This is a genomic window from Bradyrhizobium sp. WSM1417 (assembly GCF_000515415.1).
GTDB lineage: Bacteria > Pseudomonadota > Alphaproteobacteria > Rhizobiales > Xanthobacteraceae > Bradyrhizobium.
Window position 1 is genome coordinate 2,416,254 of sequence record NZ_KI911783.1, and the last position, 57,671, is coordinate 2,473,924.

The window sequence follows — 57,671 nt, forward strand, 5'->3', positions numbered from 1 at the left end:
GTGAGATTCCAACCGTCTCCGAACTGCATGAAATCCATGAGACGGAAAACGGTACCCTGGACCAGGTAGAGCAGAAGCGTGCTCTGGCCCAACTCCACAGCGATAAAGCGGCCCGCTCGGTTTGAACGGCCAATGCGCCAGCATAGCAAGAAGAGTTCAATAGCGATTGCTGAAGCAGCTGCAGAGCCGACAAACATCACAAACACGTCTTTAGCCGACCTGAAATCGTGAATGATGGCAAGATTATTATAGATATAAGTGTCCTTGCTCCAGGCTAGAAAGCCTACGCAAGTCACTATCGAGAGAAATACAATCAGGAGCATCTTCCCAGATCGCACTTTACTCATCATTCGTTCTCGCGACTGAGCCAGCAAGAATCCCAAGCAGAAGAACGGGTAAGTGAATTTGATCAGAGGAGATATGGAAAATGTCACGGGCGCGAGTGCAACCAGTATGGCTGACCCAGATATAACCCACGATCCGTGCTTGAGATTGGTAAGTATCTTGACGAGAAGGTAGGAAACAAAGGTGGCCCAGATGAACCAGTATGTGCCAGCGAGGTCGTCTACAAACTCCAGAGGCTCGCTCGTTACGCTAGTCGCGCGCCACAATGCCCCAAATTTAGCAGCCTCCATGAAGGCCCACCAAAACAGCATCGGCAGCAGGAGCTGCTTCGCACGATCGCTGGCGGCTCTAGTGAACGACTTGCGCAGCAGCGATCGACAAGAAAGGTATCCACTTATCGCCATAAAGAGCGGCATGTGAAACATATAGATCGACTTGTAGTACGGCGAATACCAAAACCCATCATCTCGGTAGATGATGTACTGGATCAAATGCCCCACGATTACCAAAATAATGAGCGCACCTTTGGCGAAATCTAACTGTAGATCTCGATCGTTTGCTCCCGGTGTACGCGGCCCGTGCGCGATCGATCCAGTCACGGTTGGCAATGTGTCAAACATCTAAATATCTGTGTCCGATGAGCCGGTGGCCGGTTGTCTCTTTCTTTTCTGCCTCATTGTTCGGCTAAATGAAAGGGGTCGATGTGACAATTTGGATGCAAAGTAGGCTCGGGGCTTCTGAGGCGCCGAAACCGTTGATTGCGATTGCAGCTATGCTGGAACCCGCTAAGGCTGAGATCGCCGCTGCGCAATGTACGGTTCTGAATGATGTCCACACCCATGCTGGGAGGCGCGAAACTCGCGGGTTGGTATGTATCCGGTGAAGGCGTCTGGTTGGATCCTATTACCTGATCTGCTTGGGTTCAGCAGGGTGAGCCACGTTCTCAGAACGGCAGTTCTGGGCGGGAGAGCGTAAATGCGCTTGTCGGGCGCGCGTGCAGGACGTCGCGAGCCAAGCTTGTCGATCAATATCGTTGGCCCGGGCGGTGGCGATCAGGCTGAAGATCGCAACGGCGCGGCGGCGGCCCTCACTTGTGGACGAGCTCACACGCGACGCAAATTGAGCAGCTCTCCGCAGAGCCCTGTCACGGCATACTACGATGTTCCACTCGACTCTGCGCCAACGAGGTCACCTCCGGCAGACCTCAGACTTGAAAACTTGGATCAGCCAGCTCGGCGAGAGGCGCTCGTAAGTCTGAGGTGCTAGGTCAAAGGTGCTGCTCGCGCTCAGGTGGTCGTGGAGGAGGGCAGCGGGGGTGTTCTCGCGCATTGACCGACTCGGCGGAGCACAGACAGCCTCGACAATCCAAGCCTCGCCTCCATGATCATGGCCTCAAAGCTTCTGGCCATTTCGGGCGATATGCGAGGAATTGCGCGAGCACTTGCGCGGCGATACTATTCTAGCAACTTCCTTTCGTGGGCCTGCAAACTAGTGTGGCCTGGCCAAATTCAACGTTTCGGTCAATGACTGCTCGAATATGTCTAGGCCTTCTCCCAAAGTATCTTGGTCTATCGTAAGTGCGGGCAAGAACTTTAGCACCTGATCCGTCGGTCCGCATCGCTCGACAATCAATCCTTTCTCAAACGCCTTATGTGACGTCGCCTCTGCGATTGCGCTCGTTTTGCAATCAAACCCGCATACCATTCCGCGTCCCCGAACAGCGAACCTGTTTCCGTGCTGGTGCGCGATAGCGTCCAGCCGACGCCGCATAGAGTTGCCCAACCGTCGGACCTCTTGCGAGAACGCCTGATTGCGCCAATACAGATGCAAGGCCGCTTTGGCAGAAACGAGCGCAAGGTTGTTTCCTCGAAACGTTCCTGTGTGCTCGCCTGGCTCCCATGCGTCGATGGCTTCTTTGATCAAGAGCATTGATAATGGCAAACCGTATCCGCTCAGCGATTTTGACATCACCACAATGTCTGGCGATAACGTAGCGAACTCGAAACTGAAGAACTCGCCTGTACGGCCACACCCCATTTGGATATCGTCAACTATGAAAATAGCTCCGACGTCTTTCGCCAAAGCCTGAATTGACCGCAACCATTCCTTGCCGGCCACATTAATGCCCCCCTCTCCTTGCACGGTTTCGACGAGAATGGCGGCTGGAAGATCAATACCACTGCTCTCGTCCATCAACACCTTTCGCACGTAATCCGCCGGACTGTCAGCGGAGCCCAGATACCCATCATAGGGCATGAAGGTTGTGCCGGATAAAGGAATGCCGGTGGCTTTGCGGTAATAGCGGTTACCGCTTGCGGCTATGGCCCCCAAGCTTTGGCCGTGATATCCGTTCGTGAAAGAAATGACGTTGTGGCGTCCTGTGATCTTACGCGACAGCTTCAGAGCTGCCTCAACAGCATTAGCTCCCGTAGGCCCCGTAAATTGAAAGCGGTAGTGAAGATCCCGTTCACGGAGGACGACAGAGCTGAAGGTCTCCATGAATTCGACCTTTGCTGGAGTGGCCATGTCCAAGCCGTGGACGACCCCATCAGACTCGAGATACTCGCTGATCGCAGCTTTGATTTCCGGATTGTTATGGCCGTAGTTTAGCGCTCCGGCGCCGGACAGAAAGTCAATGACCTTTCGGCCAGCCTCTGTGAACATAATAGAGCCGCGCGCCTTGTTGAAGACAGCAGGAAACGAACGCGAGTACGTGCGCACGTTGGACTCCAGAGCTTCGATTGTGTTCATGTAGCGCGACGCGCGTACTCCAGGCATGTGGTCATCTCCTTAAACAAGAAAATCAGGCGCATTGCCAACATCGTACAAGACGACCACGCGTCGTTCCGCACCGTGGACGTCGGGTTTCCGCGTCGCGCGTCTGAAAATCAGCTCCCCGACTTACCTGAGAACCAGGCGGAACAAAGCTACTACGTCTAGTAGTTCCGGTCGGCATCCGCGAGGATCCTGGCTCACTCGTCTCGCGCCCAATTATGCGGAGTCTCGCGCCATCGAAGAATTTGCGCATGCCGTACGGCTAGCTTTGCCGATTGCGTAGTATTTTGGCCCGAGAAGTGTCATCTCGGCGAGAGGGGCCGACGCGCTGGAGGCAAGGGCGGGGCCCGCCAGCGGAAGCGTGTCTTGCCTGTTCACGCTCATGGTCCCGGCGAGTAGAATGGACACGGCCGCCGGCGAATCTGGCCCCGGCATGCGGTGTCATCGCGCACGTCCAGAGCTGACCGCTTTGCTGACTCGGTGGGCTAGGACTGACGCCGTGGCCTCGAACCGTTTCGGCGGGCCGAAGCACACCCGAAGCTTGCGCATCAGCCGGAGCTGCAGCGCTGCAGCCCTGATGCCGCTCGTAGATGCGACTGAAGCAATCCTTCGCTGCAAAACGCATCCACCCAGACGCTAAATTCGCCAACCTACGTCCAACCTCAGCAGTGCAACCGTTCGGAAGGGGTCGTACCACCACGAAAGTGGTGTGCAGCTTCGTTGAAAGGGAGGGAAGGGGCCTCGCCCGTTTGATTAGGCGTTCATACGCGAGGCGCCGTGTCAGGATCCCCACATCGCGAGTGCCTCAACCAGATGCCGAAAGTGCAACACCAGCGACAGGAATGCGGCGAGACGGAAGGGCGATGGTCGCCATGGGCACGCGGTTCGCACGGACAATTGCACATTGATGGAGATCGTAAAGGCCGCGTGGGTGCGGCTTGGTCCAGACTGCTTCCCCATCCTTCACGCGCGCGTTCCACCAGGATGTTCGCGAAGCGCTTCATCGAGGCAGGCGATCAACTCCAGACCGGTGAAGGGCTTGGCGAAAAAGCCGGTTACGCCGGCGCTCAAGGCGCGGGCTCGCGTGCGATCATCCGCAAAGGCGGTAATCAAGATGAATGGCCCAGCGTAGCCATGGGCTCGCATCTGTTCCAAAAGTTCAAAGCCGCTCATCACGGGCATCTGCACGTCTGCAATTACACAGGATGTGCCGTTCAATTGAGACGACCGCAAAAATTCCTCAGCCGACGCAAACGTATGAACGACGTGACCCTGCGATTTCAATAGGTTGTTCAGTGCGGCACGAACGGAAGGATCGTCGTCGACAACAGAAACAATTGAATAGTTGGACAAGACCACCCGTCCCAGTTGGGCGAAGACGCTGGCCGAACCATAACGGCCAGCTGAAGGGTGCGCGTGTACGACGAAGTTGTAAAATCATACTTAGGTTTGTACCCTGAAACGGTCGGTCCCAATTCCCAGCCTCTCAGCCATCCGAATCAGATCGGCCAGCGATCGAGCGCCCATCTTCCTCATAACGTGCCCCCGGTAGATCTTGACTGTGATCTCGGCGAGCCCGAGTTCCGCGGCGACCTGCTTGTTCAATAGCCCGGTGGCGACCAGTCTCAAAACGTCCTGCTCTCGTGGACTTAGGGCCTCAAACAAGGACTGCAGCTTCTTGACCACCTTGTCTACGCCACGTCGCTTGCGATCCTGTTCGATAGCTGCGACCACTCCGTCGAGCAATTCCTGATCGCGAAACGGCTTGCTGAGAAAATCAATTGCTCCACTCTTCATCGCTTTGACGGTCATCGGAATATCCCCATGAGCGGTGATGAAAATGATGGGGATGTGAACCTGCAATTTGGCTAACTCATTTTGGAGCTCAAGCCCGCTCAATCCTGGCAGTCTGATGTCAAGCACGAGGCAGCTAGGAACATCGGGAAGCTCGCTCTGGAGCAGTTCTTGGGCCGATCCGTAAGCAACGACATCTAGACCGATTGAACGAAATAGGTTGACCAGCGATTCGCGCATTGAGAGGTCGTCGTCGACGACGAGCACGCTCGGCCTCGCCTCCGGCTGTTCGACAGTTGCGGTTTGCTTCCGCGGTTCAGAGCGCTTGGTCACGATACGAGCCTCATTTCTGCGTTTTATAGTAGAAATATTGTGTGGTACAACTTTTAGTTGCTCGCCTAGGCTTTCCTGGAAGCTTTCGCGCAGTGCAAATCTTTGAAGTTTCCAGGTGTATGACCGGTCAGCCGTTTGCGCCGCGTGACGCCCTAAACTCTAGCAAAAACCGCCCGAGTGGTCGAGAACTGGCTTTCGTGTCTGGCCGCTGTCCCGCTGGATCGACTCCGCGGCATCGATAAACCAATCGGAAACCGTTTGAGAAACGCTCTCTCGCGGGCGGCGCGTGCCACCTGGCCCTCGCGAGTTCGGACTGCAACAGGCGTCGGAGGACAGTCATTGAGCGGCTGGATTAAAATGCCCGCCGTCTTGGTAGTTGGACGCGGGGGCGCGAAGTGCGCGAATTGGCGCGATCGTGCCTGTGCATGCGCCGATCCCGCCGGCGTTGAGATCGGCATGCGGTGTAGACAATCGCACTTGTACCAAAGAAAATAGAAACCAGAACGAGTAGCAGCGGCATCGGCACATGAACTCTTTTTTTTTCGTCGGAGCGCCTGTGAGTTGCGTCTTTAGCTAGCTCGGGAAAGCACCTTGCGTCGGCTTCGTACAACCTGACGCAAGGTGCGATTCAAGTCCTTTCGGTCGTGCTCGTCGGAAATTTAATCACGTAGGTTGCGGCAGCGCCCACGGTGCTTGATCCCGCTGCTAAGCTCGTATGCTAACATGACCGTTTAATCTAATGGAGAGGTCGGCCGCATCCGCAGCCCGACTGTCGACTACTTCGACACCTCCTGTGGAATCGCTCTCCTGCCTCAGCTCAACAAGGGCTGCATTCGCCAACCGGCATTGGCCGGCCAAATAGGTTCGTGTCGAGCAGGGCGGAATCGAAGCTTAGTTACTCAACGTCGAAAGATAGGAAAGAAACGCCGCGAGCGGTCAGCCCAAGTAGCCGCCAATCTGTCCCTAGCTCATCGAGCTTCACGCGCCTCATTAAAGCCGGCCCGGCGCACTCGTCCGAGAAGAAGTGCGCCGGGTTCGCCCACATCGCCAGTACATCCGTGGTGATGCTGCGTCAAATAAAGCAACCCGCGTGGCAAAACTGAGGCTCATTCATGAGCCGATAGTGATTCCCTGCAACGTCACGCAGCGCACGAACAGCTTGGACCGTACGTAGCGTCACGTTGTACGACGTCGTCTAGACTGTCGAGTTGGCTCATTGGCTCTATCGAGTTGGCAAAGTCAGACCCGGTATTGGCAAGGATTCCATGAATGCTGTCACCCGTGGCTAAGAGAAGGCGTTCCGCTTTTCTTCATTTTCCTTCAATTCTTTTTACCGCCTTTGGGATAGCTTACGCGGCGCCTGAACACCGGTTTAAGCAGCGTGAACTTTCTCGCTATCAGCTTCGGATGGCCGGCTATGTCGCTTTCCGCAACCGGCAGCGATTGACATTCCGATGAGTGAGGGCCTGTACGGTACCAGCATCGGAACTGCCTTGTCGCGAGGCAGTTGCTCTCGGAGTGCAGAGAAGAGCTACCGGCACGGTTTCGCTCATCGTGGCTCGCAGATCTACCGCTTGATGCTGCGGTTCAGAGTTGATGACGGCCCTGCCCTTGACGCCATGGGGCGGGAATGACGGTCGATCGCGCAAATAGCACCGCGTCGCTCCGCGGCAGTTGTGGCCTGGCGTCACGCGTCGCGCCGAACATGGACAACCGAACAGCCTTCACATGTCGATGCCTGATTGAGCCGTGGCAGCTATCCCAGGTCTGCTGCAGGTCGGCCGTGGACCGCTGCTCGAGTAACACCCCCGAGCCGCTCCATCATGAACGAATCCTTCTGCGGCGACACGCTGCGCACGGGGCGAGCCGCCGCCGGTCCGTGTGGGCCCAGCCCGCGCGCCCGATTGCGCTCGATCGATACGATCGGGCTCTGAGAAGGTGCATGCGTCGCTCGTATTTCGCTGATCGCCGTCTACTCCTTGGCGACGTTGTTCGGGACCTGTGCCCGCTTTCTGCGAAGTCCCTTCACAATCGCGCCCCTTATGTGTCACATTTTGGCTCGCGTGTTCTTAGTTTGGGCGGGCAAATGCCGCGGGAGCCTCTCAGCCGAACCTTGTTCGGTTCATATCTTGACGGCGACATCCAGCCCCTATGGGAGGACGGTGATTGCGCGTTCTGCCGTGCGTGGCGCCAGCAGATGCACGGCAGCAGGGCTGTCGTGCTTGTGGTCCGACCGATCGCGGAACACCCAGCGACGCTCGACCGCCTCGCCCACGAGTGTGGGCTGCGGGAGGAGCTCGACGAGGCATGGGCGGTGCGGCCGTTGGAACTGATCCGGGAAGCTGGTCGGACCATGCTGGTCCTGCAGGATCCATCCGGCGAGCCGCTGCTAAACCTACTTGGACTCCGTATGGAGCCCGAGCGCTTCTTGCGCCTCGCTGTTGGTATCACGACGGCCGTGGGCAAGCTTCACCGCCAAGGCTTGGTCCACAAGGACCTGAAACCCGCTCACATTCTGGTCAATTGTCCTGACGAACAGGTCCGACTCACTGGGTTCGGTCTGACGTCGCGTCTTTCCCGCGAGCGCGTGCCGCCCGAACCTGTCGAGTTCATCGCCGGCACGTTGCCCTACATGGCGCCCGAACAGACCGGACGGATGAATCGCTCGGTCGATTGTCGCAGCGATCTCTATTCACTTGGCGTGACATTCTATCAGATGCTGACCGGCGCGCTGCCGTTCACGGGGGCAGATCCCTTGGAATGGATCCATTGTCACATCGCGAGAAATGCACTACCGCCTGTCGAGAAATCGCGAGACATCCCGGAGCCAATCTCTCGGATCGTGATGAAACTCCTCGCGAAAACCGCCGAGGAACGCTACCAGACTGCCGCTGGCCTTGAGCACGATCTGCGACACTGTGTCGCGGCTTGGGCCAACCACGGTCGCATCGATACATTTGAGCTGGGCGCAGATGACACACCTGATCGGTTGCTCATCCCCGAGAAGCTCTATGGGAGAGCCCGCGAGATCGAGACCTTGCTTGGCTCTTTCGATCGCGCGGCGAAGAGCGGCGCGCCGAGGTTGGTGCTGGTTGCGGGTCACTCCGGCATTGGTAAGTCCTCGCTTGTCCAAGAGCTACACAAAGTGCTGGTGCCCTCGCGCGGACTGTTGGCATCAGGCAAATTCGAGCAACTGAAGCGCGATGTTCCTTATGCGACGCTCGTGCAGAGCTTTCAGAGTCTTGTCCGTTCTCTTCTCAGCAAAAGTGAGGGCGAACTCGCGGTTTGGCGGCAAGCGCTCCGGGAGGCGCTCGGCGCGAATGGACGGCTATTGATCGAATTGATACCCGATCTGAGCCTGATCATTGGCGAGCAGCCCGCGCCTGCTGAGCTTCCAGCCCGGCCAGCGCAAACTCGTTTCCAACTGGTGCTTCGCCGTTTTATCGGTGTGTTCGCCCGGCGAACCCATCCATTGGTGCTCTTTCTCGACGATTTACAGTGGCACGATGCCGCAACCCTCGACCTGATCGAGGATCTTCTGACCCAGTCGGACCTGCACCTGCTGATTATTGGAGCGTACCGCAGCAACGAAGTTGATGCAGGCCATCCACTCAAACGCAAGCTCGACTCCATCAGGAGATCCGACGTAAATGTAGAGGAGATCACGCTGTCGCCGCTCACGGCAGACCATGTCGCACAGTTGGTCGCGGATACCCTTCGCTGCGCACCAAAACGCGCTGTCCCGCTTGCAACGTTGGTGCATCAGAAGACGATGGGTAATCCGTTCTTCACCATTCAATTCCTGTCTGAACTGGCCGAAGAGCAGCTGCTGACGTTCGATCACGAGCTGGCACGCTGGCGCTGGGATCTCGAGCGGATTTACGCAAAAGCATACACCGAAAACGTCGTCGATCTTCTGCTAGGCAAGCTCATCCGGCTGCCCGAGGAAACGCAGGACGCGCTGCGACAGCTGGCCTGCTTCGGCAACATCGCCGGGACGACGGAGCTTGCGGTCGTGCTCGAAACCTCACGCGAGAAGGTGCATGCGAGGCTGTGGCCCGCTATCCGGCAGGAGCTGATTGCGCGCCATGGAACGGCCTATCGGTTCGTCCACGACCGCGTTCAAGAGGCGGCCTACTCGCTGGTGTCGGAATCTTCGCGCGCTCCTGCCCATTTGCGCATCGGTCGGATGCTTGCGGCACACGTCCCTGCGCCCAAGCGCGAAGAGGCTATCTTCGATGTTGTCAGTCAACTTAATCGAGGTGTCGCGCTAATCGCCTCCGGTCAGGAGCGAGAGCAGCTCGCCGAGCTGAATTTGACCGCAGGGCAGCGTGCCAGGGCGTCGGCCGCCTATGCCTCGGCACTCGCATATTTCACGGTCGGTGCGGCCCTGCTCGCGCAGGATGCTTGGCAAAGCCGCCACGAACTCGCGTTCGCACTGGAGACCAGCCGGGCCGAATGCGAATTCTTGGTAGGGCGGATTGACATTGCGGAGAGCCTCCTTTCCGCGCTGTCGAAGCGCGCTTTGAACGCGCTTCAACGAGCAACTGTCGCATGTTTGCGGGTCGATCTTTACCTGACGCTCGGTCAGCACGGCCGGGCAGTGGCCATAGGTCTCGAATATCTTCAGGACGTCGGGATCGATTGGTCGCAGCATCCGAAGGACAAGGAAACACTCGCCGAATATCAGCGGATGTGGTCACAGCTGCCAGACGCGATCGAGGATCTTGCTGGTTTGCCCGGAATGACAGACCAGAGCTCGCTTGCCACGGTTGCCGTGTTGACGCGTATTCTTCCGGCCGCGGGATTCACGGACGTCAATCTATCCGTTTTGGTCATCTGCAGAGCTGTCAGCATCAGCCTCGAATACGGCAACACCGACGCTTCCTGCGCCCATTACGCATGGTTAGGCCGAATCTCGGCGGGACGCTTCGGCGACTACCACGCGGCTGATAAATTTGGTCGTCTTGCTTGCGATCTGGTTGATCGCGGTGAGTTATCTCGTTTTCGGGCTCCGGTTTATTTGGCCGTCGGATGCAACGTGATCCCGTGGACGCAGCCTCTAAGAGATGGTCGAGTGTTGATTGGCCGAGCGCTCGAAGCTGCGGTCAGCATCGGCGATGTCATCTATGAGGCGTACAGCTTGCTTCATCTAACCTCAAATATGATTATGGCGGGAGACCCCCTAAAGGAGGTGCAGAACGAGATCGAGAAAAGCCTTGCTACGACAGGGAATAGAAAGGTTCAATTTGCTGCTGATGCCGCCGCTGCACAGCTCGCAATTATCAGAACAATGCGCGGCCTCACGCGCTCATTCGGTTGCTTCGATGATCAGCAATTTGACGAGCTGCACGTCGAGCGATCCTTGGAACTAAGTCCGGAGCTGTCACCTAGCAAGGCCGTGTATTGGATCCGCAAACTTCAAGCGAGGTTCCTAGCCGGCGATTATGCTGCGGCTGTTGGTGCTCGCTCGAACGCCGAGCCGCGATTATGGACCATACCGACAGAGCCCTTGACCGCCGAGTTTCACTTCTATGGTGCCCTGTCTCACTCATGTTATTGCGACAGGCTAGGTGAAAGCGAGCAGCAGCAACATCGAGAGCTGATTGATGCCCACTACAGACAGTTGCAGATTTGGGCGACGAATTGCCCCGAAAATTTTGAGAATCGGGCCGCCTTGGTCGGCGCTGAAATTGCAAGGCTGGAACACCGGGATGCCGATGCAATGCGACTGTACGAACACTCAATCCAGACTGCAGCACGTAACGGTTTCCCCCACCACGAGGGGATTGCTTGCGAGCTTGCAGCGCGCTTTTATGCTGCGCGCGGTTTTGAAAGAATCTCCCGGATTTACCTGCGTGACGCGCGGCGCGGTTACCTTCGTTGGGGAGCAGATGGTAAAGTGCGTCAGCTCGACGAGCTCCATCCTGATCTCAGCCGCGAGGAGATCACGCTTGCCGTGAACGGCATGAGGATCGGAGCTCCGGCTGAGCATCTTGATCTCGCGACGGTAACAAAAGTGTCGCAGGCGATTTCCGGCGAGATCGTGCTCGAAAGGCTGATCAAGACGCTTATGCGGACTGCCATTGAGCAGGCCGGCGCCGAACGTGGTTTGTTGATTCTGCTGCATGAAGGCGAGCCACGGATCGAGGCGGAAGCCGCAACTGTCGCTGATGCCGTCGTTGTACGGGTACTTGAACAGGCCGTGGTCCCGTCGCTTCTTCCCGAGACGGTGCTGCATTTCGTCCTACGTGTCCGCGAAAACGTCATTCTCGAAGATGCTGCCGCTCAGAGTTCATTTGCGGATGATCCGTATATCCACGAGCGCAAAGCGCGCTCTATTCTCTGCCTGCCACTGATCACGCAGGGCAAGCTGATCGGCGTACTTTATCTGGAAAATAACCTCGCGCCGGGCATATTCTCGCCTGCCCGCAACTCCGTCCTGAAAATGCTTGCCTCTCAAGCTGCAACAGCGCTGGAAAACAGCCGGTTGTACAGCGAAGTGCAGCAACGGGAGGCGAAAATCCGGCGCTTACTCGACACTAACATCATCGGAATCTTTATCATCCGCGAAGGGGGCGAGATCATCGAGGCAAATCAAGCCTTCCTCACGATGGTTGGATACGACCAAGAGGATCTTGTCGCAGGTCGAGTGAACGGTCTCGACCTGACGCCTCCAGAATGGCACGAGCGCACAATGGATGCTCGGGCAGAAGCAAAAAGGACCGGAGCTGTTCAGCAGTTCGAGAAAGAGTATGTTCGGAAGGATGGCAGCCGCGTGCCGGTGCTAATTGGCATCGCCGTATTCGATGAGCGACAGGACCAAGGTGTTGGCTTCGTCCTCGACCTGACAGAGCGAAAGAGAGTGGAAGCGGAAGCCCGTGAAAGCGAACGGCGTTATCGCGAGACTCTGATGGGCCTTGCACACGCGAATCGGATTACGACAATGGGACAGCTGGCAGCCTCAATCGCGCATGAGGTCAACCAGCCGATTGCGGCGATCAGCAGTAATGCAGGGGCAGGACTAAATTGGCTCGGTGCTCAGCCGCCGAATCTGGAAGAAGTTCGGCAAACCTTTGGTTTGATTGTCCGTGACAGTATGCGCGCGGGGAACGTGATCCGCCGGATCCGCGCTCTCATGAACAAGGCTCCGATGCAAACCGAGCTTCTTGCTATTGACGAATTGATCTTAGAGGTGCTGGCCCTAGTTCGCGCGGAACTCGCAAAAAATGATGTGTGGGTGCAAACCCGAGTGCCTGAGGCTTTGCCGCTTGTTCGAGCAGATCGCGTTCAGATCCGGCAGGTGATTCTCAATTTGATCACGAACGCTATCGAGGCCATGAGCGAAATCAAGGAAGGTGACCGCGAATTGCTGATCAGCGCGCGGACGGGCGGCTTGGACAACGTATTGGTCAGTTTTCGAGATACCGGTCCGGGACTCGATCCCAACTGCGCCGACCGCGTATTCGACGCTTTTTACACCACGAAATCCGAAGGCATGGGCATGGGGCTGGCTATTTGCCATTCTATTGTTGAGGCGCACGGGGGCCGGATGTGGGCCCGCGCCAACGATCCTCGCGGGGCGATCTTTCAGTTCAGCATGCCCGTTGCGCCGGAGGGCGTGGATCGGGCGGAACAGGCCCGTTGAACGTCTCAGGTTCGATTTCGATCTCGAGCAGGCGTGCCGCGAACCTTATCATGGTGACAGGAGCGAGCGGGATGACCGTGAGTAGCCGTGATCAGTGTCGCCGAGCGAGCCTCCCGCATCGTCCGATCAAGGTCGGGCCCATTGACAACTTGGAAGGGGGCGGCGTGTACCTCGGCGGAGCTCCCCCGTAGCCCGACAGAAGCCCGGGCGACTCATCCTTTGACCGGCAAACGCCTCTTGCTGGATCGCAGAAACTGCCAATCTTGGTGGGTCGTTCGTTTCTCGCGCGCTAGGCCCCTGCGGACAGCAAACCCATGATGCTTCGAACGTGCGGGTGCGAGAGCGCGTTTTGCGCAAGGTGGGCCACCGTTGCCCACCGCGAGGCGCTTGCAGGCGAACTCGGCTCTTATGGCGATGGCCCAGGCACATGAGCCGCTTCACCTGACGGCCATGAGTGGGACGGCTGAGCCCTGCCGCATCAACTCGCCCCGCCGCGAGTCGCAGGTCGGTGGTGACTGGGTGCACCATCTCGCTTCCTTCATCGTCGGGCGGCATCTGCTTTGAACTGCGGGAAAATCGTTCCTGCGCCTAAACATTCTATGTCGCCGACACCAGGACAACGGTCGATCTGAAACAAGACGTTGGCCGCGCGATTCGGTGAGCCGGGGATCTTGCTTTCATTCTGAAGGGGTTGTTAAAGCATGTTCATCGGGTGCGATTGCTCCTAAGCTACCCAGATCCACGGCGGCTGTACTGAGCATGCGGTTGTACACTGCGGCTGCTGCGTAGGATGGTTCCGATATTCCAATCTGCCTTATTGGGAGGGTCTAGTGGCGTTAGCGAGCGGCGTGCCGATGGCCTATTGCAGTTCAGGATCTGAGTTCGAGCGTTCAAGTCCTCGTGCGGAGTTTCCGGGTACGAGAGAGAGGATGTGCGCTTGAAGGAGGCGATGAAGCACATCAAGCGCTCATTCCGCGTGCTTGGCGGACTTGCTGTCGTCCTCGGCGCTTTTTCCTTGCTCGGATCGAACAATGCGCGATCGGAAGCCCCGAAGGGCTTCGGCGCTCAAGCGACAGGCGGCCTTGGAGGCGAGGTGGTCCAGGTCAGATCAATCGAAGCTCTGAATTATGAGTTGTGTCGATCGTACGCATTCGGGCACTGCAATGACAATAGTCCGCGCGAGATCCAGGTAATCGGCACCATAGACTTTACTGGAACGGAAGGGCGAGGCGAGGGGCAGGGTTGCCAATACGGCAATGCTTGCTCCGCCCCTTACAAGCGTGAATCCCTTCTCCTGCTGGATGGCAACGACGCGCATTGCAATGGGAAGGAGAACACGTTGGTTGGCTTCGACCGCGCCGGCAAGCGCCCGTTGGAAATTGGCTCAAACAAGACAGTGATCGGCGTTGGCCCGAGCGCTACAATCAAAGGCAAGGGGCTGCGCCTGAATGGGGTCAGCAACATCGTTATTCGCAACCTGACCATCAGTGATATCAATGAAGGCGTGATATTTGCAGGCGATGGTATTGCAATTGCACGAGCCGACTTGGTTTGGATTGATCACAACCGATTTCACAACATCGGGCGGCAGATGATCGCCGGCGGCTTTGGCCCTACGACAAATATTACGATTTCCTGGAACGACTTCGATGGCAGCGATACGTATTCCTCCTATTGTAACGGAGAGCATTATTGGAATCTTTTGTTTCTTGGTGGCCCCCAGACGATCACCATCGCAAACAACTATTTCCATCAGATCTCGGGGCGGGCACCGCACGTTGACGGAGCGCAGGCCATTGTTCATCTCGTCAACAATTATTTCCACAACACGAACGCGCAACAGAGCGGCGGATTCTTCCATGCACTGGATGCTGGACCCTCTGTGCAAGCACTGATCGAGGGCAATTACTTTGACAACATTGAAACACCTATCAAGGCTGGTAGCGGACATATCTTCGGTTTCTTAGGCAAAGCCAGCAGAACGGTGCAGAAAAGCTGCCTTGCCGTGCTCGGACGCCGGTGCATCGAGAACATCGCGACCCCAGCGCCGCAGATCAATGGCTTTCGCCTGGATGAAACCGTAATTCGGTCGTTTGGAACTCTTCCCAGGCGATCTATTCCTCTTCCATTTCGGGTGGATAATGTTCCGGCAGTGATCACGGCCAGGGCAGGTCCCGGACACCTCGAAAGCCGGTGATGGCTAGCTCGCAGAGCCGGCTCCAGACTGGGTCCTTGCCGCATACAGTTGCCGCACCGAAGAGAACGCCGCTCAAGCTCGCTGCCACGTTGCAGGAGGACCGTATAACCGTTTTCTTCGATGCCGACGGGTAATTCCTAGCGATTGTGCGCCCTATGTCTTTCGCCGATGATCGAGGCGCTCGTCTCGGAGTTTTATGTGTGTCTTTTTGCGGTTTTGGGATTGGCAAGAAGATGAGAGCTGGCATGGAGCTCCTTGGAACGGTTCGAATTATCATCCGATCCGCGATCTGACGGACCTTCACGGCTCCGTTTTCCGGCTGGCACGGTGCTTGCTGGACAGTACCAGTAGCGCGAGGTCCGCCTTCCAAACCGAGTGACCGAACTGCCATGCGCCTCCTAAAGAATCCGAAAACTTGGAAGAGTTCGCAATGAAAGAAACGGCTTCGACCGAGAGCGTCATTTCACCGACAGACCTCGTCAAACGCGCTGCGCGCATCGGTGTTGAAATCAGAAGTATAAAGCTATCGGGTGATTTGCCGAACCAAACGATCGCTGTGATCAACAGCTTACTTCTCGAACACAAGGTGATCTTCTTCCGCGATCAGGGGCATCTTGATGACGCGGAGCAGGAGCGCTTTGCTGCTTGTTTGGGTAGGCTGGTGCCGCATCCGATGCTCGGTACCATCAATGGAACGACCTCGATCATCGAGCTTGATTCCGCGCGCGGAGGTAGTCGGGCTGATGTATGGCACGCCGATGGAACGTTTCTCGCGGCCTATCCCAAACTTGCGGTGCTGCGAGCCGTTGTGATCCCATCGTTCGGTGGCGATACGATTTGGTCGAACGCGGTGGCCGCCTATCTGGATCTGCCGCGGCCGCTCCAACGGCTTGCCGACGAACTCTGGACCGTTCACAGCAACGCCTTCGACTACGCCGGGACCTGCCGTATTCGCGAAATCGACCAGAAGCATTTTGATGAGGTCTTTACCAAAACAATCTATGAGACCGAGCATCCGGTGGTCCGTGTACATCCCGAGACCGGCGAGCGCGCGCTGGTGCTCGGCGATGTGGTGCAAAGGTTTATTGATATCCCAAAGCGCGACGGTCAGAGGCTGTTCGATCTATTCCAATCCCATATCACGGCGCCCGAAAATACCGTGCGCTGGAGCTGGAAAGAAGGCGATGTCGCGATTTGGGATAACCGCGCAACGCTGCATTATGCCGTCAACGATTACGGTGACCAGCATCGCGTCGTTCACCGTGCCACAATCGATGGTGACGCGCCCGTCAGCATTGACGGCCGATGCAGTGTAACGCGCCTTAAGACGACGAAGCCCCCCTCCACGAAGGTTGCCTAGCATGGCTCGGCGAACTTACCGGCAATGCACTGCTCTTATCGCATGTTCGCGCGAATAGACTGTTTCCGAAGCGAAGTTCACTGAGCAGAACGCCACGCGCAACTGGATGGGAGGGGCTAACGCGTATGTCACTGATTGGCATGTATCCGTCATCTCCATCAATTGCTAGGTTTGGTAGTTGACCGGGCGGGAGGTCTGCTGTTGCTGCGCGAGTCGCAGGTATTGTGCCGCTCGGCGCGAGGCCCTCCCAGCCTTCACGGAGGACCGGTATGGGTAACGTCGACGGGTGAAATTCAGGAAATCGTCGCTTCGATCCAGGTTGCGCGAAGCTCTTCCAGCGAACTATCTTTTTTGGTCGTGATCACGCCGGATCTGGTCCTAACTGTGCTACTCGATTATCGTTCGCCCGTGTCGCGCCGGCGCTGGTCGTTTTGTGCTCCGTGGTCTAGCTCATGGCGTGGACGAGTTGCTGCTCTGAATTGCACGCCGCAGCCCGTAGCGTTTCGGTCTAGCGGCGATCATGCACATCGATAGGGACCGTCGTGTCATCACGACGAATCGCCACGGTTTACTCGGAGTACGCATCCAGCGTAGACGGCGCGCTGATGGAGTATGTCTGGCTGCTAGCGCTTGAGACAGGTCAGAGATCTTTGTACATCCCGACGAGCTTGATCAGGTTTTCGATACCGAAGTCACTGAACGCCGAGATGCCATCTTCCCCCACGCTAAAGGCCGCGATGAGCCGTCCTCCATCTCCATTTCGTTGGTGACGTCCCGCAGCCAGTCGTCCTCGTGGTGGAGGTCCGCGGTCACACGGCAATGTTGGTGACGTCATGAACGTTGTCCAGGTTCGCGGTCATGCCGCGTTGCCGTCGGGGACGTCAAATTCCTACCAGCAATGCGTCCATGTCTTCGCGGCTACGGCCCGGGCGGCTCTCGTCGCACAGCTGCCCACGGCGTTTTTTACCGATTTGGTTTGTGACTGTACCAGGCGAGCGAAACTCGTTCGCCGGGCTTCCTGGCGCGTGCAGCGAAAGGTAACGCGTTTCATCCGATCATCGCTCCTTGGCTGGTCTTTAACAGGGCGGCGTGCCAAGATAAGCATCGAATGCGGCTGCCACAGCACGAGTTAGAAAACGATGCTCCGGCCTCACGCGGATAAATCCCCTTTCCATTTGCACGATCCCATCCTCAGCGAGCATTGCCAAGCGTTCGCCTGAACCGAGGAAGGACGCCGGGTCAAATCCATGAGGACCGCAAATTGCCGGTACGTCGACCTCGAAATCGCACATTAGTCGCTCGATGATCGCGGCCCGGACGCGGTCTTCGAGGCTGAGACAGTAGCCCTTTGAAGTCGCCAGACGGCCGGCTTTGATTTGGTCGCTGTAGGAACCCGCTGTAACTTCGTTCTGGACGTAACCGTCGCCAAGCCGACCGACGGCCGATGGCCCGAAGCCTATCACTTTATTGCAGGTGTTGGCCGAGTAACCGAGTGAGTTCCGTCGCAGGCGACCGGTGTTCTGCGCCACCGCGAGCTCATCGCCCGGCAACGCGAAATGGTCGAGCCCGATTTGCCGGTAGCCCGCTGCAATCAGTGTATTGGCCATCGCGGCAGCCTGTTCTGCACGGGCAGGGCTGTCTGGCAGCGCTGCCTCGTCGATCAGGCGCTGATTCTTCTTAAAGGAAGGAACGTGCGCGTAGCCAAATACCGCAAGCCGGTCTGGTCGCATTGCCACCGCGGTAGTCACGGTCTGAACGCAGGACTGCACCGTCTGATTTGGCAGACCGTAGATGAGGTCGAAGTTGATGCGGATTATTCCCTGCTGCCGCAGGGTTTCGACAGTGCGCTCTGTTTGTGCCTCACTCTGGACGCGGTTGATGGCCTTTTGAACAATTGGATCGAAGCTCTGGACGCCGAGGCTTGCGCGGTTCACGCCGGCAGCTGCTAACCCTTCGGATGTGGCGAGCGTGAACGTGCGCGGGTCGATCTCAACAGCAATGTTGGCCGTTTTCGAAAGCGCAAAGCGGCGGCGCAGAAAGTCCATCAGCCGCCGGAACTCCGCTGCCTGGATAAGGGTCGGCGTTCCACCGCCGAAGTGCACGTCGCTGACAGGCAGCGGTTGCGGTACCTGCGCCGCGACCAAATCGATCTCCCTACGAAGATCCGCCAAAAACTCTAGAATGGGTGAATCCCGGCGAGTGATGCTTCGAGCGAAGCCGCAATACCAGCAAATGGATCGACAGAAAGGAATGTGGAAATAGAGCGACACCGAGTCATTAACCGGCAGGCGCTGCAGCCATTTCTCAGAGGCTTCGGCGCCGACCACTGTGGAGAACTGGGCTACAGTCGGATAGATGGTGTACCAAGGAAGGCGAGCATCGCAGTACTTTTCCAGAATTGAGGTCTGCAATGATTGTTATCCCGTGTTTACGAAGTTTGTGGTCGCAAGCGAGTTCTTTTTCATTCCTTTGTTTGCCGACGGTACTCCGGAGTGTCGCTAGGCAATTGGGAGCTTGCGTGAGGCCGATCTGCTGACGAAACACGCTGTTGGACGCTGCTAGAACTCGAACTGCCTCCCGATCTGACTCGTGCGAGGTTCATTGACCAAAATTCATTACGCCGTAATCGTCATCAACTGACAAGGTTGGTAGTTGACCTCTGCGTAGCGTATTCTCCATGGACCAAGGGATCTTGCGCCGGTTCGGGGCCGCCCAGGTACGCAGGTCGAACTTCGCCAATGCGAGCACAGTCGGACGGCCTCGTTCTTGGGTCCCGCGGAGTTGAGAAGCCCCTTCATGCGCCCATTGCTCAGCGGAAATGTCGCCGAACCGGGACTAGGAGCGAAACGTTGCTTATCGTTGCGGCCCACGCGATTCCGGCACGGGGCGCATAAATGGATAGAGGGATCTTCGGGGTAGATTGCGCCAAAATGCTCCGCCTCCGATCAACACGACAACTATTGCTTTGTGCGCACGCTATGATGTAGGAGCGCCGCGTGCAACGAGTCTGAACCGCCCCGGGTTTGCCGGAGGCCATTTGGTTTAAGTTATGCCGCCATGGCGGGTTGTTCCAGCATGGCGTAGTAGCGTTGCTCGGCTTCGGCAGGCGGGATGTTGCCGATGGGCTCCATGAGCCGTCGATTGTTGAACCAGTCCACCCATTCCAGGGTCGCGAACTCTACGGCCTCGAAGCTGCGCCATGGTCCACGCCGATGGATCACCTCTGCTTTGTAAAGGCCGTTGATCGTTTCGGCGAGAGCGTTGTCATAGGAATCTCCAACGCTGCCGACGGAAGGTTCTATACCTGCTTCAGCCAGGCGCTCGGTGTACTTAATGGATACGTATTGGCTGCCCCTGTCGCTGTGGTGAACGAGCCCGCCACGATGAACCGGCCGTCGATCGTGCAGAGCCTGTTCCAGCGCATCCAGCACGAAGCTGGCGTGCGCTGTGCGAGAGGCCCGCCAGCCCACGATCCTGCGGGCATAGGCGTCGATCACGAAGGCGACGTAGACAAATCCGGTCCAGGTCGCGACATAGGTGAAGTCGGACAGCCACAGGACATTCGGCCTTGGCGCCTTGAACTGGCGGTTGACGTGATCCAGCGGGCATGGCGCAGCCTTGTCGCTGATCGTGGTCTTGACGGGTTTGCCGCGGATGACCCCTTGCAAACCCATGTCCCGCATCAGTCGCGACACCGTGCAACGGGCAACATCGAAGCCTTCGCGCTTGAGCTGGCGCCAGACCTTGCGCACGCCGTAGACCCGGAAGTTCTCGTCGAAGACGCGCCGGACCTCGATCTTCAGCCTGGCATCCTGCCTGCCGCGCGCCGACAGCTTGGCCGGATCGCGCCGCTTTGCCACATGGGCGTGGTAGGTCGAGGGGGCAATCGGCAAGACCTTGCAGATCGGCTCGACCCCATGCGCCCCACGATGATCGTCGATGAAGGCGATCATGGCTTGGACCGGCGGTCGAGCTCCGCCATCGCAAAATAAGCGCTCGCCTTGCGCAAGATCTCGTTGGCCTGTCGAAGCTCACGGTTCTCCCGTTCCAGGGCCTTCAGCTTCTCGGCCATGTCGGTCGGAACGCCGGCTCGCTGCCCGCTGTCGATCTCGGCCTTCTTGACCCAGTCATGCAGCGTCTGCGGTGTGCAGCCGATCTTGGCAGCAATTGATGTCACTGCAGCCCAGCGCGACGGGTGCTCGCCGGCGTGATCCAGAACCATCCGAACCGCACGGTCCCGGACCTCAGGCGAAAACTTGTTCGTCGTCTTGCTTGTCATGGCTCCATCCTCTCAGGAGTTGGAGCCTCCGGCAAACCCGGGGCGGTTCAAGTCTGGCGTCGAGTGGTTCGCTCAGCCGCATAGGAGGTAAGACCAAACGATCTATATGAGTGAGGACAGCGTATTGGCGATCGCCGGGCAGCACCACGGCTGTTGGCGTTAATGTGTTCGCGAGTGGAGTGGAAAAGCTAATGAACCGGGTAGGCGAGCGAGAAGTGATGGATGCAATTGAACAGCCGGCCGCTTCAGAGTTGCCGCCGATTTTGCACAGATCGTCAAGGCACCTTGGGTGGGTGGTGGTCGTCTTCGTGTGTCTGTGCACTGCAGGAGTCTACATGTTGACCGACGTCAGACAATATCTCGAGAGCTTGGCAGTTCGTGATGGCGCTCCAACGTTAAGCATGTCGCCCGACGATAGGGCGGTTCTAGCGGACGTTATATCGGGAGAACAGAAGGCGAGCGATGGAATAGCGGAGCTCAACCGCAGCATCACTGCACAGCTGGCTGACCTAAAACAAATTTCCGATCAAATTGCAGCGCTGACCTCACGAATCGATTCGTTGCCGAATCTGGTACTCACCGCTTCACGTCCTTCCGTTCCCTCTCCGCCGTCAGCTCAAGCCGATCCAAAGCCGGTGAGGAAACTCGCGCCTCCGTTAAAACCACAAGGGCCGACCTCGGTCGGAGGGGCGCCACTGGTCTCGCCCCCGCGCACGGACGAACCTCGATGATTTCCCGCGCGTTCAATCCCAGTCCAGCTCTCCACATGTCGGTAGCAGATGTTGGAGCTGGCTGATGGTCAACCAGCTTCACCTGAGCTCGTGCAGTTCGTCGGCCCGTGCCGAGTATTCCAAACACTGGCGCAAATCAGCACGGGCGCATTCCTGAAAACGCATAGCCGAAAACGAGGCTCAATAACCAGAACGCCTTTCCTTCTAGACGACCGATTCCATGAAACCTGCGCCGTGGAGCGGGTTGAATTGGTGGAACGGACGGACTGTTGGCGGATTCCTCGTTTGCGGTCGGCGAAACGAGGAGCTGTATCATGGCAGGATGGCGGCGAGCGGTCGAATTGGCAATGAGTGATGAAGAGCTGTCGACCTTGGCGGCTCTTTCGCGGTCGAGAACTGAGCTGGCGAGCCGGGTATCGCGGGCCCAGATGCTGCTGGCGTATCGGGAAAATCCTTCGTTCTGCGCGGTGGGCCAAAGACTTGGGGTCCATCATCAGACGGTGCAGCGCTGTGTCGAGCGGGCACTGGCCGATGGCCCGCTGGTGGCGCTCGATGATCGTCCGCGACCAGGCAAGGAGCCAACGATCACGCCTGAGGCCAAAGCCTGGCTGGTGTCGCTGGCGTGTGACAAGGCCAAAGACCATGGCTATCCGCATGAGTTGTGGACGACGCGGCTCTTGGCGCGCCATGCGCGCGAACAGGGGCCGGTGGCAGGGCATGCGTGTTTGGCTAATTTGGTCCAGGGAACAGTGTGCAAGATCCTCGGCCAAGAGGAAATCAAGCCGCACAAGGTGAGCTACTACCTTGAAAATCGCGACGCCGAGTTCGAACAGAAGATGGCGGAGGTCCTGTGCGTCTATCGTGAAGTCCAAGTCCTGAAGAGAGCCTCTGCCAAGGGAAAGCGACGGGCAAAGCCGGTGACGGTCGTCTCCTGCGACGAGAAGCCGGGAATCCAGGCCATCGCAACGACAGCGCCGGATTTGCCGCCCAAGCCTGGCGTCCACGCCACCTTTGCGCGCGATCATGAATACAAGCGCCATGGCACGCTCAGCTTGTTGGCTGGGATTGATCTGCTGACTGGCAAGGTCCACGCCCTTGTCAAAGACCGCCACCGCAGTCGAGAGTTCATCGAGTTCCTCAGGCTTGTCGATGCCGCCTATCCGCCCAACACTGCGATCAAATTGATTCTCGACAATCATTCCGCGCACATATCGAGAGAAACCAGAACCTGGCTCGCCACTCGACCGGTTGGACGCTTCGAACTCACCTTCACCCCCAAGCACGGCTCGTGGCTCAATCTCATCGAGGGGTTCTTCTCCAAGTTCGCCCGTTCAGTCCTGCGCCATATCCGGGTGGCCTCAAAACACGAACTCAAGGAGCGCATCATGGCTGGCATCGACGACGTCAATCGCCATCCGGTCATCCACAACTGGTCCTACAAACTCGCCGACGCCGCCTGATATGATTCGAACCAAGAAAACGCTGAACTAGTTCGTGCATCCAGCCTCTTGAGATTGGATGACTTGACCTACGATTGAGCCCTCCCGGTGTTCGGCCGATAGCCGCAATGCGCGCGTCGTCCGAGTAAACCAAGTACGGAGCCAGGCCCGGAATATCGCGGCGCCTGACAGATTTACGCAGTATTCCTGTCCACCTCAGCTAGCTTCGCGTAAAGCTGCCGCTTGCTCTTCTCCAGAGGCTGCTGCGCATCTAGCGTCCTTTGCGACAACTTCTTTCCGAGGCAATGGCGACCTGCCGCCATCAACGTCGGCCCTCGCTTGGGGGCGGGTCCAATCTTGGGTTTTGCTGTTGGTGGCTTGTGACCTTGAGTGAGGCCCAACCGGGTTAGCCTGCCGCAAATGCGTTGCGACTGCACTTGAGATGACGCGCGATCTGCGTGGCACTTTGTCCCGCGGCCCAGAGCTTTTTCAACTCTGCCAATTCGCTTCTAGTCCAGCGCATGGAAGCTACTCCAATGCCAGCTGCGATCTCACGTTAGATTACCGGTCGACCGGCTCGCGCACCACCGCCGGTCTGGCCTCGTGTTCCTGTTTCTCCTCCTCCTGTTGATTCATTCCACGAAAGCCCGCATCGCATGCAGAAGGAAAAACGAGTCCTTGGCGGACCGCGATCTCTTCTTAGTCCCCACTGTGATAAGGTTCCATCTGCTCGCGCAATATAAGTAGTCGAGTGGCAACGGGGGCGTGCCTGCCCGAGGCGGCTGGGTGCCATCGCGAGTACTTGCGTCTGCTACCACAAAAAGCGAGTTCGCGCTCCTCCCAATCCTGATAGGGGAGCTTCGCTCGTGTTTCCATTATTCTACATCGACAGGGGCCGTGCCAAAGTTCCCCTCACTTACGATCGTGCGAGCTCTCGCGAGCCCGAGCCATAGACATGCGCCACACATCGTTACTGTACGGCCCAAGCTCGTTGTCTTTCGACCGAGCTTGCATGCGGAACTCTAAACAGCGCACCCAGCCGAGCAACCAAAATTGCACACCGATGTCCGGGAGACAATCATGACAGCCTTATCGGCACAGAACGCTCGCGAGAACGCTGATATCCCGCTGCGCCGACTTGATGTAAGCGAGCCCAAGCGCTTTCAGGATGATACCATTTGGCCTTGTTTCGAGCGGCTGCGAAGGGAAGATCCCGTCCATTATTGCGAAGACAGCCCATACGGTCCATATTGGTCAATAACAAAATACCGCGATATCATAGCGGTGGACTCAAATCACGCAGTATTCTCGTCAGAGCGAAGCGTCACGATTGTCGACCCGCCGGAAAAGTATTGGACACCCAGTTTTATTAAGATGAGTCCTCCTGCCCATGCTCAGCAGCGTAAGACTGTCAGTCCGATAACGGCATCGGAGAACCTGGCGAAGCTTGAAGGCCTGATCCGCTCGCGGGTTCAGAAGATCTTGGACGGTTTGCCGCGCAATGATACCTTCAACTGGGTCGACAGAGTCTCGATCGAGTTGACGACTCAAATGCTGGCCACGCTTTTCGATTTTCCATTTCAGGATCGACGGCTGCTGACCTACTGGTCGGATGTAGCCGCCTTGACTCCACAAATGGGTCACCAGATCGACAGCTGGGAAAAGCGGAAGGTGGTGCTGTCCGAGTGCCTGGACTATTTCACACGGCTTTGGAGCGAACGGGTGAATTCCGAGCCGCGCGCTGACCTGATCTCGATGATGGCGCATTCACCGGCGACCCGAAACATGGAGTCACGCGAGTTCCTGGGCAACCTCATTCTGCTGATTGTTGGAGGCAACGATACTACGCGCAACTCAATTACCGGTGGCGTCTTGTTCATGAGCCAAAATCCGTCCGAACTGCGAAAACTCCGCGATGATGGTTCGCTAGTGCCCGGGGCGGTATCCGAGATTATACGATACCAAACGCCTATCGCGCACATGCGCCGAACCGCTGTGGACGATTTGACGATAGGCCACAAGCAAATCAGGCGAGGCGATAAAGTTGTGATGTGGTATATCTCTGGCAACCGAGACGACGAGGTCTTTGCGAGCCCCAACAGCTTCATCATTGATCGAGAAAACGTACGACAACATCTCTCATTTGGATTTGGGATTCATCGTTGCGTGGGCAGACATCTTGCAGAGCTGCAGCTGAAAATCCTGTGGGAGGAGATGCTGAACCGATCTCTGGAGGTAAAGGTGGTCGGCGAGCCGGAGCGAGTTGTATCTAATTTTGTGCACGGTTATTCGGCACTGCCGGTCCAGATTCTAGGTTAGTCTCGGTAGCGAGCGGCATTCAACACTGGTCGTGCAGAACGGGCGGTTAGGACCACGGCCTTGTGGAGACCAGGGCCTGGGTAAGTTCACGGGCGTTGCGTTACGGGCTTGTGGTTCTTTCGAAGTGCAGACAGGGCCACAGCGTCGTTATCTCGTCGAAGATCTCCGGGCCATTGCGTTCCGCGTCACGCCGCCGATTGTCGCATCCTTGTTACTGGAGAGCTCGGCGTGCGGCTCGCGTGACCCGCCTCCATCTTGACGGTCCAGAAAGTGGCTACCCTGGCGCACGCGGAGGCGTCCTGGGCGAACCATCCCCCGGTCCACCAGTCGTCCGGTTATAACCCTGCGCGAAGCCGGGCGGGGGCGCTCCAAGGCGTAAGTTCGCAACTGCAGCAGCGCCGCTAAGTCCCGACACACCAATCCGCTTTACGGCTCCTTCGTGATTCTAAGCTTGTGAGGAAGGTCTGGCTAAATCGATGGGCGTACTGACGCGAACGCGGCAAACTTTTCTGGGCGACGCCACTGATCCGCTCGGCCGTTCGCTGCTCGTCGAGCAATTGCGAGATGGTGCGGAAGCAGATCCCGGTTCTCTACGCTGTCCTGCTGTTGGACAGCATCAGCATCGGGCCGATCCTCCCGGGCACCGTCTCAGCCTGGCTCGGGGTTGCGCTTCCAGTAGGACGCACGTTGCGCTGGCGCAATCCTTTGGTCGTTTTGGGCTTCAGCTCCGCCCGCACCACTTGACACCACGTTTTGGCAGCTCTGATCCTCTTGGCCGGTAACGCGGCCCGCGGCTTGATTGCGGCAAAAAAGGCCGGCCGAAATGCGTTCGGCGGGCCAAGTCGCGGAGGAGAAACGTCGGCCGGGTGAAAGCGATCAGGCGTCGAGATTGTGCAGGCGCTGGCGGTTGCGATCGGGGTGATCCTGGTGCTCGGCATGTCCGTGGTGGACACCATTCATCATGCCGAGCAGGCTTATTTCGACGCGGCGATCATGCTGCTTACCTTCGTGCTGGTCGGCCGCGGCCTGGAGCAGAACATGCGGCGGCGGCCACGCGCGGTCACCGGCAATCTTGCCGCATTGAAGGCGGAGACCGCGGCCAAGTTCGTCGGGCCATGCACCTCTGTTGTTGCGGCTGCGGACGCGAAGTGGTCACGCCCCTTGCCCCAGCGCAATGGCGACTCACATCGACGACGAGAATATTTCTCTTCACCCGTCGATTGGCAGTTGGAATCTGCACTGCCGCTCGTACTGCGGCATTAACGGCGGCCAGGTCATCGAGGCCCCGTCGTGGTCGGACGAAGACGTTGCCCGAGGGCAAGCGCGCGACAAGCGGGCAAGAACCGCTCACTATGATTCGAAGGCAAGCACTGGCCTTGAGACCAAGGCGGTTAATTCACCACAAACAGAGCACAAAGATTGGCTGGCTAAATTGGCGATTTGTTTGCAAGGTGGCACTAGGTCGGATCTGAGAACTTCAATTTCTTGCGCTCGGCTAGCGCATAGGTGAAGTAGTCGTATTCCTTCAACGAAGTCACATTCACCTGACGAGCGACGCCAGGCTCGAAAAGCGAAGTCATAAAGTCTACGCGCTTACGCTTACGGGTTGGCAGACCGCTCACACCTCCTTAGCAAGACATAAGTCTCGACGCACATCACAGATATCGCCAATCTCGTCGAGTGGGAAGACCTCGTAGACGTTTGCCTTGTAGGCCATTCGCACGCGGGATTTCCGGCATCTGGCGCGCTGGAACATATCGGAAGCCGTGTCTCGTCTACCCATCGGAAATAGGTTTCCGTATGGCAGCGCGTGACGACAGAGTTTTTCGCATTTTTTGCGCCACCAGGCGTTTAGCTTAGGGCGCTACTACAAGATTCGGTAGATGGCAGCGCCAACTTGAGGCCCTAGGGTCCGGCCGCCTTCCCAGCCGATCATCATCGACGAACAGAAATGAACGCAAGCGCACGTGAAGCCGCTGCCCGTAGCGCCCGCCGGTCACCTTCCGCCCTTCCATCGCTAAGAGAGTGAAGTGCCACCATGTCCGAACAACCCTTGCCGACGCTGCCGATGTGGCGCGTCGATCACATCGAACCCTCGCCCGAGATGTTGGCGCTACGCGCCAACGGTCCGATCCACCGCGTTCGCTTCCCGTCCGGGCACGAAGGATGGTGGGTGACAGGCTACGACGAGGCCAAGGCGGTGCTGTCCGACGCGGCGTTCCGGCCCGCGGGAGTGCCGCCGGCGGCATTCACCCCGGATTCGGTGATTCTCGGTTCGCCGGGGTGGCTGGTCTCGCACGAGGGGGGCGAGCATGCCCGGTTACGCGCGATCGTGGCGCCGGCCTTCAGCGACCGCAGGGTGAAGCTGCTCGCCCAGCAGGTCGAGGCAATCGCCGCGCAGTTGTTCGAGACGCTGGCGGCCCAGCCCCAGCCCGCCGACCTGCGGCGCCACCTCTCCTTTCCGCTTCCGGCCATGGTCATCAGCGCGCTAATGGGCGTGTTCTACGAGGATCACGCCTTTTTCGCCGGGCTGTCCGACGAGGTGATGACGCACCAGCATGAAAGCGGCCCGCGCAGCGCCTCGCGCCTGGCCTGGGAAGAACTGCGCGCCTACATTCGCGGCAAGATGCGGGACAAACGGCAGGATCCGGGCGACAACCTGCTGACGGATCTGCTCGCGGCGGTCGACCAGGGCAAGGCAACCGAGGAACAGGCGATCGGCCTGGCGGCGGGCATGCTGGTGGCGGGACACGAGAGCACCGTCGCGCAGATCGAATTCGGCCTGCTGGCCATGTTCCGCCATCCGCAACAGCGCGAACGCCTGGTCGGCGATCCATCCTTGGTGGACAAGGCTGTGGAGGAAATTCTGCGCATGTACCCGCCGGGCGCGGGCTGGGACGGCATCATGCGCTATCCGAGGACCGACGTGACCATCGCAGGCGTGCATATTCCCGCGGAGAGCAAGGTGCTGGTCGGCCTGCCGGCGACGTCGTTCGATCCACGCCATTTCAAAGACCCGGAAATCTTCGACATCGGACGCGATGAAAAGCCGCACCTGGCGTTCTCCTACGGGCCGCACTACTGCGTCGGCTTGGCGCTGGCCAGGCTAGAACTCAAGGTGGTGTTCGGTTCGATCTTCCAGCGCTTTCCCGCGCTGCGCCTGGCCGTGGCGCCCGAAGAACTGAAGTTGCGGAAGGAGATCATCACTGGCGGGTTTGAGGAGTTCCCGGTGCTCTGGTGATGCGCGGGACGCCGCCGGGAAACGCGATCTTCTCCGCATTTGCTGGCGCTTGGCGCGCGCCGGTCAGATCAGCCAGTCAATAGGTAGGCAAGATGGACGTGCAAGAAACCACGGCAGCATGCCGGGACGCCTTCGCCGAATTGGCGTCGCCAGCGTGCATCCACGACCCGTATCCGTTCATGCGGTGGTTGCGCGAGCACGATCCGGTGCATCGCGCGGCCTCGGGCCTCTTTCTGTTGAGCCGCCACGCCGACATCTACTGGGCGCTCAAGGCCACGGGCGATGCGTTTCGGGGACCTGCGCCGGGCGAATTGGCGCGCTATTTCCCGCGTGCGGCGACCAGCCTGTCGCTCAATCTGATGGCGTCCACGATAGCGATGAAGGACCCACCGACGCATACGCGTCTGCGCCGGCTGATCTCTCGCGATTTCACCATGAGCCAGATCGACAACCTGCGGCCGAGCATCGCGCGCATCGTCGCAGCGCGACTGGACGGCATGGCGCCCGCGCTGGAGCGCGGGGAGGCGGTAGACCTGCATCGGGAATTCGCGCTGGCCTTGCCCATGCTGGTCTTCGCCGAACTGTTCGGCCTGCCCGAGGACGACATGTTCGGGCTCGCCGCCGGCATCGGCGCCATTGTGGAAGGCCTGAGCCCGCACGCCAGCGATCCCCAGCTCGCCGCGGCGGACGCGGGCAGCGCCAGGGTGCAGGCCTACTTCGGCGACCTCATACAGCGCAAGCGCACCGATCCCCGCCACGACATCGTGTCGATGCTGGTCGGCGCACACGACGACGATGCCGACACGCTGTCGGATGCGGAGTTGATCAGCATGCTGTGGGGCATGCTGCTGGGCGGCTTCACCACCACTGCTGCGACCATCGACCATGCGGTCCTGGCGATGCTGGCGCATCCCGAACAGCGGCACTGGCTGCAGGGAGACGCTGCGGGGGTGAAGGCATTCGTCGAAGAAGTCCTGCGCTGCGACGCGCCCGTCCTGTTCAGCGCCACTCCGCGTATCACCCAGCGCGACATCGAACTGGGCGGCGTGGTGATCCCGAAGAACGCGGACGTGCGCGTGCTGATCGCGGCCGGCAATCGCGACCCGGACGCCTTCGCAGATCCCGACCGCTTCGATCCCGCACGGTTCTACGGCACCAATCCCGGCATGTCGACCGACGGGAAGATCATGCTGAGCTTCGGCCACGGCATCCACTTCTGCCCCGGTGCGCAACTGGCCCGGATCCAGTTGGCCGAGAGCCTGCCGCGGATCCAGGCGCGCTTCCCCACGCTGGCATTGGCTGAGCAGCCGAGCCGGGAGCCCTCCGCGTTCCTTAGGACGTTCCGCGCGCTGCCGGTGCGGCTGCATGCGCAGGGGGGGACCTGAGATGCGCGTCGTGGTCGACCGGGATCTCTGTGGAACCACCGGGCAGTGCGTGCTGACGCTGCCGGGCACCTTTCGCCAGCGCGAACCGGACGGCGTGGCCGAAGTGTGCGTGGCGACGGTCCCGCAGGCGCTGCACGCCGCCGTGCGACTCGCGGCCAGCCAGTGCCCGGTCGCCGCCATTCGGGTCATCGAAAGCGAGGCTGGCGATGACGAGCGCGCCAGCGCCGACCCTGCGCCTTCTCCGGCGGAGGCCGAGCGCCGCGAAAGACCAACTCAAACACGAGGACACGATGGGACGGTTTGAAGGCAAGGTGGCCCTGGTGACCGGCGCCGGCGCCGGCAAGGCATGCGCCCTCGCCATCGCGCGCGAGGGCGGCAGAGTGGTGGTGGCCGACATTGATCGCTCGGCGGCCATCGCCTGTACCGCGCAGATCGCGGCCGAAGCGGGCCACGCGCTGGCCCTGGCCATGGACATCGCCGATGCGCAGGCGGTGGCGGCGCTGTTCGAGACGGCGGAGCGGCACTTCGGTGGGGTCGACCTGCTGGTGAACAACGCGAGCGCCATGCATCTGACCCCGCGCGACCGTGCGATCCTCGACCTGGACCTGGCGGTCTGGGATCAGACCATGGCGACCAATCTGCGCGGCACGCTGCTCTGCTGCCGGCAGGCCATCCCACGGATGATCGCCCGCGGCGGTGGCGCGATCGTCAACATGTCGTCGTGCCAGGGGCTCAGCGCTGATACCGCGCAGACGTCCTACGCCGCGTCGAAGGCGGCGATGAACATGCTGTCGGCCTCGCTCGCCACCCAGTACGGTCATGCGCAGATCCGCTGCAACGCGGTGGCGCCGGGTCTCATCATGACCGAGCGTCTCCTGGCTAAGCTGGACGACTGCATGCAACTTCACCTGCGCCGGCACCAGCTCCTGCCGCGCGTCGGCCGCCCCGAGGACGTGGCCGCGCTGGTGGCGTTCCTGCTTTCCGACGATGCTGCGTTCATCACCGGCCAGGTCGTGTGCATCGACGGCGGCATGATGGCGCATGTGCCGACGTACGCCGACGGTGGCAACAGCCCCGCCGCGCGGCCTGCCGGCGACACCGCCGAAGCGGCCGCGGCGCCGCGCTGCTGATGATCATGCTGCTCAACCCGCTGAACCGTCGGCACCGGCTGCGGTACGACATCCCGGTCGTGCCCGGCGCTTTCCCTTTGGTCGGGCATCTTCCCGCCATCGTCCGCGACCTGCCGCGCCTGCTGCGGCGCTCGGAACGGACGCTGGGCAGCCACTTCTGGCTGGATTTCGGCCCTGCCGGACACCTGATGACCTGCGTGGATCCGGACGCGTTCGCACTGCTCCGGCACAAGGACGTGTCCTCGGCGCTGATCGAAGACATCGCGCCCGAATTGTTTGGCGGAACGTTGGTCACCCAGGATGGCGGCGCGCACCGGCAGGCGCGCGATGCAATCAAGGCGGCGTTCCTGCCCAAAGGGCTGACTCAGGCCGGCATCGGCGACCTGTTCGCGCCCGTCATCCGGGCGCGGGTGCAGGCGTGGCGCGACCGCGGCGAGGTAACCATCCTGCGCGAAACCGGCGACCTGATGCTCAAGCTCATTTTCAGCCTCATGGGAATCCCCGCCCAAGACCTGCCGGGATGGCATCGCAAGTACCGGCAACTGCTGCAGTTGATCGTCGCGCCCCCGGTCGACCTGCCCGGACTGCCCTTGCGGCGCGGCCGCGCCGCCCGCGACTGGATCGACGCGCAGTTGCGCCAGTTCGTCCGCGACGCGCGCGCGCATGCCGCGCGCACCGGGTTGATCAACAATATGGTGAGCGCCTTCGATCGCAGCGACGATGCGCTCTCCGACGACGTCCTGGTCGCCAATATCCGCTTGCTGCTACTTGGCGGTCACGACACCACCGCCTCGACGATGGCCTGGATGGTGATCGAGCTGGCGCGGGAGCCTTTGCTGTGGGAGGCCTTGGTCGAGGAGGCGCAACGCGTCGGCGCGGTGCCGACCCGGCACGCGGACCTGGCGCAGTGTCCGGTCGCCGAGGCGCTGTTCCGCGAGACGCTGCGCGTGCATCCGGCGACCACGGTCCTGCCGCGTCGCGCGCTGCAGGAATTGCAACTCGGCCAACGGCGCATTCCCGCGGGCACCCATCTGTGCATCCCGCTGCTGCATTTCTCGACCTCGGCGCTCCTGCACGAGGCGCCCGATCAGTTCCGCCTGGCGCGGTGGCTGCAACGCACGGAGCCGATCCGTCCGGTGGACATGCTTCAGTTCGGTACCGGCCCACACGTCTGCATCGGCTACCACCTGGTATGGCTGGAACTGGTGCAGTTCTGCATCGCCTTGGCGCTGACCATGCACAAGGCCGGGGTGCGGCCGCGGTTGCTGAGCGGCGCCGAAGACGGTCGGCGCTATTACCCGACCGCACATCCGTCCATGACAATCCGCATCGGATTCTCATGAGCTGGCATCGCATGCCCCGTGTGGCGAGGCAGCGGCGCCGGCGACGCGCGGCATTGCTGCACTCGGTGCGCGCGCTCGGTGCGACGCCGGCAACACCGCGGCGGCTCGCCGCTCGCCGTGACCGTCTCCTGTCAGGTACAAGGACATGAACAGGATTCAGACCGGTTCCACGCTACACGATGACCGAACCGGCGTTTCCGCGCTCGGCGGATTGGGCGCGCAGGCGCGCGGCGCATCCGGCAGGCTGCTGCCGGAGATCTGGATGCAGGACGGCGCAAAGCGGGTCGAACAGGCACTGGCGCGTCTTCTCTGCGCCGAAGACGACGGTGAGACCGAGCTGATCGCGGCGATGCGCTACGCCACCTTGCATGGCGGGAAGCGCACCCGCGCCTTGCTCTGTCTGGCTGCCGGCGCACTGGCCGACACGCCGGCGCACATGCTCGACGACGTCGGCGCCGCCATCGAGATGATGCACGCCTGTACCCTGGTCCACGACGACCTGCCTGCGATGGACGACGACGTGCTTCGCCGCGGCCTTCCGACCGTGCACGTCAAGTTCGGCGAAGCCACTGCGATCCTGGTCGGCGATGCGCTGCAGGCGCACGCCTTCCTGACCCTGGCGAGCCTGGATGTGCAGGGCGACAACCGTATCGCGCTCGTGCGCGAACTGGCGCAGGCGGTGTCCGCCGAGGGTGCCGCAGGCGGGCAGGCCATGGATCTGTCGCTGGTTGGAAAGCACGTCGAGCTGGACAGGATCGTGGCGATGCACCGGATGAAGAGCGGAGCGCTAGTGCGCGCGTCCGTTCGCATGGGCGCGCTATGCGCCATCGCGGAGGATGCCGCGTACGCTGCGCTGTACTGTGCGCTCGATCGCTACAGCGCCTGTTTCGGTCTGGCCTTGCAGGTGGTCGACGACATTCTCGACGCGACAGCGGATACCGCGACGTTGGGCAAGACCCCCGGCAAGGACGCGGCGGCGCAGAAGCCGACCTGCGCGTCGATCATGGGGCTGCAGGCAGCGCGCCAGTTCGCGCTGGATCAGTTGCGCGACGCCGGGGAGGCCATCGCCCCGCTGGGGCCGCGTGCGGAACGGTTGGCGCAGATGCTGCAGCGGGCCAACGCGTATCTGCTCATGCACGCGCCATGCGCATGAGCGCGCCCGTCCCCATGGAGTCGCCCCTGTGCCGCTGCGATCGGCCGGCGGCAGCGGTGCATGCTGCAACTATGTCCGAGTCCTCGGCGCCGATCGCAGCGGTTGCCCAGCACGGCCGCGGCGCACGCGGCGCGCTGCCCGCGAGCCTTGCGGCGGACCGGCGCCAGCATCGGGGCGCGTCGCCGCGCCGGAGCAGGGCGGTCGTCCGGCGCGGCCCATGCGCCGGGCCGCGACGGGCCTGCGGCGACGTGCGCGGCGTCTGCCCGACCCTGGTTCTCGTCAGCCGTCTGCAGAAGGAACATCCCGCGTGAACGCGCTGTCCGAACAGATCCTTTCCGAATTGCGCCACCTGCTGAGCGAGATGAGCGACGGCGGCAGCGTCGGTCCGTCCGTCTACGACACGGCGCGAGCTCTCCAGTTCCACGGCAACGTCACCGGTCGGCAGGACGCATACGCGTGGCTTATCGCGCAGCAACAGGCCGATGGCGGATGGGGAAGTGCGGACTTCCCGCTGTTCCGCCATGCGCCCACGTGGGCGGCGTTGCTGGCATTGCAGCGTGCCGATCCTCTTCCCGGCGCTGCCGAGGCAGTGCAGGCTGCAACCCGGTTCCTCGAGCGCCAGCCCGATCCCTACGCGCATGCGGTGCCGGAAGACGCGCCGGTCGGCGCGGAGCTGATCCTGCCGCAGTTTTGCGGCGAGGCCGCTTCCTTGCTGAGCGGCGTGGCGTTTCCGCGGCACCCTGCGCTGGTGCCGTTGCGGCAAGCTTGCCTAGTCAAGCTGGGAGGGGCGACGTTGCCGAGCGGCCATCCGTTGCTGCACTCCTGGGAAGCCTGGGGCACGTCGCCGACCACCGCATGCCCGAATGAGGACGGCAGCATCGGCATCAGTCCGGCGGCCACCGCCGCGTGGCGTGCGCACGCCGTGACACAGGGGATCACGCCGCAGGTCGGGCGCGCCGACGCGTATCTGCAGGCGGCGTCGCGAGCGACACGCGGCGGCATCGAAGGCGTCGTTCCCAACGTCTGGCCGATCAATGTGTTCGAGCCATGCTGGTCGCTCTACACCCTGCATCTGGCCGGGCTGTTCGCGCATCCCGCGCTCGCCGAGGCGGTGCGCGTGATCGTCGCGCAGCTCGACGCCCGCCTGGGCGTGCGCGGTCTGGGGCCGGCCTTGCACTTCGCGGCCGATGCGGACGACACCGCCGTTGCGTTGTGCGTCCTGCGCCTTGCAGGCCGCGATCCGGCGGTCGATGCGTTGCGCCATTTCGAAATCGGCGAGCTGTTCGTCACCTTCCCCGGCGAGCGCAATGCCTCGGTGTCGACCAACATTCATGCCCTGCATGCGTTGCGACTGTTGGGAAGGCCCGCCGCCGGCACCAGCGTCTACGTTGAGGCCAATCGCAACCGCCACGGTGTATGGGACAACGAAAAATGGCACGTTTCGTGGCTGTATCCCACCGCGCATGCGCTCGCTGCGCTGGCGCAAGGCAAGCCCCAGTGGCGCGAGGAGCGCGCGCTGGCGATGCTGCTGCAGGCGCAGCGCGACGACGGAGGCTGGGGCGCCGGTCGCGCGTCCACATTCGAGGAAACCGCCTATGCGCTGTTCGCGTTGCATGTGATGGACGCGAGCGAAGACCCGACAGGGCGCCGGCGCATCGCGCAGGCGGTGGCGCGTGCGCTGAAGTGGATGCTCGCCCGCCATGCGGCGCATGCATTGCCGCAGACGCCGCTGTGGATCGGCAAGGAACTGTATTGCCCCACCCGGGTCGTGCGCGTGGCCGAACTCGCCGGGTTATGGCTGGCGCTTCGTTGGGGGCGGCGCGCTCCGGCCAAGCGAGCAGGAGCGACGCCATGATCGAGACCGAACGCGCACTGCAGCAGGTGCTGGAGTGGGGGCGTTCCCTGACCGGGTTCGCCGACGAGCATGCCCTGGAAGCGGTCAGGGGCGGCCAGTACATCCTGCAGCGCATCCACCCCAGCCTGCGCGACACCAGCCCCCGCTCCGGCCGCGATCCGGACGACGAAATGCTGATTGTGGCGTTCTATTGCGAACTGGCGCTGCTGTTCTGGCTCGACGATTGCAACGACCTTGGCCTGATCGCGCCGGAGCAGCTCGCCGCGGTGGAGCAGGCGCTGGGGCAGGGCGTGCCATGCGCGCTCCCCGGATTCGAGGGCTGCGCTGTGCTGCGCGCTTCGCTGGCCGCGCTCGCCTACGATCGTCGCGACTATGCTCAGCTTCTCGACGATACTCGGTGCTACTGCGCGGCGCTGCGCGCCGGACACGTGCAGGCGGCAGGGGCGGAACGCTGGTCCTACGCCGAGTACCTGCACAACGGCATCGATTCGATCGGCTACGCGAACGTGTTCTGTTGCCTGTCGTTGCTGTGGGGGCTGGACATGGCGACCTTGCGCGCGCGTCCGGCGTTTCGCCAGGTCCTGCGGCTCATCTCCGCGATAGGGCGCCTCCAGAACGATCTGCATGGACGCGACAAGGACAGGTCGGCCGGCGAGGCTGACAACGCGGCGATCCTGCTGCTGCAGCGCTATCCGGCTATGCCTGTGCTGGACTTCCTCAACGACGAGCTGGCCGGCCATACGCGCACGCTGCACCGGGTGATGGCGGAAGAACGCTTTCCCGCGCCGTGGGGACCGTTGATCGAGGCCATGGCGGCCATTCGCGCGCAGTACTACCAGACTTCGACCAGCCGCTACCGCAGCGACGCTGCGGGGGAGGCCTGCGTGCGCGGGCCTGAACGCGCGGGAGGCGGCGGCGTGCGCGCGCTGCCGTTAGTCCGATCCGACGCAACGCTGTCGCCCGATTCGACGGATGGAGCGAGCATGAGCGACACCACCCTGAGCCGGCGCAAGGACGACGATCTGGAGATCGTGCTGGATCGGCGAACGGCGCCGGCCACGGTTGCCGCCGGCTGGGAGTACATCCGTTTCGAACACTGCGCATTGCCCGAGTTGGACCTGACGCAGTTCGACCTGCGCGCCTCGCAGCTGGGCAAGACCATGCGTGCGCCGCTGCTGATCGGCTCCATGACCGGCGGCATGCCACGCGCCGAGGCCATCAACCGGCATCCGAGCGAGGCAGCGCAGGCTTTGGGGATCGCCATGTGCGTCGGTTGGCAGCGCGTGAGCCTGCAGTCCCGCAACTCCCAGGGGCTGACGCCCGCGCTGCGCCGCCTCGCCCCAGACATTCCCTTGCTGGCCAATATCGGCGCCGCGCAACTGCGCGACGCCGACGGCCTGGACCTGGCGCGCCGGGCGGTGGATGCCGATGGACTTATCGTCCACCTCAATCCGCTGCAGGAAGCGGTACAGCCGGAGGGCGACCGCACCTGGCGCGGCGTCCTGGCGCAGATCGCTCGCGCCGCGCGCAGCCTGGGCGTACCGATCGTGGCCAAGGAAGTGGGGTCGGGCATGTCCGCCTCGGTGGCGTGTGCGTTCGTCGAGGCGGGCGTGGCGGTGATCGATGTCGCGGGCGCCGGCGGCACCAGTTGGGCCGCGGTGCAGGGCGAGCGCGCCCGCGATGCCGCCGACCGTGCAGTGCCGATGGCGTTCGCCGATTGGGGGATTCCGACCCCGGCCAGCGTGCAGGCGGTGCGTCGGGCGCTGCCAACGGTGAAGCTGATTGCGTCGGGCGGGATCGGCGACGGCGTCGACGTGGCCAAGGCCATCCGCCTGGGCGTCGACATCGCCGGGCAGGCGGCCGGCGTGCTGCGCGCGGCGACGGTGTCCACCGAGGCGGTTGTCGCCCATTTCGAGATCGTCATCCGCCAGTTGGCCGTCGCCTGTTTCTGCACCGGCTCGGCTGATCTGGCGGCGTTGCGTCAGGCGCGCTTGTTGCCCTCGGCGGATCTGCCCGCCGGTTGATGCCGGCGTCCCCCGGTCGTGGCGGCGGGCGCCTAACAGGCTGCTGAATACCTACGTCAAGCAGAGTACTGATCCCTTGGCGAGGCGGTTCGATGCGCGGGAGCGATGTGTGCATGGAGCAGCTGTTCGCGATGAAGAGGTTGGAGGATTTCGTTCCAGCCGATCGTCCACTGCGCCCGATCCGGCTGATGGTCAATGAAGCGCTCGTGCGGCTAGACGGCGGGGGACAGGAGGCACATCGGTCGGTATGCAACTTGGATGACAGCGGAGCGGCTGCATCAATGCCTGGCTGCGCATCCGCACGGATCGAGGCCCTCCATCAGATCGAGTGCCCCGCGTCCTTTGCACGTGATGCGCCATCCCGTTCGCGCGCTGAATAAAGTTGCTGCGAAAACGTGTCGAGGTTTCGGCACACGAGCCGCCAAGGCTCTTGGACGTTCGGCCCAATCGCGACCGCTCGCTGCCAAAATCAGTATGTCCCGCTTGAGCTCCGCCATCGGTGCGGAACCGTCCGGATAGCTCAATAGAATCTTCTCGATAGAATGTCGAAATTCACCTGAACAACATCATCGTTGTGTTGCCTACCGCCAGATGTCGGCCTTTGGCGAAGCGCGTCGAAGCCGATCGTTTTCAGGCGCTCGTGCATCCTCTCGCCCGTTGGCGGCGGCCGCCAAAGTTTCGATGCGACATTTGCGCGGATGCCGGTATCGCTCCGAGAACTGGTTTTGCAGTGCGCGCACTGGCGCACTGCTTAGCCGCTGCCTTCCGCAAAACGTCTCAAAGTGCCGGGTTATCCGACTATGCCAGCCACGGTTCGCCCCAGCCTTTTCCAACCCACCGCAAACCATTGGGGTAGCAGTGGAGATAGCAGACAATTGCCGCCCGGCCATGAACTCCAGCCCTGTCCGCTCCTCGGGCATGCTCGCGCCGGCGGCCAGCTCCAGGCGGAGCCGTTTGAACCGCCTGAGCTCGTCGATGTCGTGCTGATGCCCCATGCGGCCGATCAGACTCCCGCCGCGTGGTCGCCGTCAGTCTGGGGAGTCCGCCCATGATCCCGGGCCGCACAGGTAGTGTGCTGTCTCGATCGATTTTGCGGACCCTGGGCGGGTTTCTAAGGCACTAGCGATGGTTTTTGAATCGTATTTCCCTGCCAACGCTTAGTGTGCTCATGCTCAGCAATCCACTTCACCGCGTCGCCTTCCGTAACAAAGCCTTGATAGCTTCCGTTTCGCCATCGGGCCACAGAATATCGACCCCCCAGCCAACTCCGGGATTTTTCCGAGCCATGAAGGTTGGCCGTTGCTCGAACATTCGCGGAATATGCGCCTATGGTGCCCAGGTTCAAGCCAGCTATCCTGCCGCAATCAAACTATCCTGCACTGACCCCGCGTCCGCGCCGTTCGATTCATGTGGAATGTCTAACCCACGGCGCGCAGTAGCTCTCGCGCGTTTCACCTGCCCCATTCTGTTCACGCCCTTCATCTGTGCACAGGTTATCCACAGGGCGAAGGAAACGAACCAAGTCCTCTTCGTGAACAAGCGCAAGCAAATCGGCCGCCGAACCGTGGGGCACCGATCGATATCGCGGGAGCCGAGACGTCTGCCTGAGCTCGGAGGCCGGGACCCGCCACTAACGCAGATATCGCAATGGCCGGTTCGCGTGGTTCATTTCCTCAAATGCTTTCGCCACCTCTGCTGGCTGATGCTTCGCCTTGAAGTTTGCGACCTTGAAGCGGCCCTTGGCCTCATCCAGCGTGCCGGCCTCACCAAACGGCGGACCGGGGAGCGTCACGATGCAGGTCCATAGCCAGAGCCCAGGGGAGCGTTCGCTGGCGTAGCGGATGCGCCCGACTAGCTGCCGGTCCTCCAAAACCGTGTAATCATCCAGGCCGATCATCCGCAAAGTAAGAGGCATCGTGGTTGCCATGGCTAGCAACGCTCTAAACCCCAGCGACGAAAATCGTGCCAGCACTTCACACCTGCTGTGACAGGAACCGTGTGCAGATGCTCACGCAAGAGCGTCATCGGCTATCAACAAAATCGCAGCCCGCGAGCGGTGTAGTGCGGTTCGTGTAGTGGAAAATCAGGTTGTTGCCGGAGTGCCAAACCGCTCTTCGCGGGGTGAGACTGAGATTTGCTTGTTCGGAGGATCAAGAGGGCCTCGGCTAGAGTTCGCGTCCCGTCAACAGACAGCGCACGCCCCTTGCGTTCGGTCACCGGTCGTCAGTGCTTGTGACGCTCCATCTCTTTGAGGAGCACATGAAGAAAATCGCTGGCATGGTCATAGTGCGCGCCACCGTTGGTGACCTGCCGGGTGCGCGGAGCGATCATCTCACCTACCATTTCCGCCCCGAGCACCTCCGTGCGATCCGTCCAAAGCTCAAGCAAACTGTCGGGAATATCTTGGCTCGACCTGAACAGCTTCCAGCTGTGGTCGGCCGGCGCTATGAAACTGGCGCCATGCGACCGGCTGCTGCACCACAGCCATGTGCTGACGATCCGCGGTGACAGCTACCGGCTCCGCGCCAAGCGCAAGAGCGGCCTCATCAAGACGCCGACCGCCGGTGACGACCCTCCGGTCGGCTCCGCCTCCCTCCGGCCCGTCCACCGGCGGAAACAACCTTCAACCGAGATCATAATCTCAACGGTGGGGCAGTTCTTCATGACGCAAAGGGGGCAGTTCCGGCCCGCGTTTGACAGACTAGCGGCCATCCGGGCACGCAGTCTGATCGAAGCTCGTTGTAAGAGCGTTGGCTAATCTCTCCAGCTCTGACGACTCTTCGCTCAAACGCTTTGCGATAAAGTCACGCTCAAATTCAGTCAGGCGGGTTTGCAATAACTGACGATATCGTTGGATGTTGTTCCGACAGGTTTGCGCACGAGCCGATCTCTCAGCGTCCGTCATCGGCATCTCATATGGGCCTCATTATGCACTTCGAAGCCTCGCTGCTTCCTCGTGCTTCGGCGGAACAGTGGCTTCATCGACTACGATCTGCTCACTTAAAATTACGCCGCCCGGCTCGAAATACAGCGTCCTGGCGGCGTTTATCAGCCGGGCCCCTGAAATTCCCAGCGGAGCGAGCATAGCAGATCACCGGTGAAGCACGTGTGAAGCAGTTCACAAAAGGCCCGAAAAGAACAATGAAAGGGCCGGTTAAAGCTCCCGCTCCGTCCATTGTGACGCAGTTTGAGCGAGCTGCGACCGTCAGTGTCTACCGCGCGTTTTGCTGCATGGCCTGGAGAGCTGCGATCGAAAGATAGCCGTATCGCGGTGGACCGCAGAAGCCGGCTCAAGTGAAGAATCGCATCCATCCGGCGTGCCGGCGCCGTGCTGACAGGCGCTGTAGAGTGTTTCGATGCAGCGGAAGTTCGCGCAGATCGTCCGATCGTCCGCATCGATTCCCCAATCAAGTTGAAGGCGCAAACCTGCGGGGCGTCTGTCGAGCTTTCCTCCACAATGAACCACCTCCGCGCTTGTCATGCGCTCTCACTGTGCTCACGGCGGTGAAGCTGCAGTTCTCGGTCGTGCACAACAATGACAAGCACGGAGCTAAAGCGGTTCGAAAGCCGGAAGCGTTGGCCTTCATTGCGGGGGCATCTCTCAAGTTACAACCGTTTTGGGTAGCGCGTGAAGGAGGTTCAATGGAAGCTATGCACCCGCAGCTCTAGCTCTGCTTTGAGTCCTCGCCTATACCGCTCCAGCCACCGCGTTTCCTGCATACCCTGATCCGCGCGGTATTGCTGGTTCGGATGCCACTGGCATGCCATATGCAAATTCATGCCATGGGACTGTCGTGACCCGCCGTTATCACCGGCACCGCATCGTAAAACCTGTCCGCGTTTGCCGCGCAAGATGACCAGCGCTAGCTCGCAACGGTGCCTCCGAGGCCATGCTTTCAAGCCTAGCTCGTTACCGAGCACTGCCGGCTAGCTAAATTCTCGCGAGTTTACCGGCCGGTCTGTGAAGCGCGCTCTCACGGCGCGGACCGGATGCTTTCTCGCCAGAACCGTGCGGAAGCTTTCCGCTTCTTCCCGCGCCCAGTCAGAGGCCGTCACCGGCCGTGAGGACCATAGCGGCGGCCCGAGGTGAGGCTCGGGCGACGTGCGGTCGGCGAGTGCGCGGAAAATCCAACCCGTGCCCGACGATTCTTTCCTCCTCCCGACATGACGAATTGAACGCGGCGCGACCGTTTCGAACGCAAGCGCCTGGAGCCTCATACCCTGACTTGCCTTCTCGAAAGAGGCTTTTTACCAAATGGGCGTTGTACCGGCTGCGAAAACGGCACCAGCTTTGTCGCGTTGCTCGAAAGGAGAGATGCAGCGTGGGCGAATTACGAGAGAACTTCAAGCGAATATGGACTTGGTTTTGGATCAGGTCTGTGGGAACTGCCAAATGGTGGTGACCACGAAAGCCGTCGGTATGTCGCCAAACAAGTGATCGAAGCGGTGCGTGCGGGAAGAACCAATCTGGGGGAGCTGACGTATGCCGGACGTCGCGCTATCGTCTATCTGAAGAATGCGCCGAACTCAGCCTAGCAGCCCCTTGTTGCCGCCCTGATCTGCCCTGCGTTCGCTCGCAAGCAAGGGCTGCTCCATATCAGCGATAAGATGGAGAACGAGCTTTAGCGCGACAAGCTTTCGTCTTGGATCTTGAGCCTGTCTTTCAGTGCTGGATGGAGAGCCCGAGCGCTGTACGATGGAGTAGCGCGCTAGCTGTTGACGTCCCTGAACACGATCAGGAAGCTTTCCGAACATCCTAAATTGTATGGACTTATTTTCTTAGCCGACAGACCTCATGGCGTTAGGGCACGTTGACGGGTGGCATGGGCGCGGTCGGGCGCGGCAGGAAAGCACTTTGGTGCTGGCCGCGTGCCGCGTGCCGCCAACATGATGACGAAAGCCGTGAGAACGATCAGGAGTCCACGCATGTCGACAGGTTACTCAGAGTTCTAACGCAATTGAAGCACGCCAAAGTCATAGCGGCTTGCTGTAGCGGCAAGACAGCAAAGCCTGTGCTTTCACGCCGAAAACGTGCGTCCGGTCCTCGTTAGCGGCAGAAAGAATGCAGCTTATTTCGATCTTAGAATCAATCGCTGATGGCTTTTTCTTGGCCTTCTGCTGGCTTGCGTCCCCGTCATTGAGTTCACCGAAGGGGACCCGGATCATGAGCGTGCAGACGTCCAAGATTGCTTCCGGCCACTTGCGCTGGAGACTGACCTACGAGTTCTTCGTAAAGGTCAGGATCGGTCGCACCCTCGGTATTGATGAGGAAGACCCGTGCTTCAGGTCCAAGACCAATCTGGCCACGCAGGGTCGAATTGGCAGCAACTTTGAGCAACCCTGCCATACCAGCCCCGCCACTTTCGCCTGCAACGACAGGTGGGTCACCGTCCCTGGGATTGGCCAAACGCTTCATGACGCTGACGGCGTCCTCGTCATCGACGATCATAAAAGCGTCGGCTGCGCGCGAAAGGATGCGCCAAGCGATCAGCGAAGGTTCGTAGCATTCGAGCATCGCCATCACTGTCGTCTGCCTATGAGCTACCTTGACGGGATACCCGGCGCGAGCGCTTTCAAATAGGCACGCTGCGCGCGATGGGTCGACAACCGTGAAGAACGGGCGATTATCACCTAACAAGACCGAAAAACGTCCGGCGATCGCTGCCGCGATTCCACCGACCCCTGCCTGGACGAAGACGTGGGTCGGGGGTTCGGGCAGCTGTCGTAGTGCTTCACTCAGGAGCGCGGTATACCCCTGCATCACCAAACCAGGGATACGCTCGTAGCCCGGCCAGGACGTGTCGGACACCGTGGTCCAGCCGTTCTCTGCGGCAACTCGGGATGCTTGAGCAACGGAGTCATCATAGTTGCCGTTGACGCGGATCATCTGCGCGCCATATCGGACGATCGCTGCGATACGCTGTTGGCTGACGCCGGAGTGGACGAATATAGCACAGTTCGCCCCCACCAGCTGGGCGCCCTGCGCTACTGACCTGCCATGGTTACCATCCGTAGCGCAGGATACCGTCATTTCCCGTGCTACCGCCTTCACCTCAGGCGCATGAAGCTCCGACACGTCAACAGCCCTGCCGAGGGGCCGAGTCGCTGCTTCTAAGACGAGCCGGATCACCGCATAGGAACCGCCCAAAGCCTTGAAACTGCCAAGGCCGAGCCGATGGCCCTCGTCCTTGACTTGGATCGAGCCCACGCCAATCTCATTTGCGAGCCCCGGCAAAGAAATCAGGGGTGTTTCCTTGTGGCCATTGCGACATCTAAGAAACCGCTCCACTTCTCGCGCGGCTTCGCAACTGAGCATGTTGGTATCCGCACCATCTAGAGGCGCGCGGTGGTCGATGCGATGGTTAAGATGCAACATGGTTCGAGTTCCTGGGCGCAGATCTAGCGATCGCGCCGCTGCCTGGGAAAGAATAGCGGCAATACCGGCCATGTCACGCTTCTCCCTAATCCGCAGGAATGGGCGGCCGCTCTCAATGAGGACCGTGATGGGATCGGGTGGGGGGGCCTGCATGTTCAAGACCGTCGGAGAGCTTCATCGCCATCTCTTACCTCGTTTCGCGCAGCACTCTCGTTTCGTGCACGAGCGTCAGCCTGTGCAGCAGCTCAATGATATCCGTGCGGAGGGGCCGCGAATAGCCATAGCCATCTTCCAGTCCGTGGGCGGGCGTACAGACGAGGTCGTGCAAGGCAAGCAAGCTTTGCACCTGGCTCGACAGACCAGAGGGTAGGCACTGCCGTGCGCGCGGACATTGGCGAGCAAATATCAAAATGAGCACGCGGATGGAGCTCGCCCGATCCGCGTTCCTCCTCGTCCTTGCGCCCAAGGCGTGGCGGAAGTCCTTTCAACGGAGGTATGCAATGCTGCCGTTGCCACGCGGCCTCACAGCTGTTGGCTCAGCAGCTTTTTGGGCCCGATCCAGAGTAGGCTGATTAGATGCGCGGCTAGCGCGCCGCTCGAGCGCAGCATGGATTTGCGCAAAACCCCCTAGCGACAGGCTGCTGGGTCCGTATGTTTCCTGCAAACATCCTACGCTGTGGTGCCGCCGAGCTGGAAACGCACGCGCTCGGTTATTTCCTCTCGCTCCATCTTATTGAAAGCGGGGCTGAGCATCATCCTTGCTCACCGAACAATCGTGCGCGCCGCGACGCCCCGGTACGGCAAGCTCGGTAAGAACAATCAAATCCAAAGCTGGCACAAGATGTTCGTTCCGGCGGCGCAGATGTAGGTTCACTGTGCACCGGCACGCTGAACCGTTTCGAGGGGCGGGAAGCGTCTTTTCTAGGCCGCGCGCTTGGACTGCGGGTCAGACCGGATCAGATCAAAGAGCGCCTTTATCGCGCTCGAAAGGTAGACATCCTTTCGTCCTACGAACACGGTCTCTACCATAGCATGTTCGGCCGGTGACTAGTGGATTGCGACTCTGCCGCCCCCCAAGCGGGAGCGAGGATGCCTTGCGGCATAAATATCACGCCGAGTCCCGCGAGACGCAGCTGATGATGGGTCAAGGGAGCCGAACTCTTTGTGGTTGGCTTTCCTACGGTAGCTGCACGACAACGGCTATCATGTCGTTCACATCACTCCGACCGCAATGCCGCAAATGAATGCCGAAGCACATTGATGGCGGAATATCACGGCAGCGCTGACTGACTGCGTGATCTCCAACTAAGCTTTCGCTCATGCTAGGCGGTCTAATCACAGAGGGGGATCGCGCCTGAAACGTTTCCGGCAGCCTCGGTTATAGGATGATACCACCCGCAAAGTGACTTAGTAGGTCACTTCAGCCGTCTGCCTCATCCTTCCGTTCGCGCGCGCTGGCAGGAGTCGTCAGCGCGATAGCCGCTCCGTATATTCGTCGCGCGGCAACAATTGGCGCGTCCGATGAGAAATAAGAAAAACTGATTATCTAGACACAACCAAAAACAGGGTGTCTTGGACTGGCGCGTTCGACAATTCTCTGAGAACATTGATGTCATGATACCGGTCTGGGACGCTCAGGATGAACAATTCGGTTATCACCGCGCGCCGATTAGCGTTCCTGCCCCGACGCGCGTGGTGCGACACGCGGGTCTAAAGCAGAAGAGAGCGCTCCGTGCGACCATGACGATGGTCGACAAATTATCGTTCGGCTCTCTGAGATAGTTTTGGAGCGGCACGAGGACGTATCACCTCAATGTGAACTAGAGCGTCATCTGACTTTCAACCGTGCGGCCTATCTGCCTTGAATCGGGTGTTGCGGCAGTCTCGTCCGCCGCTGGGCCAGGTCGTATGTTGGTTAAACTTGGAAGAGGATATGACATGGTGACCACGCGTAAAGTGTCTATCGATGACGCCGCAACGGTGACCCACATGGTTTCTGCCCTACTTGCCGAACTTGAGGGCGGACAAAAGCAGGGCGGACTAGATACCCAGCTGGCTGTCGACCTCCTAGCCATGAAAGAGCGGGTTTATGGGTTTGTGGCTTTCACGGAGGCACGCCCGGTCGGCCTCATTATGTTGTCGGAAAGCGCCGCCCTTTTTGCGGGCGGAACCTACGGCATTATCACCGAACTCTATGTGGTGCCGGATCAGCGATCGTCTGGGGTCGCGATGCGTCTCATTGAGGCTGCGGTTGGCCTGGGGACGGTAAAGGGCTGGGGCCAGCTTGAAGTCGGGGCGCCGAGGCAACCCATCTGGAGCCGTAGCCCCACCTCAGCATTGTACCTGAAGGCCGGTTTTGCAGAGATCGGCCCACGCCTCAAGTTGCCGTTACACGGCTTAGCCAGTCAACGTGAGAAACGTAATGCTGCAGGGAGATCGCGGTTAGATCCTCGGCGGCAACGCGCGCTAAGCCGCCGTATCCCGGATTCGTCCTCGAGATTTGCGTGAGGTCGATTTGCCAGCGCTCGGTTGACTCGCGATGGAGTTTGTAGTGCCAGTTTGGGTCCGGCCGACAAGTCGGAGAGCACCGCCGTATCCCAAACCCTCTTTTTGAGTGAGCCGATCCGCGTGCCCAGCTCTGAACCTCGTCCCCGCGGGTGCTTCTTGCGTGGCGTGAGCCTTGTGTAAGGGCCGAACGCTGGCCAGTTTTCCCGGGGCGTACGGATGGAACGGCTTACACAAGGCTCACGAACTCGCCCTATCGCCATAGCAGCTCGTTGGGAGGGATGCGGATCGACGTGCCAGACCCCCGCTCGCAACTTTCCTAATCTGGCCGCGGCCGCTCTGATCAAATCGTCTGGATCATGACGATCGGTAGGGCATGCGTCCGCCGGTAGCGTCAGCCCGACGGTCCCGGTACCGCCCACGGCCTCCTCGTATTAGCACCCGCCCCGCCCCGCCAGCGCTAGCATGCGCCCAAGGACAATCTCACAGAGCAAGTCGGAGCGCCCCTCGATCTTGCGAGCAATGTCGCGGATGACGCCGCCGAGATAGGTTCTGAGCCGGCGGCGCGGAAGTGTGCATGCCGAGATACCGGGTGCAGAAACCTACGCATCGGCCCAATTTACGGCTCCGTCGGCTTGAAGAGGCCGCGGTTTAGCTACCTGGCTGGCGCATTTTTGCGATCACGGACGTGGCAAAACTTTCCCTCTCGCACGCGACGCGACGCTGGTGAGCTCGGAAGTTCTCGACACGCTTGCTGATCTCATCGCGCTCTGAGCCGACCCAGTCGATTGGTCCGAACTGCGGCGGCGCCATGCTCTCGCGCATTGGCGCCGACGCAGGAACAGCCGGCGACAAGCTGGTGATGGTGATCTCGGCGGCAACCGTCTTTGCGAACGCATCGGTCTGCGCCCGCAGCGCTTTCAGTTCGGCTTGCCAATCACTCATGATGTCTCCTCAAGGGTCCTCTATACGACAAACCCTTTCATTGCGCGAGCCCTATTGTGTTTGGACTTAGGGGCTCAGGCCGCGCGCTGCTGGCTCGATCTCTCTCTTTCTTCGAGCAAGCTAATCGTCGACATGAGCTTGTCTCGACGTGCACGCAGGTTGTGCGCAAGCATCGGATAGGTAGGCTGCCGCACGTCGTACACGCCAGCTTTAGCTTCTTCCTCGACAATGTCGGAGTTCATAAGCCGGACGCGCCAACACAGATCGGCGATCAGGGCGTTGCGACGTAGCTCTCCGGTGGTGCCGGAGCGGGACACTTCTTGCATTGTTTTGCCTCGACCTGAAACGGGGCCTCCCTTGTCGCGGGCCATTTAGGCCGGATGAGCAAGCGGAATGCCACGTGCTCTCCGCGAGCGTGATCGGTTCCGGAAATAACCAGCGGCCGTGCCATCAAGCTTAATTTTGGAGTTCGATTGCGAGCGCGGCGTTGACCAATAAGATGGGCGCCCCGGACATGCCCCCGTCGGGTCCAGCACGACGAATTCCGCGCGCCATAATACCCGGCCGTGGACTTCGTTCAGCGCTGAGGCGATGTCGCGAGTTCCAGATTGATCAAGCAGCCGGACGGAGCGCACGACCTGGTCGAGATACGACGAAAGATCACGGTTCTGCGAAGCCGGCACTCTGACGATGCTCGCGTCACATATCTGTTGAACAGGTTGCTGATCAAGCTTGCGTATCTCACCGAGCCGGAGAGCATTGCCCACGCACAACGGCTGCGCGACGCCTTCGAACGGACAATGGCCGAGGTTGAGAAAAGCCCTAGCGCGAAATCCGCGCAAGCCATTCGGGTGACGCTAATGGAAGATCGCATTGCAACAAAACGCCAGTCTACCGACGGCTTACCTGCCAGCCCTCGTTTCGCATACCGGCGCCTTTGGCGGCGAGGGCGTCGCTGGCCCGCAGCGAGCGGCCCCACCCACGAGCAGGCTAGTAGGCGCGCCGCAGTAGCCCTGGGAGCCGAATAGGGTTCGGATAGAATCTATTCGCAACCGCGAGCACGGCCAATTCATCGGTTTCGAGCGCGATCTTTTGAGCGAGCATGATGTCGCCAGCCACCAGGGGACGTTCGGGAACAAAGCACCACCCGATCTTAGGCTGACCTTGTTCGTCGACCTCCAAAACATTGCTCACGCTGGCCTGGTAGATTCGATATCGTCGACCCGTGTGAGAGCCCGTGACCTCGAAATAGCCCTCGGCATCAAATTGCGCACGCTGCTCTGGAGATAACCAATCCCGCAGAAGACGCCGCGCACGCGCTTCCGGGCCGTTTTGCTCAATGAAGCTCCCGTAGAGCAAGCGCAGGGCACGCAAACGCGCACGACAGCCGACCCCATTGCGCCTGAACAAAAACATTTGCCGTGCCGTGTTAGCTAACCACCGACGAGGCGGGGATAGAACAGCGTCTCATCGGCAGTCGGGTCGAATGACCGTGTGACCTTGAGCTCGCCGGGCGACGTCCGGGTGGCAGCGGTAAATCCTTGCCCCGTCAGCTCCTTGAAGCGCTTTTCAGCCTGGGCCAGCCCCTTCGGGGCGGTTTGCTCAAAGATATGTCGGGTGTCGCCCGTGTGGTCCATCACGATCTGAATGGCCATGAAATAGAACTCCGCAATTTCTAGCCCCTGTGACGAAGAACCTTGCAGCTCGGAATAGTGTTCCTATGTCGCTCGAAAATATGAGTGTTCTCACTGACGCGCGGGTAACCCATAGCCGTAGCTGCACAGCCCTGACGTGCCGCATTCACTCGAACGGGCGTCGGCGTGTTCAACAAGATGCTCTCCCAGCCGTCGGGCTCAGAGCTTCAAGACCATCAGCGGCACAGGTCCAGCACCTTTCGTCCGGGGCACTGCGCACCAGAATTCCGAGAACTCGTCTTCGGCTCGCGCCCGGAAGGACGCGTACATCGTTGCTGTCGGGCCTCGCTCCACGAATTGGCTTTAGTTCTTCTCGTCGTCAATCTGCACCATGGCTCATACTTCTTTCTGACGATGATGCCGCTATGCGATCCGACTACCCTTCTGCCTCCACCGCCATGGGCCAGCGGCTTCCTCCATTTCGTGCCGCCTCATCCAAGTGACGACCTCGCCACGAGCCAGGAAGGATTCCTGATACCCGATCGCCACGCTCAGGAAGTCTCTGCAAGTCGCAGAAAATTCATGAGCAAGGCGTGCCCTTCCTTTGTAAGTATCGATTCCGGATGGAACTGCACGCCATAGGTTGGTTGATGGCGATGTGCAACGGCCATGATCTCGCCTTCGTCTGAACGCGCGGTGACCGTGAGGTGCGGCGCGCAGGCCTCATCGAGCTCGACAACGAGAGAATGGTAGCGCCCGACGCAAAGTGGAAACGGGAGGTCCTGGAATAGCCCAAGGCCGTCATGCGTTACGTACGAGGACCGGCCGTGCATAGGGCGACGTGCACGCGCGACGCGTCCGCCGAAAACGCTGCCAATACACTGGTGTCCGAGGCAGATGCCCAGAATTGGGAGCCGCCCGGAAAGTTCGCGGATGACGGCGGTAGATATTCCGGCTTCCATTGGAGTGCATGGACCGGGGGAGATAACGATGGCGCGCGGCTTGAGGCCAACAAGGTCGCTCACGCCGACCGCGTCGTTCCGGAACACCTCGGTTGCTTGACCGAGTCTGCGGAAATACCGCGCAATGTTGAAGACGAAAGAGTCGTAATTGTCGATGATGACGATCAAAATGCACCGGGCGTTTCAGCACCAAATGCATCAAACATCCGCTGCGCCTTGGCGAGCGTCTCTTCGTATTCGGCCTCTGGCTCCGACATCGCGGTTATACCGCTACCGGCGTGAAACACCGCCAATTCGTCATCGATCGTGACAGTGCGGATCGCAATGTTCGTATCCATGTATCCGTTGAAACCGATGAAGCCGATCGCCCCACAATAGACCTCTCGCGCCACACCCTCGATGTCCGCAATAATCTCCATCGCGCGGACCTTCGGTGCCCCTGTAATGGAACCGCCGGGGAAGCAAGCTCGAAGGAGGGTAACGGCGTCTTGGCGTTCTGAAAGTTCACCCGTGACGACTGACACGAGGTGGTGCACTGAGGCATAGGATTCGAGCTTGCACAAGGCTGGAACGTCGATCGAATCCACAGTGCAAACGCGAGATAGATCATTTCGCAACAGGTCGACGATCATAGTGTTCTCTGCGCGGTCCTTTTCGGACGCGACCAGCATATCAGCGCGGCGCTCGTCTTCCTTGGAATCAGAGGATCGCGCGATCGTACCTTTGATGGGGCGCGTTTCGACCTGCCGTCCGTCAAGCTTCAGAAGTCGTTCCGGCGAGCTCGACGCGATGGTGAGCTTGCCGTAGCGCAGCAGGGCTGCAAAGGGGGCTGGGTTTAATGATCGGAGCCGGCAGTAGAACGAGATGGGGTCGAATGAAGTCGAGATCTCCGCGCTGAAGCGTTGCGCAATGTTGGCTTGGAAGACGTCGCCGGCCAGAATGAAATCGATAACGCGCTGTACCGCCGCAATATAATCCTCATGACTGAAATTCGAATGCCATCTGCCCGATGTGACCAGGGAGTCATTCCGCGGCGCTTTTGGGCCGGCAAGGAGGGCTGCAAACTCATCGGCTCGCCCGCGTGCACGCTTGTTTCGTCGCGCCGGATCCTGCTCCGGCCATCCACTAGAAAAGATCCAGCATCGGTGGTCGCGATGATCGAAGCTGATGACCACGTCATAAAGATGCAGCATGGATTGGGGCAACTGCTGACCAGGAGCTGCCGGCGCCGGTAATCGCTCCAGTGTCCTGTTCAGATCGTAACTCAAGAAGCCGGCCGCGCCTCCCTGGAACGGCGGGAGATCGGGGCGATGCTCTTGGCGAAACCTGGCCAGCAGGGTGCGAAGAGCTTCCCATGGATCGCCATCGAGAGCCTCTCCATTGCAACTCGCCTGTCCGTCAACGACCGTGTAAGTGCTGAAGGGGTCGCAGGTCAGATATGAATAGCGCCCTAGTAACTCATGGCTTGCTGCGCTGTCGAGAAATGTAAGGTGCGATCGATGCGCCAGACATTGCATCCCAATGATGGGCTCGATCCACTGCAGTTCGCGGACGTGCATCGCCCTGTCAGTCACCGGACGGCCGGCGCGCTCGGAGGCGCGCTTTCGATTGTGATCCCCGCCCCAACGAGAGCGAGCTCATCTCGGGCCCGCAAAGTCTTGAGATCGATTGTCAGGTTAATCCCCGCCGGTGGAATCAATGCGCAGAGCCTTCGAACTTATCACTGACGTTGACACGCAACGCTCGCCTGTTGGTACATTGTAGTCGGCCGCGAACCGCAACTCCCTGAGTGGTCGTACCCGCCTGATCGATTCCTGGTAGAGATCATGCGCTTTGTAGGCTGCGAGCTCCGTCTCGTTATCGAACTCACCATAGACCACGACGTCGATGTCGTTGCCGAGCTGGTCGGTCTTGCGGTTGCGAGCGACCTCGAGCCGGCGTGCATGTGGGATTGTGGTGAGAACCCGGAGCCCTTGGATGATCTGGTCGATATGGGCCTGATCCTTGGCGCTAAACAAGACGATGTGACGAATCATGGGTGCCGCAGTGTGTGATATCGCTAGATTGGTCGCATAACTATCCTGCGATTGATCTCGGCGCAACCACACCTCATGCCACGCGCAAGACCGGATTGAGGACAATGTTGCGAAGGGTCGAGCTCAGGTCGCCAGATCGCATCCTGCAGCGGAGGCGGGAAGGGCAAGGCGCTCGATCGTTTGGATGTGGCGTGCAAGCAGATTGCAGGCGTGCTCGACGTTGCGCGCCCGCAGCGCCTGCAGGATCAGGCGATGATCCTGATTCGACCTCGGGCGCCAGCCGGCGCTTCGTGCCATAGCGAACACCATTCGAGAATTCGCAAGCTGCAATCCGTCGAGGCTCGCGAGCAGGCGCGGCATCGCGCATGGCGCGACCAGCGCGCGGTGAAACGCGCGGTTGGCCATCTCAAACTCCTCAATCGTCTGGGCGTCGTCTCCTTCAATCAGGACGCGTTCGATCCGTGCCAAATGCTGCGAGGTGAGCTTTGGAGCCGCATTGCGCAACGCGACCACTTCGAGCGCCGCACGCATTTCGGCAATCTCCTTCAAGGACTTGGTATCGAGCGGCGCAACCCGTACCCCGCGACGGGGCTGCGCTACGACAAGATGTTGGGCCTCGAGCTGCCGAAATGCCTCGCGCACCGGGACGTGGCTTGAATTGAATTCCCGCGCGACATGATCCTGCCGGAGTGGGGCGTCGGGCTGCAGCTCGCCGCTGATAATGCGCTGGCCGATCGCGTCGGCAATGCGCGCCGCAGTCGTCGCGTTTTGGTCGGGAATAATCATAGATTATCTATCGCAAAACGGGGTGCATGAGCAGGTCGCATCGGTTAGCATCACTCCAGATCTACAGTTCATAGATAACTTCGCTCATTATCTATGATGGAATGCTAAGGCAAGTTTGATGATTGCTGCGGTGAAGATGGACCGGCACGGTGCCGGAAATAGCGGGCCGCTCAGGGCGCGTGCCGAGGCCGAAGCGCTTTATGCTTTGCCGTTTGCCGAGTTGATGTTTCGCGCGCAGCGCGCTCATCGGGACAACTTCGACCCAAACCACGTCGAGACTGCAAGCCTGCTCAGCATCAAGACCGGTGGTTGTCCGGAAGACTGCGGCTATTGCTCGCAAAGCGCACATTACCACACCGGGCTGAAAGCGACCCGCATGATGGATTGCGCCGATGTGGTCGCCGCCGCGCAACGCGCTAACGATGCTGGGGCCACTCGCTTCTGCATGGCTGCGGCGTGGCGCAGCCCAAAGGACCGGGACGTCGATTCGGTCTGTGAGATGATCAGGGCGGTCAAGGCGCTTGGCATGCAAACCTGCGTTACACTTGGCATGCTGACGTCGAGGCAGGCCGCTCGGCTCGCCTCAGCCGGGCTCGACTTCTACAACCACAACGTCGACAGCTCACCGGATTTCTATGACAAGATCATCACCACCCGCACCTTGCAGGATCGGATCGACACTCTTGAACATGTGCGCGCTGCCGGCATCAAGGTCTGCTGCGGCGGCATTGTCGGCTTGGGCGAGCGTGTCCAGGACCGCCTCGCCATGCTGGTCCTACTCGCCAATCTTCCGAAGCACCCGGAGAGCGTTCCAATTAACCTCTGGAACGAGGTCGAAGGTGTGCCGGTCAATGGCACCGCAGAGCGCCCCGATCCGATCGCACTGGTGCGACTGATAGCGACCGCCCGGCTTATGATGCCGAAGAGCGTCGTGCGGTTGTCCGCTGGACGCCAATACATGAGCGACGAACTGCAGGCCCTATGCTTTCTGGCCGGCGCAAACTCCATCTTCATCGGCGATGTGCTGTTGACGACTAAGAACCCGCAGCGCGGCCGTGATGCGAACTTGCTGGACCGACTCGGCATTACGTCCGGGCTTACGAAGTGAAAACAGGCAGCGAGCACGCTTTGCCGCAAACCGAGCGTAAGTGGCAAATGCAGATTACCTTAATGCAAGGCAAAATCCATCGCGCCTCGCTGACCAGAGCCGATCTGGACAGTGATGGCTCGGTTTCAATTGCTGCTGGATGCGGCAGGAGTCCTGATCCACGGACGCGTCGAGATCTACAAATTGAAAGCCGGGGCGCGCTTCGCGACCTATGTGGTGGAAGCCGACGACTCTTTTGACGAGACGGAAGCAAGCCGCACGTTGTGCTCGTTGATCGAGAAACTTGCATTCTGCCAGGTTGAAGCCAAGAGGCCGATGTTTGAGCTCGTTCTAGGCGGCCATTACAATTTCTTTGCGCGATGTGGGAGTTGAAGAGTGACGTTAAGCCTTGGGGTCAAGGTTGCCGATTATGTCGCGGCGTTGCAGGTCCTGAACGAAGACGACCGACTGCGCAGCCTCAAGCCGCGCAGCGGGGTCGATTTCACATCGAATGATTATCTGGCGCTGGCGAGCGCGCCGCGCATGAAAAAGGCTATCACGGCCGCGCTCGAGGCGGGGACCCCGATCGGGGCCGGCGGGTCGCGGCTGCTGCGTGGCAATTGCGACGAACACGAAAGTCTCGAGGCGGAAGCAGCTCAGTTCTTTGGGGCGGACGCGGCGCTTTTCTTTGCCGGCGGCTATGTCGCAAATTTTGCAGTCCTGACAACACTGCCCCAGCGGGGTGATCTGCTTGTTCTCGATTCTCTTGTGCACGCAAGCGTTCATGAAGGAGCGCGTGCTGGCCGGGCCGAGTTTCGTCTAAGCGCCCATAATGATCCTCAGTCGGTCGAAAGCACAATTTGTGACTGGCGGGCTGCGGGCGGAACCGGTCGCGTCTGGATCGTGGTTGAAAGTCTCTACAGCATGGATGGCGATTTCGCCCCGCTCAAAGAACTGATCGCGATCGCCGATCGCCATGATGCGTTTGTCGTAGTGGATGAGGCCCATGCCACGGGCGTTTACGGCGAGCAGGGTCGAGGGCTCACGGCGCCTTATCAAAGGCGCGAGAACCTCTTGGTTGTCCATACCTGCGGCAAAGCACTGGGAGCGGCCGGCGCGCTTGTCACGGCCGCAGGCGTGCTGCGCGAGTTCCTGGTCAACCGCTGCCGTCCATTCATCTTCGCCACCGCGCCCTCGCCATTGATGGCAGTCGCCGTGCGGGAGGCATTGCTGATCCTGCGGGAGGAGCCCGGGCGGCAGCAGCGTTTGGCCAAGCTGGTCGCGTTCACGCATCGAGAGATTGGCGCGCGCGGCGGGCGAAGTCCCTCGGACTCGCAGATCGTGCCCTATATTGTGGGCGACAACGCGCGTGCGATGCGGCTCGCATCGAGACTGCAGGCGCGCGGCTTCGATATTCGCGCGATCCGGCCGCCAACCGTGCCGGCGGGCACGGCTCGTCTGCGAATTTCACTGACGCTTAACGTGGCGGAGGATGACGTGCGTGCAATGCTCGATGCTCTGTTCGAGGAGACAAGAGATGGAGCTCGATGATCACGGGTTCGTGGTGGCTTATACGGCGTACCGGGATGAGAAAAACGTTTTAGCGGCCGGATTCACCCATCTCTTCGGTGCAATCCTCTTGCAAACCATTCAGGCCGGCCCCGAACGGGAGCCGGTGGAACTCGTCCACGGCTGGGCAGTGAAGCGTTCCGACGCTTAGAACGCCCCTCGTTGTTTGCTTAAGTACCCCCCAGGCCTCGACGCTTGTCACATGAAAGCTTTGCATTCTCCGAATTAGCTACGGAATTCGGCAGCGAACGGCCCAGCAATAGGGAAATTCGGCTGAGCGCCCCGGCAATAATGGGCGCAAAAGATGAAAGACTTCCGGTCGAGCAAGACGACAAGGTGCGTTCAGTGCTCGACGTGTTTATTGAGGCGAGAGGTGAAGCTCGATGAGTCAGCGGATCGTGGTGACAGGCACAGACACCGGAATCGGAAAAACGGTGTTTTCCGCGGGACTCGCCGATCTCCTCGGCGCGAATTATTGGAAACCGATTCAGGCCGGTCTCGAAGGAGAGACTGATGCCGAACTTGTCGCACGGCTCGGCGGTCTCTCGCCCGATCGCATCATGCCGGAGCTTTACCGACTTCGCACCCCCGTTTCGCCCCATCAGTCCGCTGAAATTGACGGAGTTCGCATGGAGCCAGATTCGCTCAATGTGCCAGACACCGGGGGGCGACCGTTGGTGATTGAGGGTGCTGGCGGCCTGATGGTGCCGCTGAGGGGCGATACACTCTACATTGATGTCTTCGAGCGATGGCGGCTTCCGGTCGTGCTTTGCGCGAGCACGGCGCTGGGCACCATTAATCATTCGCTGCTGTCGATAGAGGCTCTGCGAAGGCGCCAGATCCCCATTCTTGGAATTGCCTTCATTGGAGCACCAAATGCTGAGACCCAGATCGCTATTCGCGAGATTGGGCGGGCGCCTTGGTTAGGGCGATTGCCCTGGCTGTCGCCCCTCGCGGCAGACACGCTGCAGGCCGCCTTTAAGAACTCGTTCCGTGCCGATCAATTCAAGCAATGACGACGAAGCCGAAGTCGCCGATCTGGCATCCGTTCACACAACATGCGCTGCAAGAGGAGATGACAGAGGTTGTGCGGGGAGATGGCGCCTATCTCCACACCGCTGATGGTCGTCGAGTTATCGATGCTATATCATCCTGGTGGGTGGTGACCCATGGGCATTGCCATCCTCATATCGTGAGCGCCATCCAGGAACAGGCAGGCAAGCTCAATCAGATTATCTTCGCAGGCTACACCCACGAACCGGCGGAGCAGCTTGCTGCACAACTCTTGAAACTCGCACCCGATCGCCTCGCGCATGTCTTCTTCTCGGACAGTGGCTCGACCAGCGTGGAAGTGGCGCTAAAAATGGCAGTCGGCTACTGGCACAACATCGGCAAGCAGCGAAGATGCATTGTCGTGATGCAACATTCCTACCACGGGGACACAATTGGTGCGATGTCGGTCGGTGCTCGAGGGGTATTCAACGTGCGATACGCGCCCTTCCTGTTCGACGTGACCTCAGTCCCGTTTCCTGCGAGAGGTCATGAGCAGGCGACACTGGATGCGCTGGAGGCGGCTTGTCGAAACGAAATGCCCGCCGCTTTTATTGTAGAGCCGCTGATTTTGGGGGCAGGTGGGATGCTGATGTACCCGGCGTGGGTGCTAAGAGAGATGAAGCGGATCTGCGAGGCCTCTGATGTCCTGTTCATTGCCGACGAGGTCATGACCGGCTGGGGCCGCACCGGAAGCTTATTCGCCTGCGAACAGGCCAATGTCATTCCCGACCTCGCCTGCTACTCCAAAGGCCTCACGGGTGGGACGCTTCCGCTCGCGGTGACACTGTGCCGGGCGGATATTTTCGACGCGCACTATTCGAAGGATCGTACACGGACATTCTTTCACTCGAGTTCTTATACAGCGAACCCGGTGGCTTGCGCCGCCGCAATCGCCAACCTCGATCTCTGGCAGGATCCGGAAACTCGCCAGCGCGTGGCGTCGGTCGGTACGATGCAAGAAGAGGCGCTAGAGCTATTCCGCGCCGACCGACGCTTCGAAAAGGTCCGTCGGACTGGCACCATCGCAGCACTCGATCTGAAAGCGAGCGATGCAGGCTATCTGGCCGAACTCGGTCCGAAGCTTCAGGCCTTCTTTAAACAGCGAAATCTGCTGCTGCGGCCGCTCGGGAACACGATCTACGTGATGCCTCCTTATTGTGTCACAGCGGCAGACCTTGACGAAATCTACAGCAGCATCAGGGATGCGGCCGATGCACTGACCTGACGTCTCGCTTTCCACGCCTTCTCTCCGGGGCCCAAGCACCTCAGCTTGGCCCATGCGAGTCGCAACTCTGCACCCTCACTCGCCCGCAGTCATTATTGCCTCTCAAACAGCCGAGGAAGAAGGTGAGCTATCGCCTTTGACC

Annotated in this window: 37 protein-coding genes, 5 pseudogenes and 1 other annotated feature (1 of these 43 only partly in view); of the genes and pseudogenes, 25 read left to right on the forward strand and 17 right to left on the reverse strand. The window is 60.2% G+C overall.

The features are described 5' to 3' along the window. The 4 genes from nolL to BRA1417_RS0111540 all read right to left on the reverse strand — a co-directional run. A protein-coding gene (nolL, locus tag BRA1417_RS0111515; RefSeq protein WP_198034817.1) for a nodulation factor fucose acetyltransferase NolL crosses the window boundary here: on the reverse strand, nt 1–965 show its 5' portion. The gene continues 157 nt to the left of window position 1, outside the view; the window shows 965 of its 1,122 coding nt (coding positions 1–965); the start codon lies at nt 963–965; its stop codon lies beyond the left edge, outside the window. Between the two features lie 868 nt (nt 966–1,833). Next, nucleotides 1,834–3,096 carry a diaminobutyrate--2-oxoglutarate transaminase gene (gene ectB, locus BRA1417_RS0111525; protein WP_027515920.1) on the reverse strand — a complete coding sequence of 421 codons (1,263 nt, stop codon included), beginning with the start codon at nt 3,094–3,096 and terminating at the stop codon, nt 1,834–1,836. 987 nt (nt 3,097–4,083) lie between these two features. Further along, the gene (locus BRA1417_RS0111535) at nt 4,084–4,479 is read right to left on the reverse strand and encodes a response regulator transcription factor (protein ID WP_035968456.1); all 396 of its coding nucleotides are present in this window, start codon (nt 4,477–4,479) and stop codon (nt 4,084–4,086) included. A gap of 84 nt (nt 4,480–4,563) precedes the next feature. Next, entirely contained in the window at nt 4,564–5,247 is a 684-nt protein-coding gene (locus tag BRA1417_RS0111540; RefSeq protein WP_027515922.1) for a response regulator transcription factor, read from the reverse strand. A gap of 2,086 nt (nt 5,248–7,333) precedes the next feature. On the opposite strand from BRA1417_RS0111540, the gene BRA1417_RS0111550 reads away from it, so the two are divergent. From BRA1417_RS0111550 to BRA1417_RS0111570, 3 genes are all read left to right on the forward strand, one after another. Next, complete coding sequence (locus tag BRA1417_RS0111550; protein WP_084462198.1) at nt 7,334–12,895, forward strand: AAA family ATPase; 5,562 nt, start codon at nt 7,334–7,336, stop codon at nt 12,893–12,895. 937 nt (nt 12,896–13,832) lie between these two features. Beyond that, the gene (locus BRA1417_RS40135) at nt 13,833–15,092 is read left to right on the forward strand and encodes a polysaccharide lyase family 1 protein (protein WP_051448320.1); all 1,260 of its coding nucleotides are present in this window, start codon (nt 13,833–13,835) and stop codon (nt 15,090–15,092) included. Between the two features lie 430 nt (nt 15,093–15,522). After that, entirely contained in the window at nt 15,523–16,452 is a 930-nt protein-coding gene (locus BRA1417_RS0111570; protein WP_027515925.1) for a TauD/TfdA family dioxygenase, read from the forward strand. A 1,076-nt stretch (nt 16,453–17,528) separates the two neighbouring features. Here BRA1417_RS0111570 and hemN read toward each other — a convergent pair. Continuing rightward, nucleotides 17,529–18,863, reverse strand: a complete 1,335-nt coding sequence (hemN, locus tag BRA1417_RS0111580; protein WP_027515926.1) for an oxygen-independent coproporphyrinogen III oxidase — start codon at nt 18,861–18,863, stop codon at nt 17,529–17,531. A gap of 636 nt (nt 18,864–19,499) precedes the next feature. Beyond that, a protein-coding gene (locus BRA1417_RS0111585; RefSeq protein WP_156948685.1) for an IS3 family transposase occupies nt 19,500–20,731 on the reverse strand; the annotation gives its coding sequence in 2 pieces (ribosomal slippage) (nt 19,500–20,440 and nt 20,440–20,731; 1,233 coding nt in all). Continuing rightward, nucleotides 20,331–20,447 (reverse strand) — a sequence feature (AL1L pseudoknot). It overlaps the preceding gene by 117 nt. 1,045 nt (nt 20,732–21,776) lie before the next feature. Here BRA1417_RS0111585 and BRA1417_RS0111595 point away from each other — a divergent pair. After that, nucleotides 21,777–22,922, forward strand: coding sequence for an IS630 family transposase (locus tag BRA1417_RS0111595; RefSeq protein ID WP_027515928.1), 1,146 nt, complete (start codon nt 21,777–21,779; stop codon nt 22,920–22,922). Between the two features lie 385 nt (nt 22,923–23,307). Here BRA1417_RS0111595 and BRA1417_RS45530 read toward each other — a convergent pair whose 3' ends face one another. Continuing rightward, the gene (locus BRA1417_RS45530; protein WP_245286196.1) at nt 23,308–23,424 is read right to left on the reverse strand and encodes a GcrA family cell cycle regulator; all 117 of its coding nucleotides are present in this window, start codon (nt 23,422–23,424) and stop codon (nt 23,308–23,310) included. 557 nt (nt 23,425–23,981) lie between these two features. Between BRA1417_RS45530 and BRA1417_RS0111605 the strand changes: the two genes are divergently transcribed. The 13 genes and pseudogenes from BRA1417_RS0111605 to BRA1417_RS45540 form a co-directional block, all read left to right on the forward strand. After that, entirely contained in the window at nt 23,982–25,220 is a 1,239-nt protein-coding gene (locus BRA1417_RS0111605; RefSeq protein ID WP_027515929.1) for a cytochrome P450, read from the forward strand. 906 nt (nt 25,221–26,126) lie between these two features. Then, a pseudogene (locus BRA1417_RS46225) lies at nt 26,127–26,336 on the forward strand (hypothetical protein); the annotation flags it as partial. Then, nucleotides 26,336–26,730, forward strand: a pseudogene (locus BRA1417_RS46230) (DUF6527 family protein). The pseudogenes BRA1417_RS46225 and BRA1417_RS46230, both read left to right, overlap by 1 nt. A 528-nt stretch (nt 26,731–27,258) precedes the next feature. Beyond that, nucleotides 27,259–28,461 carry a cytochrome P450 gene (locus BRA1417_RS0111630; protein WP_027515932.1) on the forward strand — a complete coding sequence of 401 codons (1,203 nt, stop codon included), beginning with the start codon at nt 27,259–27,261 and terminating at the stop codon, nt 28,459–28,461. A gap of 92 nt (nt 28,462–28,553) precedes the next feature. Then, nucleotides 28,554–29,846, forward strand: a complete 1,293-nt coding sequence (locus BRA1417_RS0111635) for a cytochrome P450 (protein ID WP_027515933.1) — start codon at nt 28,554–28,556, stop codon at nt 29,844–29,846. 1 nt (nt 29,847) lies between these two features. Next, the gene (locus BRA1417_RS0111640; protein ID WP_027515934.1) at nt 29,848–30,150 is read left to right on the forward strand and encodes a ferredoxin; all 303 of its coding nucleotides are present in this window, start codon (nt 29,848–29,850) and stop codon (nt 30,148–30,150) included. After that, nucleotides 30,137–30,976, forward strand: coding sequence for an SDR family oxidoreductase (locus BRA1417_RS0111645; RefSeq protein WP_027515935.1), 840 nt, complete (start codon nt 30,137–30,139; stop codon nt 30,974–30,976). Before BRA1417_RS0111640 ends, BRA1417_RS0111645 begins: the two co-directional genes overlap by 14 nt. Then, nucleotides 30,976–32,319, forward strand: coding sequence for a cytochrome P450 (locus tag BRA1417_RS0111650; protein WP_027515936.1), 1,344 nt, complete (start codon nt 30,976–30,978; stop codon nt 32,317–32,319). Before BRA1417_RS0111645 ends, BRA1417_RS0111650 begins: the two co-directional genes overlap by 1 nt. Nucleotides 32,320–32,464: 145 nt before the next feature. Next, the gene (locus BRA1417_RS0111655; protein WP_198034818.1) at nt 32,465–33,472 is read left to right on the forward strand and encodes a polyprenyl synthetase family protein; all 1,008 of its coding nucleotides are present in this window, start codon (nt 32,465–32,467) and stop codon (nt 33,470–33,472) included. Nucleotides 33,473–33,779: 307 nt separating this feature from the next. Then, nucleotides 33,780–35,327 carry a hypothetical protein gene (locus BRA1417_RS0111665; RefSeq protein ID WP_027515939.1) on the forward strand — a complete coding sequence of 516 codons (1,548 nt, stop codon included), beginning with the start codon at nt 33,780–33,782 and terminating at the stop codon, nt 35,325–35,327. Beyond that, nucleotides 35,324–36,232 (forward strand): annotated as a pseudogene (locus BRA1417_RS42595) (hypothetical protein); the annotation flags it as partial. The gene BRA1417_RS0111665 and the pseudogene BRA1417_RS42595, both read left to right, overlap by 4 nt. Nucleotides 36,233–36,310: 78 nt before the next feature. Continuing rightward, nucleotides 36,311–37,351, forward strand: coding sequence for a type 2 isopentenyl-diphosphate Delta-isomerase (gene fni, locus BRA1417_RS0111670; protein ID WP_027515940.1), 1,041 nt, complete (start codon nt 36,311–36,313; stop codon nt 37,349–37,351). Nucleotides 37,352–37,443: 92 nt separating this feature from the next. After that, nucleotides 37,444–37,572: pseudogene (locus tag BRA1417_RS45540) on the forward strand (IS5/IS1182 family transposase); the annotation flags it as partial. Between the two features lie 1,409 nt (nt 37,573–38,981). Here BRA1417_RS45540 and BRA1417_RS0111685 read toward each other — a convergent pair. Then, a complete protein-coding gene (locus BRA1417_RS0111685; protein ID WP_245286197.1) occupies nt 38,982–39,278 on the reverse strand; it encodes a hypothetical protein in 297 nt (98 codons plus the stop codon). A gap of 528 nt (nt 39,279–39,806) precedes the next feature. On the opposite strand from BRA1417_RS0111685, the pseudogene BRA1417_RS45545 reads away from it, so the two are divergent. Further along, nucleotides 39,807–39,899, forward strand: a pseudogene (locus BRA1417_RS45545) (ATP-binding protein); the annotation flags it as partial. A gap of 2,595 nt (nt 39,900–42,494) precedes the next feature. Here BRA1417_RS45545 and BRA1417_RS0111705 read toward each other — a convergent pair. Next, the gene (locus BRA1417_RS0111705) at nt 42,495–43,727 is read right to left on the reverse strand and encodes a diaminopropionate ammonia-lyase (protein WP_027515946.1); all 1,233 of its coding nucleotides are present in this window, start codon (nt 43,725–43,727) and stop codon (nt 42,495–42,497) included. Between the two features lie 1,938 nt (nt 43,728–45,665). Between BRA1417_RS0111705 and BRA1417_RS40155 the strand changes: the two genes are divergently transcribed. After that, nucleotides 45,666–46,235 (forward strand): GNAT family N-acetyltransferase, encoded by a 570-nt coding sequence (locus tag BRA1417_RS40155; protein ID WP_035968463.1) that lies wholly within the window; start codon nt 45,666–45,668, stop codon nt 46,233–46,235. Between the two features lie 648 nt (nt 46,236–46,883). Here BRA1417_RS40155 and BRA1417_RS0111740 read toward each other — a convergent pair. The 8 genes from BRA1417_RS0111740 to BRA1417_RS0111780 all read right to left on the reverse strand — a co-directional run bounded on the left by BRA1417_RS0111740 (nt 46,884) and on the right by BRA1417_RS0111780 (nt 52,595). Continuing rightward, on the reverse strand, nt 46,884–47,177 hold the full coding sequence (locus BRA1417_RS0111740) for a hypothetical protein (protein WP_027515948.1): 294 nt from the start codon (nt 47,175–47,177) through the stop codon (nt 46,884–46,886). Between the two features lie 74 nt (nt 47,178–47,251). After that, a complete protein-coding gene (locus BRA1417_RS0111745) occupies nt 47,252–47,503 on the reverse strand; it encodes a hypothetical protein (protein ID WP_027515949.1) in 252 nt (83 codons plus the stop codon). 664 nt (nt 47,504–48,167) lie between these two features. Further along, nucleotides 48,168–48,593: a hypothetical protein gene (locus BRA1417_RS0111755; protein WP_027515951.1), complete on the reverse strand. Its 426-nt coding sequence runs from the start codon at nt 48,591–48,593 to the stop codon at nt 48,168–48,170. 17 nt (nt 48,594–48,610) lie between these two features. After that, nucleotides 48,611–48,832 carry a hypothetical protein gene (locus BRA1417_RS0111760; RefSeq protein WP_027515952.1) on the reverse strand — a complete coding sequence of 74 codons (222 nt, stop codon included), beginning with the start codon at nt 48,830–48,832 and terminating at the stop codon, nt 48,611–48,613. A gap of 530 nt (nt 48,833–49,362) precedes the next feature. Further along, on the reverse strand, nt 49,363–49,941 hold the full coding sequence (locus tag BRA1417_RS0111765) for an aminodeoxychorismate/anthranilate synthase component II (RefSeq protein ID WP_027515953.1): 579 nt from the start codon (nt 49,939–49,941) through the stop codon (nt 49,363–49,365). Continuing rightward, nucleotides 49,938–51,332 (reverse strand): aminodeoxychorismate synthase component I, encoded by a 1,395-nt coding sequence (gene pabB / locus BRA1417_RS0111770; protein WP_027515954.1) that lies wholly within the window; start codon nt 51,330–51,332, stop codon nt 49,938–49,940. Before pabB ends, BRA1417_RS0111765 begins: the two co-directional genes overlap by 4 nt. A gap of 117 nt (nt 51,333–51,449) precedes the next feature. Continuing rightward, on the reverse strand, nt 51,450–51,809 hold the full coding sequence (locus BRA1417_RS0111775) for a Dabb family protein (RefSeq protein WP_027515955.1): 360 nt from the start codon (nt 51,807–51,809) through the stop codon (nt 51,450–51,452). A gap of 123 nt (nt 51,810–51,932) precedes the next feature. Then, a complete protein-coding gene (locus BRA1417_RS0111780; protein WP_027515956.1) occupies nt 51,933–52,595 on the reverse strand; it encodes a GntR family transcriptional regulator in 663 nt (220 codons plus the stop codon). A 118-nt stretch (nt 52,596–52,713) separates the two neighbouring features. Here BRA1417_RS0111780 and bioB point away from each other — a divergent pair, with 118 nt between their 5' ends. The 6 genes from bioB to BRA1417_RS0111810 all read left to right on the forward strand — a co-directional run bounded on the left by bioB (nt 52,714) and on the right by BRA1417_RS0111810 (nt 57,529). Continuing rightward, nucleotides 52,714–53,703: a biotin synthase BioB gene (bioB, locus tag BRA1417_RS0111785; RefSeq protein WP_027515957.1), complete on the forward strand. Its 990-nt coding sequence runs from the start codon at nt 52,714–52,716 to the stop codon at nt 53,701–53,703. 114 nt (nt 53,704–53,817) lie between these two features. Further along, complete coding sequence (locus BRA1417_RS40160; RefSeq protein ID WP_027515958.1) at nt 53,818–54,075, forward strand: hypothetical protein; 258 nt, start codon at nt 53,818–53,820, stop codon at nt 54,073–54,075. A 3-nt stretch (nt 54,076–54,078) separates the two neighbouring features. Beyond that, nucleotides 54,079–55,233, forward strand: coding sequence for an 8-amino-7-oxononanoate synthase (locus BRA1417_RS0111795; RefSeq protein WP_027515959.1), 1,155 nt, complete (start codon nt 54,079–54,081; stop codon nt 55,231–55,233). Continuing rightward, nucleotides 55,220–55,402: a hypothetical protein gene (locus BRA1417_RS0111800; RefSeq protein WP_027515960.1), complete on the forward strand. Its 183-nt coding sequence runs from the start codon at nt 55,220–55,222 to the stop codon at nt 55,400–55,402. The genes BRA1417_RS0111795 and BRA1417_RS0111800 overlap by 14 nt, the downstream gene beginning before the upstream one ends. 232 nt (nt 55,403–55,634) lie before the next feature. After that, a complete protein-coding gene (gene bioD / locus BRA1417_RS0111805; RefSeq protein ID WP_027515961.1) occupies nt 55,635–56,267 on the forward strand; it encodes a dethiobiotin synthase in 633 nt (210 codons plus the stop codon). Further along, nucleotides 56,264–57,529 carry an adenosylmethionine--8-amino-7-oxononanoate transaminase gene (locus BRA1417_RS0111810; RefSeq protein WP_027515962.1) on the forward strand — a complete coding sequence of 422 codons (1,266 nt, stop codon included), beginning with the start codon at nt 56,264–56,266 and terminating at the stop codon, nt 57,527–57,529. The genes bioD and BRA1417_RS0111810 overlap by 4 nt, the downstream gene beginning before the upstream one ends. Nucleotides 57,530–57,671: the final 142 nt, after the last annotated feature.

Coding starts and splice junctions, on each gene's coding strand:
- BRA1417_RS0111640 (WP_027515934.1), top strand. CDS start 29,848: ATGCGCGTCGTGGTCGACCGGGATCTCTGTGGAACCACCGGGCAGTGC.
- BRA1417_RS0111740 (WP_027515948.1), bottom strand. CDS start 47,177: ATGAGTGATTGGCAAGCCGAACTGAAAGCGCTGCGGGCGCAGACCGAT.
- BRA1417_RS0111775 (WP_027515955.1), bottom strand. CDS start 51,809: ATGATTCGTCACATCGTCTTGTTTAGCGCCAAGGATCAGGCCCATATC.
- BRA1417_RS0111655 (WP_198034818.1), top strand. CDS start 32,465: ATGAACAGGATTCAGACCGGTTCCACGCTACACGATGACCGAACCGGC.
- BRA1417_RS0111550 (WP_084462198.1), top strand. CDS start 7,334: ATGCCGCGGGAGCCTCTCAGCCGAACCTTGTTCGGTTCATATCTTGAC.
- BRA1417_RS0111780 (WP_027515956.1), bottom strand. CDS start 52,595: ATGATTATTCCCGACCAAAACGCGACGACTGCGGCGCGCATTGCCGAC.
- BRA1417_RS0111800 (WP_027515960.1), top strand. CDS start 55,220: ATGGAGCTCGATGATCACGGGTTCGTGGTGGCTTATACGGCGTACCGG.
- BRA1417_RS0111810 (WP_027515962.1), top strand. CDS start 56,264: ATGACGACGAAGCCGAAGTCGCCGATCTGGCATCCGTTCACACAACAT.
- BRA1417_RS0111645 (WP_027515935.1), top strand. CDS start 30,137: ATGGGACGGTTTGAAGGCAAGGTGGCCCTGGTGACCGGCGCCGGCGCC.
- BRA1417_RS45530 (WP_245286196.1), bottom strand. CDS start 23,424: ATGCGCTGGACTAGAAGCGAATTGGCAGAGTTGAAAAAGCTCTGGGCC.
- BRA1417_RS0111705 (WP_027515946.1), bottom strand. CDS start 43,727: ATGTTGCATCTTAACCATCGCATCGACCACCGCGCGCCTCTAGATGGT.
- BRA1417_RS0111605 (WP_027515929.1), top strand. CDS start 23,982: ATGACAGCCTTATCGGCACAGAACGCTCGCGAGAACGCTGATATCCCG.
- pabB (WP_027515954.1), bottom strand. CDS start 51,332: ATGCACGTCCGCGAACTGCAGTGGATCGAGCCCATCATTGGGATGCAA.
- BRA1417_RS0111745 (WP_027515949.1), bottom strand. CDS start 47,503: ATGCAAGAAGTGTCCCGCTCCGGCACCACCGGAGAGCTACGTCGCAAC.
- BRA1417_RS0111685 (WP_245286197.1), bottom strand. CDS start 39,278: ATGGCAACCACGATGCCTCTTACTTTGCGGATGATCGGCCTGGATGAT.
- ectB (WP_027515920.1), bottom strand. CDS start 3,096: ATGAACACAATCGAAGCTCTGGAGTCCAACGTGCGCACGTACTCGCGT.
- BRA1417_RS0111760 (WP_027515952.1), bottom strand. CDS start 48,832: ATGGCCATTCAGATCGTGATGGACCACACGGGCGACACCCGACATATC.
- bioD (WP_027515961.1), top strand. CDS start 55,635: ATGAGTCAGCGGATCGTGGTGACAGGCACAGACACCGGAATCGGAAAA.
- BRA1417_RS40155 (WP_035968463.1), top strand. CDS start 45,666: ATGGTGACCACGCGTAAAGTGTCTATCGATGACGCCGCAACGGTGACC.
- BRA1417_RS0111595 (WP_027515928.1), top strand. CDS start 21,777: ATGGCAGGATGGCGGCGAGCGGTCGAATTGGCAATGAGTGATGAAGAG.
- BRA1417_RS0111755 (WP_027515951.1), bottom strand. CDS start 48,593: ATGTTTTTGTTCAGGCGCAATGGGGTCGGCTGTCGTGCGCGTTTGCGT.
- BRA1417_RS0111570 (WP_027515925.1), top strand. CDS start 15,523: ATGAAAGAAACGGCTTCGACCGAGAGCGTCATTTCACCGACAGACCTC.
- BRA1417_RS40160 (WP_027515958.1), top strand. CDS start 53,818: ATGGCTCGGTTTCAATTGCTGCTGGATGCGGCAGGAGTCCTGATCCAC.
- BRA1417_RS0111650 (WP_027515936.1), top strand. CDS start 30,976: ATGATCATGCTGCTCAACCCGCTGAACCGTCGGCACCGGCTGCGGTAC.
- BRA1417_RS0111630 (WP_027515932.1), top strand. CDS start 27,259: ATGTCCGAACAACCCTTGCCGACGCTGCCGATGTGGCGCGTCGATCAC.
- fni (WP_027515940.1), top strand. CDS start 36,311: ATGAGCGACACCACCCTGAGCCGGCGCAAGGACGACGATCTGGAGATC.
- bioB (WP_027515957.1), top strand. CDS start 52,714: ATGATTGCTGCGGTGAAGATGGACCGGCACGGTGCCGGAAATAGCGGG.
- BRA1417_RS0111635 (WP_027515933.1), top strand. CDS start 28,554: ATGGACGTGCAAGAAACCACGGCAGCATGCCGGGACGCCTTCGCCGAA.